Source organism: Streptomyces rapamycinicus NRRL 5491 (genome assembly GCF_024298965.1).
Taxonomy (GTDB): Bacteria; Actinomycetota; Actinomycetes; order Streptomycetales; family Streptomycetaceae; genus Streptomyces; species Streptomyces rapamycinicus.
On record NZ_CP085193.1, the window covers coordinates 4,349,331 to 4,403,925 of the forward strand.

The following is a 54,595-nucleotide window of genomic DNA, read 5'->3' on the forward strand; positions in this document are numbered from 1 at the left end:
GTGATCTCCCGCCGCCGGGTGGGGTCGAAGTGGTACGTCTCCCGGGTGACCTCGCTCGGGACGAGCCGGGCGGTGACCCCGGTGAGCTCCTCCAGATGGCGCACGCAGTCGGTCATCCCGACCGCCTCGTCCCCGCCCCAGTTGACCAGCGTGGCCGGGGTCGACGCCGCCTGCCACAGATGGGGGACATGGGCGATGAGGTCGTCGGTGTGGAGGAGGGAGCACCAGTTCTGGCCCTCCATGGGCACCGGTATCGGCTCGCCCGCGAGCATCCGCTTGAAGTAGAGCATCGGCACCCCGCCGTAGCCGCCGGGCCCGTAGGCGATGTTGAGCCGGGCGATGGTCGTCGGCAGGTTCAGCACCTGGGCGAACGCCCGTACCGCGCCCTCCGCCGCGATCTTGCCCACCGGGTAGGCGGGCAGCCAGTCGGCCACTCCGTCCACGGGGTCGTCCTCGGTGTACGCGTGGTCGAGGGTCTGCCGCTTGTAGAGCGCCCCGGTGGAGACGAAGAGGAACGCCTCCGCCGTCCGGCAGTGGGACATCAGCCGGCCGGTGGCCACCGAGTTGACCTCGATGGCCGCGTTGACGTCGCCGTCCTCACCGCGGCGCACCGCCGAGTGGAAGACATGGGTGAAGTCGTCCGGCAGCCCCTCGTACGCCACCTCGCGCGGGTCGTTCATGTCCCAGTGGAACGTGGTGATCCCCTGGTCGTTCAGCTCCTTCTCGACACCGGGGGTGCCGAACCGGCCCAGGCACCACACCTCGTTGCGCTCGGCCAGCGCCTCGGCCACCGGCCGGGCGACCTGCCCGGTGCCGCCGGTGACCAGGATCTTCTTGCCTTCCACCCTGCTCTTCTCCTTGTGCCTGGCCCTGCCGGGGCCCTGTGCCTGGCCCTGCCGGGGGCTTGTGTCCGGCCCTTACGGGCCTATGACCGGCCCGTGGTCCGGGCCCGGTCGGCGTCGTCCAGCGCGCGGTCGAGCTCCCTGCGCAGAACCGCCTGGAAGGCCGCGACATGCCGCGGGCCCATCAGGGTGTAGTGCTCACCGGGTACGTCCAGATACCGGTTGGGCTCGGTCGTGTAGTCGTCCCACCGGCGCAGTTCGTTCGCCAGCCACTCCTCCTTGGTGCCGCGCAGCGGGATCGCGTAGAAGACCGTCATGGACCGGGTGGTGCCGCTGGGGTGGTAGTCGCGGCCCAGGGTGGTGAGGCCATGGGCCAGCTCCGCCCAGGCGGTGAACTTGTCCAGGTCCAGGTCGAGTTCGTCCAGCCGGGCCGGTGGGGCGATCCGCAACAGACGCGCGAGCTGCTCCTCCTGGGACAGCGGGCGCAGTTCGGCGGGGAGTTCGAGCGACTGCTTCTTGTTGACCAGGTCGAGGAAGAAGGCGAGGTTGGTCGCGGTCTCGATGAAGTCGAGCTCGTCCATGCGGTACTTGATGTGCGGCGGAAGGTTGAAGCTGCCGACGAAGTCGACCCGCTCGCCCTGGGCCTCGAGCGCCTTGGCGATCTCGAATGCCACCGCCCCGCCGTAGGAGTACCCGGCGACGGCGTAGGGGCCGTGCGGCTGGCGGGCGCGGATGGCCTCCACATAGCACTCCACCATCTCCTCGAAGCTGGTGAAGGGCTTCTCGCCCTCGTTGAAGCCCCGGGCCCGCAGCGCGTAGAACGGCCGCTCGCCGGTGAAGTACTTGGCGAGGTTGACGAAGACCAGCACCTCGCCGACGCCGGGGTGGACGCAGAACAGCGGGGTCTTCTCGCCGCCGGTCTGGAGCGGTACGACCGGGTCGTACGCCACGGCGCCGGGCGCGCCACCGCCGTCGAGCCGGGCGGCGAGCTGCCGTACCGACGGCGCCGTGAGCACCGTGATGACCGGCAGATCGGCGACCCCCAGGCGGCGGTGGACCTGGCGCCGCAGCCGCAGGATGTCCAGCGAGGTGCCGCCCAGGTCGAAGAAGCTCGCGGTGGCGCTGATGCGGTCCGGGGTGGTGTCGAACATCTCGGCGTAGATCCCGGCGAGGATCCGCTCGGTCTCGCCCTCGGGCGGTGTGTGACCTCCGAGCCGGCGGGTGGTCAGCTCCGCGACCCGCTCGATGACGTCGTCGTATCCGCCGGACTCCAGGCGCTGGCGCATCCGGCGGCGCAGCGTCTTGCCGAGGCTGGTCTTGGGAAAGGCGTCCTTGGGCAGCGGCAGGATGAGGAAGGGCCGGAAGCCCCAGTGGATCACGACGGTGGAGCGCACCGCCGTGATCATGCGGTGCAGCCCGGCCTCGTCGTCGTCCGCCGGCTCGGGGCTGACGGCGATGACCAGCTGCTCGGTGTCGCTGCCGGGGCGGCGGGTCGGGAACGCCGCGACATAGCCGCCGGCGACATCGTCGAGCTGCTCCAGGGCGGCCTCTATCTCATGGCTGAAGTAGTTGACGCCATTGACGATGACGCTGTCCTTGCTGCGGCCGACGAGGGTCAGCCGGCCCTCGTCGATCCGGCCCAGATCGCCGCTGCGGAACCAGCCGTCGGGGGTGAAGGCTTCCTCGGTGGCGTCGTGGTTGTTGTAGTAGCCGGGGGTGATCATCGGGCCGCTGAGCTGCAGCTCGCCGATCTCGCCCGTGGGCAGCGCCCGGTGGTCGTCGTCGGCGACCCGGATCCGCAGCCCCTCGACGGGGGTGCCGAGGTTGGCGAACTCCTGGCCCGCGTCGGTGGCCGGGAACGCGCGGTTGTAGATGCTGCCCGCGCAGGTCTCCGTCATGCCGAAGGCTGGCCAGAGCGCGGCCTCCCGCAGACCGTACGGGGCGTAATGCGCAAGGAATGCCTCGCCGGTCGCGACGACATTCGCCTCACCGCCGCTGACGATATGGCGCAGCGCGCTGAGATCGAGCCCTTCGCCGCCCGCCGATATCTCCTCCGCCATCTCATGGGCGGAGGAATTGAGCGGACCGAGGAGGAAGTTCGGCGTAAAGGTCATCGTGACCTTGTGACGGGATATGATCCGGAGGAACCGCAGCGGTTCCTCAAGAATGACCGCGGCCTCCGCATGCAATTGCTCGGCACCCACGTACAGCGGCAGCATATGCGCTTCCAGAAGGGCGGCCACATGGTCGTAGGAAATCCAGTTGAAGGTGGTATCGGTGGCCGTGAGCCGCTGCTTTCCCGCCTTTCCGGCCATCGACGCCAGGATATTCCCATGGGTCAGCATGACCGCTTTGGAATTCCCGGTGGAGCCGGAGGTCAGCACCAGCAGGGCGAGGTCGTCCGGGGCCGCGGAGTGTATGGCGGGCGGCTGCCCGCGCTCGGCCCCGGAGGCGTCCTCGGCCGCCCGCAACTCCTCCACGACGGCCACCGCGAGCCCGGGCACCTCGGGCAGCTCGGCCCGCGTCGCCTCGGTGGTCACCAGTAGCGGTCCGCCCAACAGCCCGTTGACGTGGGTGAGTTGGGCCGCCCAGCGGGCCGGGTCGCCGGAGACCGGCACCATCGGGCAGGGCACGAAGCCGCCCAGCAGACAGGCCCAGAGGACCGTCAGGAATTCCGGCTGGCGGTCCAGCAGCAGGGCCACCTTGTCCTGCGGCCGCAATCCCCGGTCGCGGAGTGCGGAGAGGAGTCCGAGCGCCGATTCCAGAAGTTCCGGATAAGGCTGCCACACGGATTCGCCCGCTGTGGGCCCGACCAGATAGCGCACCCCCGAATGGGCGTGGTCGCGCGCCGCCCGCAACAACAGCCGGGCAACCGATTTCGGCTCCGCGCCTTCCTGTGGTACCGAGGTATTCAAGGGTTGTGACGTCATTCCCCCACGGCCCCTCTTCCTTCCCGATTCTGAGGCCACGAAGGTAACAGTCCCGAACATATGTCTCCATGACGCTCTACCGGGACTCTAGCGAAGCTCTAGCGGAAATTCCCAGGCCGGAGGAATTTCTTCAAAAAGTGCGATTCAGCCCACAGAGAAACGATGGCTGCGGCATGCATCTTCCGCCGCCTCGTGCGATTGTGCATGGCCGCGGGCCCGGATCAGGGACGGATCGGGCGAGGATCGGGTGAGGAGCAGGCGCGTCTGAGGGAGGAGCCGGGGCCGGATCGGAGCCGGGCCAGGCGCGGACCGGGCTTGACTCCGCGCGTCCGCGATATATCGTGTTGTACAGGAGACACGATATGTTGCGTCCAGATGGCGCGTCGCGCGTCCAGCCAGGGGAGGCCAGGGATGTCAGCCCGATCACAGTGGTCGATCAACGCGCCACAGAAGCTCACCCTCGACGACCCGGTGTCCACGCTCGACATCCAGATCGCGGGCGGCACGGTCAATGTGGTCGGCGCCGCCCCCGGCCCCGCCCGCCTCGAGGTCTCGGAGATCGACGGCCCGCCGCTGAAGGTCACCCACCTCGACGGCACTCTGAGCGTCGGCTATGACGACCTCCCCCGGAAGGGCTTCCGCAAGTGGCTCGGGCACTACACCCGTACCGCCCATGTCACCCTCACCGTGCCCGTCGGCACCAGCGCCACCGTCGGCGTGATCGGGGGCTCCGCCGTGGTCTCCGGGCTGTCCGGCCGTGCCGAGCTGCGCGGTGTCTCCGGTGACTTCACCCTGCTCGGGCTGACCGGACCGGTCCAGGCCGACACCGTATCCGGCCGGGTCGAGGCCCAGGCCGTCACCGGCGATATGCGGTTCCACTCCGTCTCCGGCGACCTCACCGTCATCGAGGGCTCCGGGCCCTCGGTGCGGGCCGAATCGGTCAGTGGCGACATGGTGCTCGATCTGGCGCCCGCCCCCAAGTGCTCCGACATCTGCCTCACCACCGTCTCCGGTGAGATCGCCATCCGGCTGCCGCACCCCACTGACGCGGAGGTCGAGGCCAACACGGCCAGCGGCTCGGTCTCCAACGGCTTCGACGATCTGCGGGTCACCGGCCAGTGGGGCGCCAAGAGGATCACCGGACGGCTCGGCAAGGGCAATGGCAGCCTCAAGGCCACCACCCTCTCGGGCGCCATCGCGCTGCTGCGCCGTCCGCCGTCCGAGGAGGACACGGACACCACCGACGGCACCCAGGGAAAGGTCCTCTGATGCCCCCCGTATTCGCCCACGGCCGACTGCGCCTGTATCTGCTCAAGCTGCTCGACGAGGCGCCGCGCCACGGCTATGAGGTCATCCGTCTGCTGGAGGAGCGGTTCCAGGGGCTGTACGCGCCCTCGGCCGGCACCGTCTATCCGCGGCTGGCCAAGCTGGAGGCCGAGGGGCTGGTCACCCACACCACCGAGGGCGGCCGCAAGGTCTACTCCATCACCGACGCCGGACGCGCCGAACTGGCCGGCCGCAGCGGTGAGCTGGCCGATCTGGAGCTGGAGATCCGCGAGTCGGTCGCCGAACTCGCCGCCGAGATACGGGAGGACGTCCGCGGCTCCGCGAGCGATCTGCGGCGGGAGATGCGCGAGGCGGCCCAGCAGGCCCGCGCCTCCGGCGGCGGCGCCCAGGACAAGCAGGCCCCGTGGGAGGGGTCGTGGGGCGACAAGGAGACCTGGCGGCAGGCGAAGGAGGAGATGCGGCGCGCGAAGGAGGAGTGGAAGGAGCAGGCACGCCGGGCCAAGGAGGAGAGCCGGCGGGCCCGGCAGGACGCCCAGCGCGCCCGTAAGCAGGCCAGGGACGCGCAGGACTTCGCGCGCGAGGAGGTCCAGCGGATCGCCCGGCGGGTCCAGGAGCAGACGCAGGAGCACATCCGGGCGGGCGACTGGCAGCGGGCGGTGCGCGAGGGGCTGGCCGAGGTGTCACGCGGGATGGGCCGGATCTCCCGGCCGGGCACCTCGCGCTCGGACAGGAGCCCGGACTGGGGCTCGGACTGGGGCTCGGACTGGGGCTGGGGCGACGACGCGTCCGGCCCGGACGTCACGGTCGAGCGGGTGGACATGACCAAGCCGGAGGGCGGCGGCGCGGAGGAGAAGCCGACCGCCAAGGACGGTGGCGGCGGCCCGGCCGGGGTGCGGGAGCCCGAGTGGGCCAGGGACTTCACCCCCTCCGGCGCCCCCGCCCGCGATCTGGAGCGACTGCTCGACCGGTTCCGGGACGACGTCCGCGACGCGGCCCGCGACCACGGGGTGACGGACGCCCAGCTGACCGAGGCCCGCCACCACCTGGGGGCGGCCGCGGCGCGGATCACGGCGCTGCTGCGGGGGGACCACCGGGCCTAGGGCTGTCCGGGCAGTCCGGGTGGGCTGACGCCTGCGGCGGGCTCTTCCCCTCCCCGCCCCTTCCCACAACTGGGGCTCCGCCCCAGACCCCGGCGTCCAGGGGCGGAGCCCCAGCCACGCGGCGGAGCCGCATACCGATGCCGCGGGAAGAGGCGAAGCCCCGACCCGGGGGCTGGGGCAGAGCCCCAGTTTCGGGAAGGGGCGGGGAGGGGAAAGGCCCGCCGGACACCCCCGTAAGCGCTCCACCGGCAGTGCCCGGACCTGCCATCGATCGTCCGCGGCGGAGCCGCGCATCGACACAGCCCCACGCCCCTGGCCGCTTGACTTGCACCGCGGTTGAAGTTTCAGGATCGACGTCGGAGGGGCGCACCACGGGGGAGCGCGCCCCTCCGGCCCCATCGCCTCTCCCCCGGCTTGTTCGGCGTTCCGACGTCCCCAACCGCGAGGAGACCACCATGTCCGCCCCGACCAGCCCCGGGCCGCTGCCCGAGCTCACCCGGCCCGATGTGGGCGCCGCGCTGTTCAGCACCTGGAGCGTGGGCACACCGGAACGGCAGCGGGCCACGGTCGACGCCATCGCCGCCACCTGGGACCGCCGCCCCTGGCCCGCGCCCGAGCTGCTCTCGTACAACCTCTACGCGGGCACGGACGGCGATACGCTGATGCACCACTCCCAGTGGGCCGACGAGGCCGCGTACCACGCGTTCTTCCGGACCCAGCGCCGGCAGCGCAACGACGCGGTCGACAGCGCGGTCCCGGACATCAAGCGGCTCGGTCTCGCGTACTACCGCCACTACCGCGGCTTCCGGGCACCGGCCGCCGAGCAGGCCGCCACGACGGACCCCGGGCTGTTCGTCGTGGTCGAGATCGACTTCAACGACCCCGATCCCCGGGCCCGCCGGTCCTGGGTGGACCTGGTCATCGACGCCCTGGAGAGCGAGCCCGACCCGGGCCTGCTCTCCGCCGACTTCCATCTGATCGCCGATGGTGAGCGCCATCTGTCCACCGACCGTGCCCGGGTGCTCAACTACGCCCGCTGGACCGACGTGGAGGCGTACGAGGCGGCCCTGGCGGCCGACGGGCCGCGCGGCGGCGGCTCGTCCGCCTGGGACCGGGTGCGCGACTTCCCCGCTCTGGTGGGTGCCTCTTCCCGCTCCTATCGCTTCCGGCGGAGCTTCGTACGGCCGTCCGCGCCGTAACGGAATTCGGGGAATTCGCCGGAGCGCGAGAGTCAGCGGGCAGCCGCGTATTACTCCGCGAATCCCCGGCCCGCACAACGGCCGGGGCCCGCACAACGGCCGGGGATATGCCGCCGCGATATTCAGACCGTCAGTACGACCTTGCCGAAGAGATCGCCGCCCGCCATCTTCTCGAACCCCTCGCGGGCCCGGTCCAGCGGCAGCACCGAATCGATCACCGGCCGCACCCCGCGCGCGGCGCAGAAGCTCAGCAGGTCCTCCAGCTCGTCCTTCCCGCCCATCGTGGAGCCGACGACCTTCAGCTCCAGGAAGAAGATCCGGTTGAGTTCGGCGGCCTTCGGGTTGGGGCCGCTGGTGGCGCCCGAAATCACCAGCGTGCCGCCGGGCTTGAGGGACTTCACCGAATGCGACCAGGTCGCGGCGCCCACCGTCTCGATCACGGCGTCCACCCGGCGCGGCAGCCGCTCCCCCGGCTCGTACGCGCCCTCGGCGCCCAGTTCGACGGCGCGGGCCCGCTTGGCCTCGTCCCGGCTGGTGGCCAGCACCCGCAGCCCGGCGGCCGCGCCCAGCACGATCGCGGCGGTGGCCACACCGCCCCCGGCGCCCTGGACCAGGACGCTGTCGCCGGGGCGCACCCCCGCGTTGGTGAACAGCATCCGGTACGCGGTCAGCCAGGCCGTGGGCAGGCAGGCGGCCTCCTCGAAGGAGAGCTCCTCGGGCTTGGGCAGCACATTCCAGCTGGGGACGGTCACCTTCTCGGCGAAGGTGCCCTGGTAGCGCTCGGTGAGGATGGAGCGGGGCTCCTTCGGGCCGACGCCGTGTCCGCTCTGGCCGATGACGGAGTGGAGGACGACCTCGTTGCCGTCCTCGTCGATCCCGGCCGCGTCACAGCCGAGGATCATCGGAAGCGACTCCTCGCCGAGGCCCACGCCGCGCAATGACCACAGGTCGTGGTGGTTGAGCGAGGCGGCCTTGACGTTCACGGTGGTCCAGCCGGGCCGGGCCTCCGGCTCGGGGCGCTCCCCCAGTTCGAGGCCGCTCAGCGGCTGGTCACGGTCGATACGTGCGGCATAGGCAGCGAACATGATCCCGACCTTAGGCCGCGGGGCGACCCCACGGAACCGCACCACGGTGTGACCCCGCTCGCCCGCCGGACGGCGCACGGGCCGGGCCGCCCCTCCGGCTGAGGGACGGCCCGGCCCGTAACGGCACCTGGTCGGTAAAGCCACCCGGTGCCCCGGCGGGCCACCCGGGCCCCGGCGGGCCGCCCAGGCCCACGGCGGGGCGTCAGCGGCGGGCGACGCCCTCCGCGCGGGCGGCCGCGGCGACGGCCGCGGTCACGGCGGGGGCGACCCGCTCGTCGAACGGCGAGGGGATGACCTTGTCCGCGCTCAGCTCGTCGGCCACCACGGCGGCCAGCGCCTCGGCGGCCGCGAGCTTCATGCCCTCGGTGATCCGGGAGGCCCGGACCTGGAGGGCGCCCGCGAAGATGCCGGGGAAGGCGAGGACGTTGTTGATCTGGTTCGGGAAGTCGCTGCGCCCGGTGGCGACCACGGACGCGTACTGGTGGGCGACGTCCGGGTGGATCTCCGGGTTGGGGTTGGCCATCGCGAAGATGAAGGCCTCCGGCGCCATCTTGGCCACCGCGTCCGCCGGCACCGTGCCGCCGCTGACGCCGATGAAGACGTCGGCGCCGTCCAGCGCGGCCTCCAGGGATCCGGTGAGCCCGGCCTTGTTGGTGAAGCCGGCCAGCTCGCGCTTGACCTCGGTGAGGTCCTCGCGGTCCGGCGAGACGACGCCCTTGCGGTCGCACACGGCCACGTCGCCGATGCCCGCCTCGGTGAGGATCCGGGCGATGGCGACACCAGCGGCGCCCGCTCCGGAGATGACGGCGCGCAGCTGGCCCAGCGCACGGTTCGTCAGCTTGGCGGCGTTGCGCAGCGCGGCGAGGGTGACCACCGCCGTGCCGTGCTGGTCGTCGTGGAAGATCGGGATGTCGACCCGCTCCTGGAGCTTGCGCTCGATCTCGAAGCAGCGGGGCGCGGAGATGTCCTCCAGATTGACGCCGCCGAACGAGGGCGCGAACCGGGCGACGGTCTCCACGATCTCGTCCACGTCCCGGCAGTCGAGCGCGATCGGCACCGCGTCCACACCGCCGAACTGCTTGAAGAGGATCGCCTTGCCCTCCATCACGGGGAGGGACGCCTCCGGACCGATGTCGCCGAGCCCCAGCACCGCGCTGCCGTCCGTCACCACGGCGACGACCTGGGACTTCCAGGTGTAGTCGTGGACGAGCTCGGGCTGCTCGGCGATCGCGCTGCACACCTTGGCGACGCCCGGTGTGTACGCGAGGGACAGATCGTCCCGGTCGCGCACGGGCACGGTCGCCTGGACGGCCATCTTGCCGCCGCGGTGCAGGGCGAATGCCGGATCGAAGGGCTCCCCGTCGGTCACGCCTTCGGCTCCTTCGCCGCTGCCGCTTGTGCTGTCGCTGCGAGGATTGACCATCTCCGCTGCCACTGTTTTGACCCCTTTGTCGTTTTTCTGTCGAGGGTATCCGCCCCAGGTTCGGAGCGGGCGGGCACCGCGTCGTCCCATTCAGCGGATGACCACCGCATGGGTGTGGGTACGAACGCCGGGCGCGTCGCACACGCGCCCTGAGCCCCGGGTGAGGGGTGTAGCCGTCTGTTCTACCTGAAGCGCGCACCGAGGGACGAGCGAGTTCTGGTGCCATGACGCCGGAAAACCAGGCATTACGCCTGAAGACGGGCGAAGCTCTAGGGAAAGTCCATGCCGCTGTCACGCGCTGTTTCCCCGCATGATCATGAGGCTGCCCCGCGTCACCGGCCGCCGCTGTCCGGCCGGTACCGCTGTCCGATTGTGCACCACGGGGATCGCCCGTTATCCGATTTTGACATGGCCAGCGGCCCGTACGGGCCCGTCCGATGGCAAGATGCCCCAATCACACGAGATCGCGACACCCACAAACGTGTTCCCGAGATCTCGCCCCCTCACCCTGCCGGAGGAACCAGCATGACCGCCAGCTTCACGCCCCGTGGGGCCACCCTGAAGTCCCGGATGGCCCCCGTCGGCGCGATAGCGGTGGTAGGCGTCCTGCTGCTGACGGGCTGCGGCGATCAGACGGACAAGGCCACGGGCGGGTCCAACAGCAACTCCGCCCCGCTGTTCAACCAGCTGCCCAAGGAGATCCAGAGCGCCAAGGTGATCAAGGTGGGCTCGGACATCAACTACCCGCCGGTCGAGTTCAAGAAGAACGGCCAGGTCATGGGCATCGACCCGGATATCGCCGACGCGCTCGGCAAGCAGCTCGGGGTGAAGTTCGAGTTCAACAACGGCACCTTCGACACCCTGCTCTCGGGTCTGCGCTCCAAGCGCTACGACATCGCCATGTCGGCCATGACCGACAACAAGGGCCGCCAGGAGGGTGTCGACCCGGACACCGGCAAGAAGGCGGGCGAGGGCGTCGACTTCGTCGACTACTTCACCGCGGGCGTCTCGATCTACACCAAGAAGGGCGCCAACTCAGCCATCAAGACCTGGGACGACCTGTGCGGCAAGAAGATCGTCGTGCAGCGCGGCACGGTCTCCCACGACCTGGCCAAGTCCCAGTCGAAGACCTGCCAGAAGAACGGCAAGGGCAAGATCTCGGTCGAGGCGTTCGGCAATGACACCGAGGCCCAGACCCGGCTGCGCGGCGGTGGCGCCGTCGCCGGCTCCAGCGACTTCCCGGTGGCCGCGTACGCGGTGAAGACCTCCGGGGGCGGCAAGGACTTCGAGCTCGTCGGCGATCAGGTGGAGGCGGCCCCGTACGGCATCGCCGTCGCCAAGAAGAACACCCAGCTGCGCGACGCGCTCAAGCAGGCCCTCGCCCTGATCATCGCGAACGGCGAATACGACAAGATCATCGCGAAGTGGGGCGTCAAGGACGGCGCGGTCACCAAGGCCATCATCAACGGCGGCAAGTGATCCGGCCCTCCCCCGTCCGCGCTCGCGCTGAAAGGCACCATCCGTGACTACTAAGATCGAAAAGGCGGGTCCGGTCGACGCCCCGCCGCCGGCGCCGGAGAGCATCAAGGCCATCCCGGTGCGGCACTACGGCCGCTGGGTCGCCGCGATCATCGCCATCGCCCTGATCGTGCTGCTGATCTCCGCCTTCGCCCGCGGTGACGTCAACTGGAACGCCATCCCGGACTACTTCTTCGACGGCGAGGTCCTCAGGGGCGTCCGCAACACCGTCTGGATCACCATCCTCTCGATGGTGGTCGGTGTGGTGCTCGGCATCGTCCTCGCGGTGATGCGGCTGTCGAAGAACCCGGTGACCGCCTCCATCGCCTGGGGCTACATCTGGTTCTTCCGCGGCACCCCGGTCTATGTGCAGCTGCTGGTCTGGTTCAACCTCGGCCTGGTGTTCGACTACATCAACATCATGCCGATCTACAAGGACGAGTGGTCGGACTTCATGACCCCGTTCCTGGCCGCCCTGCTGGGCCTGGGCCTGAACGAGGCCGCGTACATGGCCGAGATCTGCCGGGCGGGCATCCAGTCGGTCGACGAGGGCCAGTCCGAGGCAGCCCAGGCGCTCGGCATGAGCCACGCCAAGACGCTGCGCCGGGTGGTGCTGCCGCAGGCGATGCGGGTGATCGTGCCGCCGACCGGCAACGAGTTCATCAACATGCTCAAGACCACCTCGCTGGTGATCGCGGTGCAGTACTGGGACCTGCTCCAGGCCACCTCCGAGGTCGGGCAGAACTCCGGCGCCACGGCGGAGATGCTCTTCCTCGCGGCGGCCTGGTACCTGATCCTCACCTCCGTGCTCAGCGTCGGCCAGTACTACCTGGAGCGGTACTACGCGCGCGGCTCGAGCCGTAGCCTGCCGGCCACCCCGCTGCAGCGGGTCCGGGCCAATCTGCTCTCCTTCAGCAACCGCTCCGGAGGTGTCGGCGCATGACCGCCATGGTGAAGGCCGAGGGCGTCCACAAGTCCTTCGGCCCGGTTCAGGTCCTCAAGGGCATCGACCTCGAGGTCGCCCCGCGCGAGGTGTTCTGCCTGATCGGCCCGTCCGGCTCCGGCAAGTCCACCTTCCTGCGCTGCATCAACCACCTGGAGAAGGTCAATTCCGGGCGGCTGTACGTGGACGGCGATCTGGTCGGCTACCGCCAGAAGGGCGACAAGCTCTACGAGCTCAAGGACCGCGAGGTCGCCGAGAAGCGGCGCGACATCGGCATGGTCTTCCAGCGCTTCAACCTCTTCCCGCACATGACCGCGCTGGAGAACGTGATCGAGGCCCCGGTCCAGGTCAAGCGGGAGTCCAAGGCGGTGGCGCGGGAGCGCGCGCTGAAGCTGCTGGACCGGGTGGGCCTCGCCGACAAGGCGGCCAACTACCCCTCCCAGCTCTCCGGCGGCCAGCAGCAGCGCGTGGCGATCGCGCGGGCGCTGGCGATGGAGCCGAAGCTGATGCTCTTCGACGAGCCCACCTCGGCGCTCGACCCGGAGCTGGTCGGCGATGTGCTCGATGTGATGCGCGGGCTCGCGGAGGACGGCATGACGATGATCGTCGTGACGCATGAGATGGGCTTCGCGCGCGAGGTCGGGGACTCGGTCGTCTTCATGGACGACGGCGTGGTGGTGGAGTCCGGGCATCCGCGGGAGGTGCTGACCAATCCGCGGCACGAGCGGACGAAGTCGTTCCTCTCCAAGGTCCTGTAGGCGCTCACGCGCGCGAGGGCGGTACGGGCACCGGCCCGTACCGCCCTCGCGGTGTCTGTCCGCCGCTCAGGGGGTCACTTCAGCCCGAGCACCATCGCGTCCGAGGGCGAGCACCAGACGGCCCGCGCCTCCCCGAAGCCCGCCGCGCGCAGCGTCTCCGCATGCCAGGCGACGGGCTGCGCCTCACCGTCCGCGTGGTCGCCGTTCGCCGGATTGCCGAAGATCGAGAACCGCTCGGCGACCGGCCCGGCCAGCGCCTCGTCCCGCGCGGCGGTCTGCCACCAGTCCACCCAGTCCTGGGTGCCCTCGGCCCTGGCCCGCGCCTGCCGCGCCTTCTGATACGCGTGGTCGGCCGCGTTGAGCCGGGGCGTGTCCGGATCGGGCATGTGGTCGGCGTTGAGGAACACCCCGCCCTCCCGCACCACGCCCGCTATCCGCCCGTACAGCGCCCGCAGCTCGTCCGAGCGCAGCCAGTGGAGCGCCGTGGCGGTCAGGACGGCGTCGTACGCGCGGTGCGGCAGCCGCTCGGTCCAGCCGGGGTCGCGCAGATCGACGGTCACGAACTCGGCGCGCGGCTCGGCCGCGAAATGGCCACGGGCGATCGTCAGCAGCGCGGGGTCGAGGTCGACGCCGGTGCTGGTGGCGCCCGGGAACCGGCGCAGTGCCCGGTCCGAGATACTGCCCGTGCCGCACGCCAGGTCGAGGATCCGGGGCTCCGGGCCGACGACGGCCTCGACCGTGTCGAGCATCACCCGGAACCGTTCCTCACGATCGGGGAGGTACCACTCCTGCTGCCGGTCCCAGCTCCGCTGCCACGCCTGCCAGTCCGCCACGGCGACGGTGTCCGTCATCGAGCCCCTCCAAGCCATGCGTCATCGTCTCGGCGCAGCCGCCCGTAATACCCTCGTAGGCACAACGCCTCTTACTCAACCTGATGTGACCATAGACCGCCGTTCGTAAGGACCACAAGTGGAACTGGCTTATTACTCGGATCTCGCCGTGCGCCTGGTCAACAGCGAGGAGCCGAGCCGCGGCACCGACACCCTGACCTCGGTGGAGGCCGCACGGGCGCTCTTCGGCGAGAGTCAGCAGGCGGCCCGGCGGACGACCGACGCCGATGTCACCCGGCTGAGGTCGGTCAGGGCCCGGCTGCGCGCGGTCTTCGAGGCGGCGGCGGGCGGCGACGAGGTGCTGGCGGTGGACCTGCTGAACGCGCTGCTCATCGAGTTCCCGGTGAGCCCGCAGATTTCCGGCCATGAGACCCGCGACGAGGACGGCCGCCCCGACTGGCATATGCATATCGCGGACTACGCCGCCAACGCGGGCGCGGGATACGCCGCGACCGCCTCGATGGGGCTGGCCTTCCACCTCACCGAACTGGGCGCCGACCGGCTGGGCATCTGTGAGGCGTCACCCTGTCGCAACGCTTATCTCGACACATCGACAAATCGTTCCCGGCGCTACTGCTCCGACCGCTGCGCCACCCGCGCCAACGTGGCCGCCTACCGCGCCCGCAAACGCCTGGACGCCGAGCGGACGGCCGGCGCCGAGCGCAACCGCCGCCAGGACCGCGAGCCCACCGGCCGTACGGCGGACACCGCCCAGGAGACCAGCCCGGCCATCGACCGCTGACCACCGCGCCCGGCGCTCCGCAGCGGCCGCAGCCGCACCCAGGCCCGGGCCACCATCAGCTCGTCCGGCACGACGCCGAACTCCCGGCTGTCGTTCTCCACGTACGGATTGTCGCCCTTGACCCACCAGCCGCCCTCGCGCCGCTCCACCGCGCGCTTGACGATCAGCAGATCCTGCCGGAACGGATGGCGCAGAACCACCACGTCCCCCGGCCGTACGGGCGCGCCGTAACGCACCACCAACTGGTCGCCGGGGTACAGCGTCGGCTGCATCGACGGGTTGTACACCTCCGCGAGCCCGATCCGCAGCAGCCCGCGCTGGTCGCGGTCCGGCTCCTGCCCGCGATCGCCCTGCTGCTCCCGCATCACGGCACCTCCGGTCCTCACCCTGCACCCATCACGATCCCAGGCATCCCAGCCTTGCACTGGACTTTTGACCTAAGCCCCCCGGGGCACCCGAGAAAAGGCTTCCCCCACGGAGTAATCTCGCACCTGAGAAGACGATCACGAATGGAAGGACAGCTCTATGCTCTCCCGCCTGTTCGCCCCCAAGGTTCAGGTCAGTGCCCACTGCGACCTGCCCTGCGGTGTGTACGACCCGGCTCAGGCCCGCATCGAAGCCGAGTCCGTCAAGGCCGTCCAGGAGAAGTACCAGGCCAACGAGGACCCGCACTTCCGTGCCCGTGCCACCACCATCAAGGAGGAGCGCGCGGAGCTCGCCAAGCACCATGTCTCGGTGCTGTGGAGCGACTACTTCAAGCCCCCGCACTTCGAGAAGTACCCCGAGCTGCACCAGCTGGTCAACGACACCCTCAAGGCCCTGAGCGCGGCCAAGGGCTCCACCGACCCGGCCACGGGGCAGAAGGCCCTGGACTACATCGCCCAGATCGACAAGATCTTCTGGGAGACCAAGAAGGGCTGACCCCGCCCTTCCACAGCACCACCAGACCGCACCCGAGCCGCCCCGAGTGGCCCGGGTGCGGTCTTCTTCCTTCGGCCACCGGTGTGCAGGTCGTGGGTCATCTTGTGGGTGTTTCTGCCCCGGTTCGTGTCAGGCCGCATCGGCATCGCCCCGAGCAGTGGGTGCAGCAGTCCGCACCGCGAGCACCCCCCGGCCCGCAGTCCGACCCGGCCCGTTACACCAGACCGCCCTGCTTCACCACGCGGGACAGCTCGCCGACCGTCTGGGCGAGGTCGGTGACGTGATGGAGCATGTGCAGGGCCAGCGCCGCATCACAGCTTGCCGTGGCCATCGGCAGGTGAGTGGCATCCGCCATAGCGACCGGGCCGGGTAGCACTCCCGCGCCTGACGGTATCGCCGACTGGATGCTCGACACCCGGAAATGGCCCGGCACCACCACGGAGTACGCCGAGCAACTGCTGTGCCTCGCCGATACCTTGCTCTCGGACCCGCGCCACTTCTTCCGGTCGTACTCAGCCGCCGAGATCGGCCGCCTGATCACCACACCAGCCACCAGGAGCGTCCCCGCCCCATGACCGACACCACCGACCGCGTCCGCGAGCTCAACCTCTACCGCCAGTACTTCGACCTCGTCGCCGCGGGCACCAAGACCATCGAGGTGCGGGTGAAATACCCGCACCTCGCCGACCTCGCCCCCGGCGACACCATCCGCTTCCGCATCAAGGGCACCGACGAGACCTGCGACGTGAAGGTTCTGCGGGTCACCGGGTACGCCGACTTCGAGGGTCTGCTCGACGGCGAGGGTCCGGCCAACGTCAACCCGAACGCCACCCGCGACGAGCAGCTCGCCAGCATCCGGGCCATCTACCCACCCGAGAAGGAAGCCCTCGGTGCCCTCGCCATCGAGATGCAGCTCTCGCACCCTTGAGGCGGGTGCGGGGGTGAGCCGCGCCCGCGGCCTCAACCCCGGGGGCTGATGCCCGACACGGTCAGGTGCAGGAGTCGGGTCGCCTCGGTGGCGGGGGCGGGGTGGTGCTGGGTGGCCAGGGCGATGCCGGCGACCAGGGTGACCAGGTCGACCGGGGTCACGCCGGGGGCCACCGCGCCGGCTTGCTCGGCTCGGCGCAGCAGGGGCTCGCCCGCGTCGGCGAGGGTGTTCACGCAGGGGTTCGCGTGTTCCGGGTCGAGTTCGCCGTCCCGTAGGAGCGCGGTGGCCAGGCCCTGCACCGTGGCGGAGTAGACGGTGAGGGCGCTCAGCCAGTCCAGCAGTGCGGCCCGTACGTCGTCGGCCGCCGCGAGTTCGCGGGCGCGAGTGGCCAGGGTTTCGATGCGCTCGCGGAAGACCGCTTCGAGCAGGGCGCGCCGGGTGGGGAAGTGGCGGCGCACGGTGGCCGAGCCGACTCCGGCGGTGCGGGCGATCTGTTCCAGGGAGGCGTCGGCGCCGTGTGTGGCGACCTCTTCCTCGGCGACGGCGAGGATGCGCGCGTAGTTGCGCCGGGCGTCCGCGCGCTGGGCGGGCATGGCGTCACCTCCGGGTTGCCAAGGTTGCTAAGTGGCGGGGTCCTCCGTATCGTACCGAGTCATAAGTGGCGGGGCCCGCCGTTTAACGTTTCCAGTCGACTTGTCGATGAGTCGATACCCCTCTGCCCGAGGAGCAGCAGCATGACCGTGGAATCCCCGACGTCCGCCCCCGTCCTCGTCACCGGTGCCACCGGACAGCAGGGCGGCGCCACCGCCCGCGCCCTGCTCTCGGCGGGCGTTCCCGTGCGGGCCCTGGTCCGCGACCCCGCGACCGAGCGGGCCAAGGCCGTGGCGGCGCTCGGCGCCGAGCTGGTCAAGGGCGACCTCCTCGACCTCGGCTCGGTGCGGCGGGCCGCCGAGGGGGCGCGTGCCGTCTTCTCGATCCAGATGCCCGATATGAACGACCTCCAGGGCGACTCCGAGTGGGTCCAGGGGCGCAACCTGATCGACGCCGCGCGGGACGCGGGGGTGGCGCAATTCGTGCACACCTCCGTCTCCGGCGCCGGGCAGCACCACGACGCGCCCGGCTGGGCGGAGGGCCGCTGGGCGGCGCTGGAGAACTACTTCGCCACCAAGACCGGCCTCCAGGACCGGGTCCGCGAGGCGGGCTTCCGCCACTGGACGCTCCTCAAGCCCGCCTTCTTCATGGAGAACTTCCTGTCCCTGCTCCCGAACGGCCCCGAGGGCGGCCTGGCCACCATCCTCGAGCCCGGCACCGAACTCTCCCTCATCGCCGTCGCCGACATCGGCACGGCGGCCGCCGCGGCCTTCGCCGACCCGGAGCGGTTCCACCAGGTCGAGTTGGAACTGGCGGGCGACCATATGACGATGACCCGGGTCGCCGAGATCCTCTCCGAGGTCACGGGCGCCGAGCTGACCGTCCCGTCGATGACCGCGGACGAGGCGCTCGCCGCCGGGATGCCGCAGTGGGGCCTCGGGCATGAGTGGACGAACACGGTCAACCAGCCCGCCCGTCCCGAGTTCGCACGCGCCCTCGGCCTCCCGCTCACGAGCTTCGCCGAGTGGGCCGGGCGGCATCTGCGGCCCGCGGTGGTCTGACCCGCGCGCTCCCCAAGGCGTCCGCTCCGGGCTCCGGGCTGTGGTTGATGCCCGGACCGGAGTGGACCAGGCTGGAAGGGAGCCCTGGTGGACGGACCCGGTGCCGTCCCGGAGGGATGGCGAGGATGAAGCGCCACGACAGCGGCTCCGCGCGGGAGCGGGGCGACTTCGACGAAGCGGATACGGCACGAGCGACCGTCAGCGATGACGGGACGCTGACCAGCTGGAACGAGGGCGCCCGTCGGCTGCTCGGGCATCCGTCCCCCGATGTCGTGGGGCGGCCGGCCGCCGAGCTGCTGGCCGATCCGGGCCGCGCGGCGGGCGCCGAGGTCAGCCATGCCCGCACCCGGCTGACCCGGTGGCACGGAATCGTGGCGCTGCGCCACCGGGACGGCCGCGAAGTGCCCGTACCGCTGCTGGCGCACCGCAGACGGCCGGAGGGCGACTGGCTGCTGGTGACCGCGGCACCCCGCGCGGAGCAGCCCCCCGAGTCGTGGAACGACGCGCTGATGCGGTGGGCCTACACCCAGTCGCCCTGCCCGATGGCGATCTACGACGCCGACTTGCGGCTGCGCAAGGTGAACGCCGAGATGGCCCGCGTCACCGGCCTCCCCGAGACGGAGATCCGCGGTCTGCGGCTGTCGGAGATCAAGGGCAGGCTCCAGAGCGAACAGCTCGAAGCGGCCATGCGCCATGTGCTGACCACCGGCGAACCGCGCGAGGTGGAGACGTATCTGCGCGCCGGAAGCGGCGAGATCAACGAGCAGGCCTGGTCGGCCCGGTTCGCCCCGCTGCAGGCGAGGGACGGGCGGGTGTACGCGGTCTGCATGGCGGCGCACGACATCACCGATCAGTATCTGGCCCGCCAGCGGCTGCTGCTGCTGAGCGCGGCCAGCGAACGGATCGGCTCCACCCTCGACATCGACCACACGGCGCAGGAGCTCGCCGACGTCTGCGTACCGCGGCTGGCCGACTACGCCAGCATCGATCTGCTGGACCGGCTGACCCAGGACGAGGAGCTGCCGTCCGGGCCGCTCACCGACCCGGTCGTGCTGCGCCGCGCCGCCCGGCAGTCCATTTACGAGGGATGCCCGGAGTCGGTGGTGCCGGTGGGGAAGGTGGACACCTACCCGAAGGTCTCGCCGATGGCCGAATGCCTGGTGGCGGGGCATCCGATCATCCATGAGTCCACCGACCCCTCGATCGCCGAGTGGGGTGCGCTGAAGCCCGACCGCGCCGAGACGATCCGGCGGTTCGGCGTCCACTCGATCATGTCGGTGCCCATCCGGGCGCGGGGGACGACGCTCGGAGTGGCCGTGTTCGCCCGCCACCGCACCCCCGAGGCGTTCGCCGAGGACGACGTGGTGCTGGCCGAGGAGATCACCACCCGGGCCGCCGTCTGCGTCGACAACGCCCGCCGCTTCACCCGGGAGCGCAACACCGCCCTGGCCCTGCAGCGCAGCTTGCTGCCGCAGACCCTCCCCCAGCCGCCGGCCGTCGAGGTGGCCTCCCGCTATCTGCCCGCGGGCCCGTACGCGGGGGCGGGCGGGGACTGGTTCGACGTCATCCCGCTCTCCGGGGCGCGGGTCGCGCTGGTGGTGGGCGATGTGGTCGGCCACGGCATCCAGGCGTCGGCCACCATGGGCCGGCTGCGGACGGCGGTCCGTACCCTCGCCGACGTCGATCTGCCGCCGGACGAGCTGCTCACCCACCTCGACGACCTGGTGATCCACCTGGCCGCCGAGACCGGGGCCGAGGAGGCCACCGGCGATGTGGGGGCCACCTGTCTGTACGCGGTCTACGACCCGGTCTCGCACCGCTGCTCGCTCGCCGCGGCCGGACATCCCGCCCCCGCGCTGGCCAGGCCGGACGGCTCGGTGGAGTTCCTGCCGGTGCCGCCCGGACCGCCGCTGGGGGTCGGCGGGCTGCCCTTCGAGGCGATGGAGACCGAACTGCCCGAGGACGCCGTGCTCGCCCTCTACACCAACGGGCTGATGGGCGAATGGGACCGCGACGTGGACGAGGGACGGCTGCTGCTGGCCGACGCGCTGGCCCACCCCTCCGGCTCCCTGAGCGGCACCTGCGACGCCGTGCTGCGGACGCTCCTCCCCGGCGAGGGCGTGCTGGACGACGTCGCGCTGCTGCTCGCCCGCACCCGCGCCCTGGACGCGGCGCACGTGGCCACCTGGGACGTGCCCGCCGACCCGGCGTGGGTCGCGCGGTCCCGCCGGAACGTGACGGAGCGGCTGACCGAATGGGGGCTCGACGAGGCCGTCTTCACCACCGAGCTGGTCGTCAGCGAACTGGTCACCAACGCCATCCGGCACGCCGTGCCGCCCATCCAGCTGCGGCTGATCCATGACCACTCGCTGATCTGCGAGGTCACCGACTCCTCCAGCACCGCCCCGCATATGCGCCGCGCCCGCACCTTCGACGAGGGCGGCCGCGGGCTGCTGCTGGTCGCGCGGCTCAGCCAGCGCTGGGGAAGCCGGCAGACCGCCGAGGGCAAGACGATCTGGTCGGAGCAGACGCTGCCGGTGGGGCTGCCCGGCGGGCTGCTCGACCTGGACTGACCGGCCCGAACGGCCCGGGGGCCACTAACGGCCCGGGGGCCACGGTTACGAACGGGTCCGGGGCCACGAACGGCCCGGGGCCTCCGTGGGCGTCAGAAGCGCCAGCGCGTCTGGCCGTACTCGCCCTTGCGGAAGCCGAACGCCGTGGCCGGGGCGACCCGGAAGACCAGCGCCTCGTGGCCCTCGTGGTGGAAGGCGCCGTCGCGCACCTGGAAGGTCCACTCCTCGCCGTACTTCGCCACGTACGCCGCCGCGATCCGCCGCAGCGTGGCGTCGTCCCGCACCGGCTCGGCCGCGCCCTCGACCACCAGGTCGAGACCCTCGCGCAGCACCCCCGCACCCGTGGTGATGGCGCAACGCGGATCGTGCGCGAGGTTGCGGGCCTTCTGCTCGTCGGGGCCGGTGCAGAAGCAGAGCGCGCCGTCGAGCCAGACGGCGATGAGCGGGGTGACGTGGGGGCGGCCGTCCCGGCGGACGGTGGACAGCCAGTAGAGCTCCGCGGCCGCCAGCCCCGCACGCCCCTCCGGCCAGGCGGTGGCGGTGGCGTCCGGGCTGCTGAAGCGGGTGTCCAGCGCGGTCTGCGGTTCGTGCTCGGTGATCATCTGCTCGCTCCTCGCATGGCGTGGCGGTCCGGTGCGGTCCCGTGTGCTTGGACCGCCCGGCGGAGCGAAAGTCATCGCTCGCCACCCCTTCGGGGCCACGGGGCCTCTCGCCACCCCTTCGGGGCTACGAGACCTCGGCGGGCCCGGCGAGCCCCAGGATGTCGAGCTCGTCGCGGGTCGGGGGCTCCTGGAGGCGCAGCAGCGGGCTCTCGTTGCGGACCAGCCACTGGCGGTACGCGACGCTCGCCCAGGCGATCTCGAAGTACGCGTCCGCCAGGTCGCCGAAGAGGGCGTCCACGTCGAGGGGCGCACCGGACACCGGGTCCCGGGCGGGTTCGACGGGGCCGGTACGGGCCGCCGTGTCCAAAGAGGGGTCGATGGGGCCCGTACGGGCCGCGTGGTCCGGGGCGGATTCGGTGCCACCGGTACGGACCGCCGTGCCCGGGGCGGAGCCGTCGGCGCCGGTACGGGCCGACGGGAGCGCCCGCGAGGCCAGGAACAGCCGGACCGTCAGCGGATCCCCGTGCAGCGGGCGGACGGCCACGCCCTGGCGGGACCGCGCGGTGGGCTGGCAGGGGGTGACCACCTCGCCCGAGGCGACCAGGTCGGCGGCGGTCAGATAGTCCCCGTAGACCACCCTCGGATTGAGCCCGGCGGCGGCCAGCACCCGGCGCAGCCCGGGCCCCTCGCCGTCCACGCTGGGGTCCACCATCCACTGGTCGGCGGCGAGCTCGGCGAGCCGCACCACGGGCCGCGCGGCGGCCGGATGGGTCTCGGCCAGCGCCACGAACTGCGGCTCCCGCTCCGCGAGCACCCGGCGCTCCACGCCCTCGGGCACCCGCAGCGGCGCCCCCTCGACCTCGTGGACGAAGGCGACGTCCAGCTGGTTGGCGGCGACCATCTGCAGCAGCGCGTTGGCGGAGACGTCGATGTGGATGGTGGTGTCCGCGTCCGGGTAGCGGGCGCGGAGCCTGCGCAGCCAGCCGACCACGGCCCGGCTGCCCGTGCTGCCGATGCGCAGCCGGGCGTCGGCGGTCTGCCCCGCCTCCAGCCGGACCTCGCTGACAAGGGCGTTCATCTCGGCCACGATCGGCCGGGCGCGGCACAGCACGGACCGCCCCAGCGGGGTCGGCCGACTGCCGGTGACCTCCCGCGAGAACAGCCGGCCGCCGACGGTGTTCTCGATCCGCCGGAGCTGGGTCGTCAAGGACGGCTGGGTCATGCCCAGTTGACGCGCCGCCTTCCGTAGGCTGCCGGTGTCGGCTATGGCGCACAGTGCACGGAGGTGCCTCACCTCGAGCTCCACGGCGGGAGCATAACTGCGCACTTGTCCGTCACACCAGACTCTGAAATCCCGCCAACCCATACCGGAAACGATCAATCGGTGGTCAAACACGGGTCAACGGGGTGTCAAACTCCGGTTATCGACCGGGTCCTGAACGCCCGGCGGAGGATATGCCCTCGTCCTATCACCAGTTGATATCTCCGCGTAGGGCCGGTTCTCCTCAAGACTCTGCGTCAGCCAAGAGTTCATCCCACGGCCCCGGCCGCCACCCCACACGGCGACCGGGGCCCGAGGACGATGAGGAGCCCCCCACATGTCACTCCCCAAGCTGGCGCTGTCCGCGACGATCGGCCTCGGCCTGGCGGTGTCCCTGTCCGCCATGCCCGCGTCCGCGGCCACGCCCGACCACTCCACGGCCCAGCGCGGTGCCGCGGCCGCCGCCTACACGGCGAGCGGCGAGGAGCGGGCCGACACCGACGCCTTCATCAAGGCCGTCATGAAGTCGGCGCTGGAGAAGAAGGCGAAGTCGCACAGCGCGACGGCGGCCGTCACCGTGACCTACAACGCGAGCCAGGCCCCGACCTTCAAGTCGGTGATATCCCGCTCCGCCCAGATCTGGAACTCCGCGGTGAGCAACGTGAAGCTCCAGGAGGGCAGCAGCGCGGACTTCACCTACCGCGAGGGCAATGACCCCCGGGGCTCGTACGCGAGCACCGACGGACACGGCAGCGGCTATGTCTTCCTGGACTACGCCCAGAACCAGGAGTACGACTCGACCCGGGTCACCGCGCACGAGACCGGCCATGTGCTGGGTCTGCCGGACCACTACGAGGGCCCGTGCAGCGAGCTGATGTCCGGTGGCGGCCCCGGCACCTCCTGCACCAACTCGCAGCCGAACGCGGCCGAGATCAGCCGCGTCAACCAGCTCTGGGCCAATGGCCTGGCCAAGCTCGAGAAGCAGCTGGCCAAGAGCCACTGAGCACTGAGCCCGCCGAACCCACTGATCCGCTGGATCAGGGCCTGACCGCCCGCACCCGGTTCCCGACGCCGGGTGCGGGCGCTCGGCGTGTGCGGACGAGGCACCCCGTCGCGGACGCGGTGCCTCGTCGTGGACACGGTGCCGCGCATACGGACGCGGGGCCGCGCATACGGACTCCGGGCCGCCCCACACGGGAAGCGACGCCGCCTCCGGCCGGAGGTACCGTATAGGCACCAGGAGCATTTCGCACAAACCGGCCGGATTCCCTCCTGCTGGGCCCCGGCCCCAGGGAGTGAGCACCATGGAGACCCTGATCACCGTGGTCGTCATCCTCGCGCTGATCGCCGTGGGCGCCCTGCTGATCCACCGGACCAATGTCCAGAACGGCAACCGCATGTCCCCCGAGAGCCACGAGACCCTCCCGGGCGGCGGGCGGCCCCGCCATCGCGCCTGGGGCCGCGGGCGGCAGCACCGGGGCCATCGGGTGACACCTCCCCCGCCCCAGGACCCCCGGCCCTAGCGCGCCCTGCCGGGCGCCCGACTCGGAGGGCCCGCCGCGGGCGTCAAGACCCGCCGCGCTCTAGCCCTCGTCCGCACGCAGCGCCTCGTCCAGCGTGGCCACCGGCTCGAGCACTTCCAGCATCCGCCCCGCCCGCAGCGTGCGGAGGATCAAGGCGTCGTCGCAGACCAGCCGTATCCGCCCGCCCCGCTCCCGCACGCGCCGATGAGCCCGGCACAGCAGTCCCAGGCCCGAACAGTCGAAGAAGGCGGTCGGACGTAAGTCCACGATCACCGCGGGCCGGTCCCCGGCCGTGGCCGCGTCCAGCGCCGGTCCCACGCTTCCCACCCCGGCGATGTCGATCTCACCGTGGAGCTCCACGACGGTGTACCCGCCGACCCGGTGCGTACGGACCCGAGGAACGACGTCATCGGCCGGATCCTCGCTCGCGGGCTCCCGCGCGGCGTTCTGGGCACCGCGATCCATCGGCACCGGCGCATCACGGGGAGCGCCTTGCTGCGTCATCGCGATATCCCCTCGGAACGGCACACTGCCCCCTCTCACCTTCGTCAGGTCCCGGAAGCGGGCAGGGTCGGGCATCGGGTGCGAAATCCGCCGGGTCCTCAGGCGACGTCTCGCGAGCGTAAGGGGGTGACCCCCGGTTACAGAGGGAGGGACGCAGCATTCCGCCGGTAAAGTCCGCTCGTCCGAGTGAATTTCGGTTCTTACTATTGACACTTGGTCAGATACGGCCTACGCGAGGGCGTCACCACCCCCTCCGGCCACCGGTCCCGCCGCGCCCGCGATCGCCGGAGTCAGATCTTCCAGTACCTCGAAGGCGTCGTCCAGCCGGACCATGCGAAGCAGCCGCAGAAAGCGCGGATCGCCGATGACGAGCCGCAGCCGCCCGTCCCGCTCCAGCACGCGATTGCGCAACCGGCACAGTAACGACAATCCGGCACAGTCCAGGAACGTGACCGGTCGTAGGTCCAGGATCAGATCCGGGCACCGCACCTGAACGAGGGAATCGAGCCGAGCCACGATCCGCCCCGCGGCGAAGATGTCCAGCTCTCCCGCGACCTCGGCGACGGTGACGCCGCCGAACGCGTGGACTCGGACGCCGAAGGCGGGCCGATCATCGAACATGCAAGCCTCCTTGACCTGGTGGAGGCGCGCGACACCGGAGCCCGCAGCCACGCCGGTCATCGCCGGGGTCCAGGCCGGCCCTTCAGTAGATGACATACCCATCTACCGGCTGACCAGTCAACGAACGGCCCGGCACGTGTCGTTGGCCTATTAAGGCCCCTCGGCCGCGAACCGTTACTCACCGGTAAAGCAGAGGTCTTCTCATGTCCACTGTCAGCCGTGAACATGCCATCCGGTAATCGCCTCGACGCGAAGGAAGTGACCGATGACAGCAGGACGCGCGCGATCACGGCGGCTCGGCATGACGACGGTGGTCGTCACCCTCGCCCTCGGCGTCGGCGGAACGGCCACCACGGCGACCGCGGCGGCCGCGGGGGCGCCGTCGAGCACCACCGCCGCCGAGGAGGTCGACTACGAGACCTGGCAGCGTGATGTTCGCGCCATCATCGACGAGCAGGCCCGCCCGTACATCGAGGAGCGCACCGCCGACCCCTCCGGCGAGAAGCGGGCCATCGTCCTGGACATCGACAACACCTCGCTGGAGACGGACTTCGGCTTCAGCTACCCGCAGCCCGCCGTCGCGCCGGTACTGAAGCTCGCCCAGTACGCCCACCACCGCGGTGTGGCCATCTTCTTCGTCACCGCGCGCCCCGGCATCATCTACCTGCCGACCGAGTACAACCTGGAGAAGGTCGGCTACTCGGTGGCCGGTCTGTACGTACGTCATCTGCCGGATCTCTTCCAGGACGTGGCGGACTACAAGACCGCCAAGCGGGCGGAGATCGAGAAGAACGGCTACACGATCATCGCCAACATCGGCAACAGCCCCACCGACATCACCGGTGGCCACGCCGAGAAGTCCTTCAAGCTCCCGGACTACGACGGCCAGCTCTCCTGAGCCGACTGCCCTGAGCCGACTGCCGTGATTCGGCTGCCCAGAGTCGGCCCTCCTGAGCCACGGTCAGAGGTCATCCCCTTCCGCCACGACCCCCGGCACCCGCCGGGGAAAGGCCGGGAACTCCAGATCTTGGCGCTCAAGATTGGTGAGTAACCCGAGCGCACGGCACGTCCGCTCCGCTCAAGACTGGACACACCGCAGACTGTCCGTCGAGATCTCCGCAAAATTGCGCGGATACGTCGACACTGGCGCTAAGGGGATGACCGATGACCGGCTCGCACGTACTGGCGCTCGGCCACTACCAGCCCGCGAAGGTGCTCGGCAACGACGACCTCGCGGCCATGGTCGACACCAGCGACGAGTGGATCCGCAGCCGGGTGGGCATCCGCACCCGCCATCTCGCCCGCGCCGACGAGACGGTCGACGAGATGGCCGCGGCGGCCGCAGCCAAGGCGCTGGCCAACAGCGGGCTAGCCACCTCCGACATCGACCTCGTACTCGTCGCCACCTGTACGGCGATCGACCGCAGCCCCAATATGGCGGCCCGGGTCGCCGCCCGGCTCGGGCTGGCCCACCCCGCCACCATGGACCTCAACGTGGTGTGCGCGGGCTTCACCCACGCCCTCGCCACCGCCGACCACACCATCCGGGCCGGGGCGGCCGGCGCGGCCCTGGTGATCGGCGCGGAGAAGTTCAGCGCGGCCACCGACTGGACCGACCGCTCCACCTGCGTACTGACCGGCGACGGCGCGGGCGCGGCCGTGGTGGTGGCCGCCGAGCGGCCGGGCGTCGGCCCCGTGGTGTGGGGCTCGGTCCCGGAGATGGGCGGCGCGGTCCGTATCGAGGGCACACCGCCCCGGTTCGCGCAGGAGGGCCAGACCGTCTACCGCTGGGCCACCACCCATCTGCCGCCGATCGCGCGGCAGGTGTGCGAACGGGCCGGGCTCGCCCCGGAGGACCTGGCCGGTGTCGTACTGCACCAGGCCAATCTGCGGATCATCGAACCGGTCGCGCGCAAGCTGGGCGCGGTCAACGCGGTGATCGCCCGCGATGTGGTGGAGTCCGGCAACACCTCGGCGGCCAGCATTCCGCTCGCCCTCTCCAAGCTGGTCGAACGCGGCGAGGTGCCCTCCGGCGCCCCGGTGCTGCTCTTCGGCTTCGGCGGCAACCTGTCGTACGCGGGCCAGGTCATCCACTGCCCGTGAGGGCGCCCCGCCCCCGGCAGGGACGTCCGATTCGTTCAAGACCGGCCGCCCGGGCGCTCCCTACGCTGCCCGTATGACAGCACGATTCGACGCCATCGGCCTGGTCGTCGCCGACATGGCCGCCTCCCTCGCCTTCTACCGCCGCCTCGGCCTCGACATCCCCGCCGACGCCGGCACCCAGCCCCATGTCGAGGCCGCCCTGCCCGGCGGCGCGCGGCTGATGTGGGACACCGTCGCGACGGTGCGCTCCTTCGAACCGGAGTGGACCCCGCCGAGCGGCTCCCACCAGGTGGGGCTCGCCTTCGCCTGCGACAGCCCGGCCGACGTGGACAAGACCTACCAGGACCTCGTGGAGGCGGGGGTGCGCGGCAAGCTGGAGCCGTGGGACGCGCCCTGGGGCCAGCGCTACGCCACGGTCCTCGACCCCGACGGCAACGGCATCGACCTCTTCGCCCCGCTACCCCCCTCCTGACCCCCGCAGCAGCAGTCCCAGGGGCACCCCCGCCAGCGCCCTGACGTCGCGGGCGAGATGCGCCTGGTCGGCATAGCCCGCCGTGGCCGCGACCTCCGCGAAGGGGAGGCCGGTGCGCGCCAGGTCCAGGGCCCGGTTCAGCCGGAGCACCCGGCCCAGCGTCTTGGGGCCGTAGCCGAACGCGGCGAGGGAGCGGCGGTGCAGCTGCCGCTCCCCCAGGCCCACGGCGGCGGCGATCCCGGCCACCGCCGTCCCGTCCGAGACCCCCGCGACGATCGCGGCGAGCACCGGATCGGGCGATTCCGCCGTTCGCAGCCGTCCGGAGGCCGCCTCCTCCAGCAGGCGGCCCGCGGCCGTCTGCCCGGTGGCGATCCGCTCGGCCAGCCGACGGACCTCCGCGCCCGGCCAGAGCGCGGCCAAGGGCACCCGTAGATCACGGAGTTCATGCGCCGGTACGCCCAGTACGGCGGGGCCCGTGCCGGGCGCGAACCGCAGCCCCACGGCCCGGGTGCCCGGCGCGCCGGGAGCCAGGTGCGCACGGGTGTCCGGCCCGGCGACCAGCAGCTCGCCGTCCGGCCCCGGCCCCGCCTCGCTCCAGATCAGATCCGTGCAGCCGTCGGGGAGCACCCGCTGCGGCCCGGTGCCGGCCGTACGGGTCCACACCACGGCGCCGTGGCCGATCAGCGCCCTCCGCTCCCGGTACTCGCCAGAGGCGCTCAAGGGACCTCGCGCAGATACATCGCGCCGCAGGAGTGGCAGAAGGGCCCCGCGTCACCCGTGGCCCACAGGTCGGCGGCCTGGGTCTCGGCGTCCGGGTCCAGCTCCCGCCCGCACATCGCGGTCGTTCCGTTCCCGCGGACCATGTGCCAGATCTTGACCGGCGCGCCCGCGACCCGCCCGGAGCTGCCCTCCTCGTATTCGGCGCGCATCTCGTGCTGCATGGCGGTACACCTCCTGCTCACACCACCACTACCCTCCATGCTCCCGCCACGCCGAGCCTCGCGCCACCTCCACCGCCGCACCAGGCCTCGCGCCACCTCCACACCGCCACACAAGGCGTCGCGCCACCTCCACCGGCGCGCCGTCCGCGCTCCCGCGCCACGCCGGAGCCATGCGCCCACGCTACGGGCTGACCGGCGGCCACCGACGCTTTCCCCTCCCCGCCCCTTCCCACTACCCGGGGCTCCGCCCCTGGACCCCGGGATCACGAGGCGAAGCCCCACCCCGCCACAGACACCACGCCCCACCGGACACCGCCCGGCCCGCAGCCGGTGACCCCACCCCCCGGACACCGAGGGGTCTGAGGCGAAGCCCCACCACGCGCCGGAACCGCATACCGATACCCATCCCGCCGCAGGCGTCACGACCCACCAGCACCACCCGGCCCACGGCCGGTGACCCCACCCCTGGACACCGGGGCCTGGGGCAGAGCCCCGCACGCGGCGGAGCGGCATATCGTCAGGTGTCGGGAAGGGGCGGGGCGGGGAACAGCCCGCCGCGGGCGTACGCGTACCGCCGGGCGCTCCCTAGAAGACGGACCAGCCGGTCAGCGTGGTGAAGTGGTCCAGGGCCGCCACCCCGGCCACCGAGTTGCCGCGGTCGTCGAGCCCGGGACTCCAGACGCACAGCGTGCAGCGCCCGGGCACCACCGCGACGATCCCACCGCCGACCCCGCTCTTGCCGGGCAGCCCGACCCGGTAGGCGAAGTCGCCCGCCGCGTCGTACGTACCGCAGGTGAGCATGACCGCGTTGACCCGCTTGGCCTCGCTGCGCGACAGCAGCCGGGAGCCGTCCGCGCGCAGCCCGTGGCGGGCGAGGAAGCCGCCCGCCAGGGCGAGGTCGCGGCAGCTCATCTCGATCGAGCACTGCCAGAAGTAGTGCTCCAGGACGGTCGGCACGGGGTTGTCGAGGTTGCCGTATCCGGCCATGAAGTGGGCGAGGGCGGCATTGCGGTCGCCGTGGGCGGTCTCGGAGACGGCGACCTCCTGGTCGAAGGCGAGGTCCGGGTTGCCGCTCTCGGCGCGCAGGAAGTCCAGCATGGTGGTGCTGGCGTCGCCGGTGAGGGTGTGCAGCCGGTCGGTGACGACGAGCGCCCCGGCGTTGATGAACGGATTGCGCGGGATGCCGTGCTCGTACTCCAGCTGCACCAGGGAGTTGAAGGGGTTGCCCGAGGGCTCCCGGCCGACCCGCCGCCACAGCTTCTCGCCGTCGTCGGCGAGGACGAGCGCGAGGCTGAACGCCTTGGAGATGGACTGCATCGAGAAGGGCCGTTCCCAGTCGCCGACCCCGGTGACCCGGCCGTCGACGTCGGCGAGGGCGATCCCGAAGCGGTCCGCGTCCACCGAGGCGAGCGCCGGGATGTACTGGGCCACCCGGCCCCGGCCGATCCGCGGCCGCACATGGGCCGCGACCTCCTCCAGCACTGCCTGGTAGTCCATGGTGCGGTGCGTCTCCTGTTGCGAGGTCGTACGGATGAACCGGTCCGCACGATAACGCGCCCCCCATCATTCATCACCCCATGTGTTTATGGGTGTGCGGCGGGTAAGCAAGCGGGTGAACGAGGCGGACCGCGACCGGGGCCCGCCTCAGGACCAGAACGGAGGCGGGGCATGGCCTCACCCATGTCCACGGGGGACTTCCTGGCGGCGCTGACGAACGAGGGCTTACAGGTGACGCAGGTCGGCGACTGGCGGCACCACAACCGGAACCACAAGGGGCCGTGGGGCCCGGTGCACGGGGTGATGATCCACCACACCGTCACCTCAGGCACCGAGGAGACCGTGGAGATCTGCCGGGACGGCTTCGAGGGGCTGCCCGGCCCGCTGTGCCACGGGGTGATCGCCAAGGACGGAGGCGTCCATCTGGTCGGCTACGGCCGCGCCAACCACGCCGGTCTTGGCGACGACGACGTCCTGCGGGCGGTGATCGCCGAGAAGGCGCTTCCGTCGGACAACGAGGCGAACACCGACGGGAACCGCGCCTTCTACGGCTTCGAATGCGAGAACCTGGGCGACGGCGAGGACCCGTGGCCCGAGGCCCAGCTGGACGCGATCGCGCGGGCCGCGGCGGCCGTGTGCCGCCATCACGGCTGGACCGAGCGCTCGGTGATCGGCCACCTCGAATGGCAGCCGGGCAAGGTGGATCCGCGTGGCTTCACCATGGCCTCGATGCGCGACCGGATCCGCGAACAGCTCAAGTAGGGCGCTCAGGGACGTCACAGAGCGCCCTCGGGGAAGCGCGCGGCGCGTAGGGGCGGCCGCGGAGGGGCACGGGGCTCAGGCTCCGTCCTCCGTGGCCCCCTCCCGGTAGAGCGCCGCCTCCTCCAGGTCCAGCCGCCGCAGCAGCGACCGCAGCATCTCCTCGTCGATCCGCCGGGCGTCCCGCAGATCCACGAACACCGCCCGCTCGGCCTCGATCATCTCCCGGGCCAGCCGCCGATAGGTGTCGTCCGCCGATTCGCCGGTCACCTCGTTGACCGCGCCCAGCCGCTCCCATACGGCGTTGCGGCGCTGTTCCAGCACGGTGCGCAGCCGGTCGGCGAGCGGCGACGGCAGGGCGTTGCGCTCATCGGCGAGCAGTTCCCCCAGTCGGCGCTCGGCGGCCAGCGACGCGGTGTTCTGCGCCTGGGCCTCGGCGAGGGTCTCGGCGTGGGGGTCACGGCCGGGCAGCCCGAGCAGCCGGATCAGGGACGGCAGGGTGAGCCCATGGATCACCAGGGTGCCGATGACGGTGGTGAAGGTGAGGAAGAGGATCAGGTTGCGGGCCGGGAAGGGGGCACCGCCGTGCACGGTCTCCGGGATCGAGAACGCGATGGCCAGCGAGACCACGCCGCGCATCCCGGCCCAGCCGACGATGACCGGCGCGGTCCAGTTGGTGCCGGGCTCGCGCTCGCGGATCCCGGGGAAGAGCATGCGCGGCACGAAGGTCGACGGGAAGACCCAGACGTAGCGGGCGGCCACCACGGCCAGGAAGACGACGGCCGCGTACCAGGCGGCCTCGTCCGCCCCGTACTCCCCCAGGCCGCCCACCACGACCCGCAGTTGCAGCCCGATCAGCGCGAACACCGCCGACTCCAGAACGAAGTCGATCATGCGCCAGACCGCCGCCTCCTGGAGCCGGGTGGCGAAGTCGACCTGCCAGGAGTGGTGTCCGAGGTAGAGCCCGACCACCACGACGGCCAGCACACCCGACGCCTCGAACTGCTCGGCGACGGCGTAGGCGACGAAGGGGATCAGCAGCGAGAGGGTGTTCTGCAGCAGAGGGTCCCGCAGCCGGGTGCGCAGCCAGTGCAGCGGCACCATCAGGATCAGACCGACCACGACGCCGCCGATGGCCGCGAAGGCGAACTCCCGCAGACCCTCGGCCCAGCTGACGCCCTCCCCCACCGCCGCGGCCACCGCCACCCGGTAGGCGGTGATCGCGGTCGCGTCGTTGAACAGGGACTCGCCCTGGAGGAGCGTGGTGAGCCGGGAGGGCAGCCCGATCCGGCGGGCGATGGCGGTGGCGGCCACCGCGTCCGGCGGCGCGACCACCGCGCCCAGCACGAGGGCGGCGGTCAGCGGCAGCTGCGGGATCAGCAGATGGGCGACCACGCCGACCGCGACCGTCGCGAAGAGCACATACCCGACGGAGAGCAGCGCGATGGGCCGCAGATTGGCCCGCAGATCGAGGTACGAGCTGTCCAGCGCGGCGCTGTGCAGCAGCGGCGGCAGCACCAGGGGCAGCACGATATGCGGGTCCAGCGTGTAGTCCGGCACCCCGGGTACGTACGAGACGACAAGCCCGGCCGCGACCAGCAGCAGCGGCGCGGGCACCGGGGTCCGGCGCGCCGCGCCCGCGACCACCGCGCTGCCCGCGACCAGCATCAACAACGGCAATACGTCCATCGTCCGGCCCTGTCTCCGTCGGCCGTCCCGACGGTCGTCCATGTGCTCCGCTCACGCGGCGTTTTAGTCTGGCAATCATGAACGAGTGCCCGCATGTTCCCGCACTGCCGCGTCCCGAACCGGAGCCGCGGTCAGACACCTGTCCCGAATGCCTGGCGGTCGGCAGCCACCCCGTCCAGCTGCGGAAGTGTCTGGTGTGCGGGCATGTGGGCTGCTGCGACTCCTCGCCGTACCAGCACAGCACCCGGCACTTCGAGGAGACCGGCCATCCGGTGATGCGCAGCTTCGAGGAGGGAGAGGACTGGCGCTGGTGCTTTGTGGATCAGCTCATCGTGCTGTGAGATGCCGACGCGTGGTGAGGTCCCGGCTCCGCGGACGCCCTGGTCTTGGCGTTTTCCGCGCAATGCCGGAGATCGACTGCCGCGTTTGTCGGTGCGGCCCGCTAGCCTTCACCACATGATCCGATCAGCGAAGCCGTCCGACATCCCGGCGATTCATGCGATGATCCGCGAGCTGGCGGACTACGAGCGGGCTCCGCAGGAGGCGAAGGCCACCGAGGAGCAGCTGCGCGAGGCGCTCTTCGGGGCGCATCCCGCGGTGTTCGCGCTGATCGCCGAGGAGGCCGGTGGCGCCGGAGAGCCCACCGCTCCGGTGGGGTTCGCCCTGTGGTTCCGTAACTTCTCCACCTGGACAGGCACCCATGGCGTGTATCTGGAGGACCTGTACGTCATCCCGCGGGCCCGCGGGGGCGGTCACGGCAAAGCGCTGCTCGCCGAGCTGGCACGGATCTGCGTGGAGCGGGGATATGCCCGTTTCGAATGGCCGGTGCTCGACTGGAACGAGCCCGCGATCGGCTTCTACGCCGCGATCGGCGCGGAGGCAATGGACGAATGGACGGTGCGCAGGCTCTCCGGAGAGCCGCTGCGAGCGCTGGCCGCTCAGGCCATGGGCACCGCCATGACCAGCGATTTCCTGAGTGAGGCGACATCTCTTTCGAATTGAGACCGCAAACCCTCTAGCCACGCTGCGTACTCATGTGCTTACTATGAGTGATATCGCAGCCTTGTGGGCCGGGGTTCACCCGCGATGGGGGCCGTGCTTCGTCCGGGCGACACCGAACCGCAGATCGCGATAGCGTCGCAGCCAAAGTACATACAGCGCCGACCCGTATCACCCTCCACCATAAGGGTTCGGGGCCGACGCTCCAATCAGCTCAGCTCAATCAGCTTGTGTCACCTTGGAGGTGAGGGTGTCCCAGATCGCAGGCGAGCCCGGGACCCAGGACTTCGTGGAAGTCCGGCTGCCCGCTGCGGGTGCCTATCTGTCGGTGCTGCGGACGGCCACCGCCGGCCTCGCAGCCCGCTTGGACTTCACCCTCGACGAAATCGAGGATCTGCGTATCGCCGTGGATGAGGCATGCGCGATCCTGCTGCAGCAAGCCGTGTCCGGCAGTGTGCTGAGCTGCGTCTTCCGCTTGATCGACGACGCACTCCAGGTGACCGTCTCGGCTCCCACCACCGACGGTCGCGCCCCCGAGCGCGACACCTTCGCCTGGACGGTGCTCTCCGCACTGGCGGGCAAGGTGGACTCGACGGTGGCCGAGGACCGAACGGTCAGCATCAGCCTGTACAAGGAGCGCGGCGCCGGCCCCGGACAGCCGTGACGGAACAAGGGGGCTCCGTGAGCACTGCATCATCGCGGGGAGTAGGTACCCCGGCCATCCCGCACCCGCCGGCCCGGCCGCATCCCGCGGACTCGGAGGCGGCAGGAGACCGACCAGAGCGGGCGGACCACATGGATCAGCACGAGCAGGTGCATCAGCAGCACGATCCGCAGGACCGGAGTGGCGCGCGGGCGATGTTCGCCGAGCTGCGACAACTGCCGGAGGGCTCCACCGAGCGGGCCGAGCTGCGCAACAACCTCGTTCGTATGCATCTGCCGCTGGTGGAGCACCTGGCCCGGCGCTTCCGCAACCGCGGCGAGCCGCTGGACGACCTCACCCAGGTCGCCACCATCGGGCTGATCAAGTCCGTGGACCGGTTCGATCCGGACCGCGGTGTGGAGTTCTCCACCTATGCGACACCAACGGTCGTGGGCGAGATCAAGCGCCACTTCCGTGACAAGGGCTGGGCGGTGCGGGTGCCGCGCCGGCTTCAGGAGCTGCGGCTGTCCCTGACCACGGCCACCGCGGAGCTCTCCCAGCGCCATGGCCGCGCCCCGACCGTCCATGAGCTGGCCCAGCATCTGTCCATCTCCGAGGAGGAGGTGCTGGAGGGGCTGGAGTCCGCCAATGCCTACAGCACCCTGTCCCTGGACGTCCCGGACACGGACGACGAGTCCCCGGCGGTCGCCGACACCCTCGGCGCGGAGGACGAGGCGCTCGAGGGCGTCGAGTACCGCGAGTCCCTCAAACCCCTGTTGGAGGATCTGCCACCGCGCGAGAAGAAGATCCTGCTGCTGCGCTTCTTCGGCAATATGACGCAGTCGCAGATCGCGCAGGAGGTCGGCATCTCCCAGATGCATGTCTCCCGGCTGCTGGCCCGCACGCTCGCGCAGCTGCGCGACAAGCTGCTGGTCGAGGAGTAGCGAGCGCTATGGGGCGCCTCCGGTGGGCTGTCCCCCTCCCCGCCCCTTCCCGATACCAGAAGCTCCGCCCCCGGGGCCCAGTCCCCGGGGCCCAGTCCCCGGGGCAAAACCCCACCACGCGGCGGAGCCGCACACCGACGCTGGGGGGAAGGGGTGAAGCCCCGGCCCGGGGTCTGAGGTCGAACCCGCTCCAGGACCTGGAGCGAAGCCCCGGTTGCGGGGGCTGGGGCGGCGTCCCGAATTCGGGGGCTGGGGTGGGCCCCAGGTTCGGGGAGGGGCGGGGAGGGGGCAGGTCGCCGGAGGCGGGGAGGGGCTATGTGTCGCGGGGGCCGATGCCCAGGGCCTCGGTTGCCGTTGGGTTGATCAGCAGCGCCAGGACGGCGAGGGCCGCGACGGCGGTGGCCACTCCGGCGGCGATCAGCCCGCCGCCGTTCTGCAGCAGCGTCCAGGCCACCGGCAGCGCCATCAGCTGGGTGATCATCGCGGGCCCGCGGCTCCAGCGGCGGCGCAGCCACAGCCCACGGGCCGCCAGCAGCGGCAGCAGGGCCAGGGCCAGCACGGTGACCCCGAGCATCTCCGCCTGCTGCGGGCTCTCCGGATCTCCGGTCAGCCCCATGATCAGTACGTAGAAGCCGAAGCCCAGCAGCACCACGCCTTCCGCGGCGGCCAGTACCGCGGCCGCGGTCAGCCGTGCGGGGCGGGGCCCGGTGGGCGCGGCGTCGGCGGCACCGGCGGCGGTGGTCGGCTTGGTGGCGGCGGTCGCCTTGGCGGCCCCCGCGTCCGGCCTGGCCACGGCCTTCCGCTCGGTCGCCTTCCGCGCCGTGGCCTTTTGCGCCTTCTTAGCGGCAGCGGACTTCGCGGTAGCGGACTTCTTACTGCTCACCCCAGCAGCCTAGCCGTCCTCGAGGCGCCCGGGCCCTACCCCCCTGGGGCCGGTCGTCCCGGATAGGTAGGCTGGCGCGCATGCGCGCACTCCTCGTGGTCAATCCGGCAGCAACCACCACCAGTGCCCGCACCCGGGATGTTCTGTTCCACGCGCTCGCCAGCGATCTGAAGCTGGACGTGGCGACCACGGAGTACCGGGGGCACGCCCGCGACCTGGCTCGGCGGGCGGTCGACGGCGGCACGCATGAACTGGTCGTGGCGTTCGGCGGCGACGGCACCGTCAACGAGGTCGTCAACGGACTGCTGCACCATGGCCCCGCCCCGCAGGAGTTGCCCCGGCTCGCGGTCGTGCCCGGCGGCTCCACCAATGTCTTCGCACGTGCCCTCGGGCTGCCCAATGACGCCGTCGAGGCGACCGGCGCCCTGCTGGACGCGTTGAGAGACAGCACCGAGCGCACCGTGGGCCTCGGGCTCGCGGGCGGCACTCCGGGCACCCGGGACGAATCGGTCCCGGCTCGCTGGTTCACCTTCTGCGCCGGGCTGGGCTTCGACGCGAGCGTCATCGGCCGGGTCGAACAGCAACGCGAGCGCGGTAAGCGGTCCACCCACGCGCTCTACATACGGCAGATGGTGCGGCAGTTCATGGGGGAGCCGCACCGGCGGCAGGGCACCATCACCATCGGCCGGCCGGGCGAGGACTCGATCGAGGAGCTCGCGCTGTCGATAGTCTGCAACACCTCCCCGTGGACCTTCCTGGGCAATCGCCCGGTCTACGCGGCGCCCCAGGCGTCCTTCGACACCGCCCTCGACGTGCTGGGACTCGCCAAGCTGTCGGCGCCGGCGATGACCCGTTACGCGACCCAGTTGCTGACGTCGACACCCGAGCGCGGGCCCCGCGGGAAGCATGTGGTAGCGCTTCACGATCTGACGGACTTCACCTTGCAATCCCAGGCGCCACTGCCGTTCCAGATGGACGGTGACCATCTGGGACTGCGTACGAGCGTGACGTTCACAGGCGTACGCCGTGCACTGCGTGTGATTGTGTGAGTGAGACCGCAAAAAGTCCTTCCAGTCGAACGTTTACCCTGGACTCCACCCACCGGAAGTACGGCTGTGACCGAGCCGACACCAAGGAATCAAAAAAAACTTTCCGGAAGGGGTTGTATCCGTCGCCGAGGTTTGCGAGTCTCTTCTTGGCGATCGGGACGGCCTTCTGAAAGGCCCCCTTGAGAGCCCGAACCCCCTCCTCATTCCACAGGACCGCACCAGCCCCAACTGGTTCGGCGGCCCTACGCTTGCGGGGGGATTCGTGAAAGCGTTCACATTCACAAGCAACGAGCCCGCAATACGAGGAGATGGAGCAGCCATGGACTGGCGTCACAACGCCGTTTGCCGCGAGGAAGACCCCGAGCTGTTCTTCCCCATCGGCAACACCGGTCCTGCGCTGCTGCAGATCGAGGAAGCCAAGGCCGTCTGCCGCCGCTGCCCCGTCATGGAGCAGTGCCTGCAGTGGGCGCTTGAGTCCGGCCAGGACTCCGGCGTCTGGGGTGGAATGAGCGAAGACGAGCGCCGCGCCATGAAGCGCCGTGCCGCTCGCAACCGGGCACGCAACGCCAGCGCCTGAAGCCCGGCACCCCGTGGCCCCCGAGCCGCAGCGCGTAGAACCCCCGATGCGCACAGCAAATTGAGCTTTGAGCCCCGGACCGGATGGGTCCGGGGCTCAGTGCTTTCCGGGCGCATTTCCACCCCGATAACGATGCGGACAACAATGCGCTCAGCACATCAGTGCTTCTCCGCACCCACCGGGAAGTCCAGCATCACCCGGGTGCCGCGCTCCGGGGCGGGCACCATGTCGAACGTCCCGCCCAGCTCGCCCTCCACCAGGGTGCGGACGATCTGAAGCCCCAGGTTTCCGGCCCGCTGGGGGTCGAACCCCTCGGGCAGTCCGCGCCCGTCGTCCTGGACGATCACCGAAAGCCGGCTCTCCTCACCGCCGCCCCCGCGCATCGCCGAGACCTCGACCGTGCCCTGCTCCCCCGGTCCGAAGCCGTGCTCCAGCGCGTTCTGCAGCACTTCGGTGAGGACCATGGACAGCGGGGTGGCCACCTCGGCGTCCAGGATGCCGAACCGCCCGGTGCGGCGGCCGGTCACCTTGCCGGGCGATATCTCGGCCACCATCGCGAGCACCCGGTCGGCTATGTCGTCGAACTCGACCCGCTCGTCGAGGTTCTGCGAGAGGGTCTCGTGGACGATGGCGATCGAGCCGACCCTGCGCACCGCCTCGTTGAGCGCCTCCCGCCCCTGGGCCGAGTCCATGCGGCGGGCCTGGAGCCGCAACAGGGCCGCCACCGTCTGGAGGTTGTTCTTCACCCGGTGGTGGATCTCCCGGATGGTGGCGTCCTTGGTGATCAACTCGCGCTCGCGGCGGCGCAGTTCGGTGACGTCCCGCAGCAGCACCAGCGAGCCGATGTGCAGCCCCTTGGGCTTGAGCGGGATGGCCCGCAGCTGGATGACCCCGTCGCCGCCCTCGACCTCGAACTCCCGGGGCGCCCAGCCGCTGGCCAGTTTGACCAGCGCCTCGTCCACCGGGCCGCGCACCGGGGCGAGTTCGGCGGTGGTCTTGCCCAGGTGGTGGCCGACGAGGTCGGCGGCGAGGCCCAGCCGGTGGTAGGCGGAGAGCGCGTTGGGGCTCGCGTACTGGACCACCCCGTCCGCGTCGAGCCGGATCAGCCCGTCGCCGGCGCGCGGTGAGGCGTCCATGTCGACCTGCTGGTTGGGGAACGGAAACGATCCAGCGGCGATCATCTGGGCGAGGTCGGACGCGCTCTGGAGGTAGGTGAGCTCCAGCCGGCTGGGGGTCCGTACGGTCAGCAGATTGGTGTTCCGCGCGATCACGCCGAGGACCCGGCTCTCCCGCCGGACCGGGATGGACTCCACCCGGACCGGCACCTCCTCGCGCCACTCGGGGTCGCCCTCCCGGACGATCCGGCCCTCGTCCAGGGCGGCGTCCAGCATGGGGCGGCGGCCGCGGGGGACGAGATGCCCGACCATGTCGTCCTGGTAGGAGGTGGGCCCGGTGTTCGGCCGCATCTGGGCCACGGAGACATACCGGGTGCCGTCGCTGGTGGGGACCCACAGCACAAGATCGGCGAAGGAGAGGTCGGAGAGCAGCTGCCACTCCGAGACCAGCAGGTGGAGCCACTCGAGATCGGAATCGTCGAGTGCGGTGTGCTGGCGGACGAGGTCGTTCATGGAGGGCACGTTGTGAGCCTACCCTCACTGGTCGATTAGCCTATTCGCGCATAAGCATGGACAGACAGCAGTGGTCTAGTCCAGAATATCGAGCACTGCGATCTTCCGCTCTCCCCGCACAGGAGGGCGGATCGAGGAACCCGGAGCGCTCTGCCCTGACCGCCCGGGAATCCTCAGGTCGGCCGCTCGGCCGACGCAACTCCGGGCTGCGGTGCCGGGCGGGTTGAGGGTCCTGCCCTGGCGCCGCGGCCCGCGGGTGTCACACATCCGCGGCCGCGGATGTCACACATGGCTCCCGCGCCTCTCGAAGGCCGCGGGAGCCTTTTCCGTCTGCCTCAGGTGTGCCTCAGGTGTGCCTCAGCGGGTCTCCGTCACCTTCGCCAGCGCCCGCGGCGCGTCCGGGTCCTGCCCGCGCGCGATCGTCACCTCGTACGCCAGCATCTGCAGCGGCAGGATCTCCAGGATCGGCTGGACCTCCTCGGCGACGCCGTCCGTCGGCAGGGCGAACCCCGCCGAGGCCCGCTCCACCTCCGACGCGCCGCCGATGACCACGAGGTCCGCACCCCGGCCGCGCAGCCGCTCCAGGACCGGCTGCAGCGCCTGGCCGCCCTTGCCCTCGGTGACGATGGCGATCACCGGCGAGATGTTGTCGACCATGGCCAGCGGGCCGTGCAGCAGATCGGCGCCGGAGTAGGAGAGCGCCGGGATGTAGCTGGTCTCCATCAGCTTCAGGGCGGCTTCCTTGGCGGTCGGGTAGCCGTAGCCCCGGGAGGTGAGGACCATCCGCTCGGCGAAGCGGTAGCGCGCCGCGAGCTGGCGGACCTCGTCCTGGCGGTCGAGGATCTGCTGGGCGAGGTCGGGCAGCACCTTGGCGGCCGCGCCGTCACCGCCGCGCAGCCCCTCCACGAAGAGGTAGAGGGCGAGCAGTTCCGCGGTGTAGGTCTTGGTCGCGGGCAGCGCCTTCTCCGGCCCGGCCAGGACGTCGATGTGGAATTCGGAGACGGCCGCGAGCGGCGAGTCGGCGTTGTTGGTCACCGCGAGGGTGATCGCACCGGCCGCGCGGGCGGCCTCGGTGGAGGCCACCAGGTCCGGGGAGCCGCCGGACTGGCTGACGGTGATCACCAGGACGTCGGTGAGGTCCGGCTGGGCGCCGTACGCGGTGGTGGTGGACATGGAGGTCAGCCCGCACGGCTTGCCGAGCAGTACCTCGAGCAGGTACTTGGCGTACAGCGCCGCGTTGTCCGAGGTGCCCCGGGCGGTGAGGAGGACGAAGCGCGGGTTGCGGGCGGCGATCCGCTCCGCGACCTCACGGATCCTCGGGGCGCCCTGGTCGAGGATGCGGCGCAGCACGGCGGGCTGCTCGGCCATCTCGCCGGACATGATCCGGCCCGGCTGGTCGCTGCGCTGGGCCGTCGTCGTGGCGGACATGCTGGGTGCCTCCAGGTGGCTGGTGTGCCGGGCTGGGCCGAGGGGCTGAGGAGTCAGTCCCCGGGGTGGTCACCGGCGCCGTTGCCGACGATCACTTCCGCGGCCGCCCGGCCACACACCCGGGCGGCGCCGTGGGTCGCGATGTGCAGCGCCCCGGCGGGCGGCGCCTGGGGCACCCCCATCTCCACGACGACCGTCTCCGGCCGGGCGGTGAGCAGGGCGTCCAGCGCGTCGGCCATCCAGGGGTGGCGGTGGACATCGCGGACCACAGCGACGATCCTACGGTCCCCCGCGGTGTCGAGCATATTTTCGATCAGGCCGTGGACGCCCAGGGTGTCGGCGTCCTGCCGCCCGTAGGTGGCGGCCCCGGTGCCGGGGCGCAGCCGGGCCAGTTCGGCGCCGACGCCCCAGGGGGTCTCCTCGCCGACGGCGATGTTGGCCACCGGGGTGAAGGCGGCCACGTAGACGGGTCCGGTCACCGGCTGGTAGGAGGTCCCGGCCGGGGTGACCCTGAGCGCCCGGCGCGCGGCGGCGAGCCCCACCCCCGCGGCGGGCTCGACGCCGTGCGCCGCGCGCGGTCCTCCGGAGCGCCGCGTCCACTCCCCCAGGGCGCGCACCCGCGCCGCCGCCTCGGCCAGTCGCTCCTCCGCCAGCCGCCCCTCGATGACGGCGGTGACCAGCGCGTCGCGCAGCCGCAGCACGGTGTCCTCGTCGGCGAGGCCGCCGCCCACGCAGATGGCGTCGGCGCCTGCGGCGATCGCCAGCACGCTGCCGCGTTCGATGCCGTACGCGTCGGCGATGGCCCGCATCTCCATGCCGTCGGTGACGATCATCCCGTCGAAGCCGAGTCCGCCGTCGGCGACGGGCCGGCGCAGCAGGCCGTGCAGCGCGGCGGGGCTGAGGGTGGCGGGCAGGTCGGGGTCGAGCGCGGGCAGCAGGATGTGCGCGCTCATCACGGCCTTGGTCCCGGCGGCGACGGCGGCGCGGAAGGGCATCAGCTCGCGGGCGGTCAGGGTGTCGAGACCGGCGTCGATGCGCGGCAGCGCGTGGTGGGAGTCGACGGCGGTGTCGCCGTGGCCGGGGAAGTGCTTGGTGCAGGCGGCCACTCCGGCGCTCTGGAGGCCCTCGATGTACGCGGCGGTGTGCCGGGCGACGAGCCCCGGCTCGGCGCCGAAGGAGCGCACGCCGATGACGGGGTTGCCGGGGTTGGAGTTGACGTCGGCGGACGGCGCCCAGTTGAGGTTGACGCCGCATTCGGCGAGGCGGCGGCCCAGCTCGCGGGCGACGGCGCGGGTCAGCTCCGGGTCGTCGACGGCGCCGAGCGCCAGGTTGCCGGGGAAGGAGGAGCCGGTGCGCACCTCCAGCCGGGTGACGTCGCCGCCCTCCTCGTCGATCGCCACCAGGACGTCGTCGCGCTCGGCGCGCAGCTGGGCGGTGAGGGCGCCCAGCTGCTCGGGAGTGGCGATGTTCCGGCCGAACAGGCCGACGGAGGCGAGCCCCTCGCCGAGCCGCCGCAGCACCCAGTCGGGGGCGGAGGTGCCGGTGAAGCCCGGCTGGAGAACGGTGAGAGCGTCACGGGTGAGGGTGGCCGAGTCGTGTGCGAGGGTCGTCATAAACCGGGATCATCCCTTCACAGCGCCGGAAGTGAGCCCACCGACCGCCTTGCGTTGCAGAAACAGGAAGAGAAGCAGGATCGGGATGGCGAACAGCGACGCCGCCGCCATGGTGGCACCCCAGTCGTCGCCGAAGGCGGTCTGGAAGCTGGACAGCCACAGCGGAAGCGTCTGGGCACCCGGGTCCTTGTTCAGGATGAGCACGAGCGGGAATTCGTTCCAGGCCGTGATGAAGCCGAAGAGCGAGGTGGCCATCAGGCCGGGGGCGAGCAGCGGGAAGATCACCCGGATGAACGCCTGCGGACGGGTGCAGCCGTCGACCATCGCCGACTCCTCCAGCTCCTTGGGGATCGCGGCCACATAGGCGCGGAGCGTGAGGATGGTGAAGGGCAGCACCATGACCATGTAGAACAGGGTGAGCGGAAGCAGGCTGTTCAGCATGTCGCCGTCGCGTACCAGCATGTAGATGGCGATGACCAGGACCTCCCAGGGCGCCATCTGGGCGATCATGAAGGTCAGCAGGAAGCCGCGGCGCCCCTGGAACCGCATCCGGGCGAGGGCGAACGACGCGAGCAGCGCGATCAGCAGGGAGAGGCCGACCGCCGAGAGGGTGACGGTGAGGGAGTTGCCCACCAGGGTCCAGAAGTTATCCGCGTCCACGGCCTTCTGGAAGTGTTCGAGGGTGACTCCGGTCGGGAACCACACCGGGTCCTCGGAGATGATGTCCGAGGTCGGCTTGAGGGCCGTGGTGAACATCCAGTAGACGGGGAACACGAAGCCGAGAAAGAGCACGACTGCGGTCGCGTTGGGCCACAGCCGGGCGAGCGGCGAGCGCTTCACAGCTCGTCCTCCTCTTGCCTGAGCACGATCCGGAGGTAGTAGGAGGTCAGCGCCAGCAGGACCGCGATGGTCAGCAGCGAGATCGCGGCGCCCATGCCGTAGTGCTGGTTGCCGACGCCCTCGATGAAGGCGTAGACGGGCAGGGTCTCGGTGAGCCGGTCGGGGCCGCCCTCGTTGATCGCGAAGACCTGGGTGAACGCCTTGAAGACCCAGATGACTTCGAGGAACGTCGTGGCCAGCAGGAACGGCTTGAGGAACGGGAAGGTCACCGAGGTGAAGCTCTTCCAGCCGCCGGCGCCGTCGAGCGCGGCCGCCTCGTAGAGCTCGCCGGGGATGGTGGTGGTCGCGGCGTAGAGGTTGATCGCCACGAAGGGGATCGACCCCCAGACGATCAGCACGGTGATGACGAAGAAGGTGGAGAACTGGCCGCCGGTCCAGTTGTAGTGCGCCATGGAGTGCCAGCCGAGCGCGTCCAGCACCCAGTTGACCACCCCGAAGCGGGTGGCGAAGAGCCACTGGAAGACGGTGGTGGCGGCGACGGTCGGCATGGCCCAGGTCAGCACGAGTCCGATCGAGAGCAGCAGCCGCATCTTGCTGCCGAGCCGGGCCAGCAGCAGTCCGATCAGGGTGCCCAGCAGCATGATCAGCACCACGTTGACCGCGGTGAAGATCACCGACCGCAGGGTGACCCGCCAGAAGTCCTCGCTGGTCAGCGCCTCGCGGTAGTTGTCGACCCCGTTCCACTCGGTGAGATGCTGGATCAGCTGCCGCATATTGAGGTTCTGGAACGACAGCAGGCCGTTCTTGACCAGCGGCCAGCCCAGCAGCAGCGCGGTCGCCGCCAGCGCGGGCAGCAGCAGGAGGTACGGGGCTGCGCCATTCAGCCGTGCGCGCCCGGCGGGACCCGGGGCCGGGCGGCGGGGCCCCGGCGGCGCCCCGCCCCGCCGGACCCCGGCCGCCGCCGGGCCGGGGTCCTTGCGTTCGGTCGCTACGGCCATCGGGCTCAACGCTCCTGGCTGAGACGCTTGTTCATGTCGTCCTCGACCGACTTGGCCGCCTCGGCGGGCGACTTACCGGTGAGCACGGCGGTCATATAGCTCTTGACGGGGTTCGGGGCGTTCTCCACCGCGGCCCATTCGGGGATCAGCGGGGTGGTGCCGCCGGTCGCGGCGGCCGGGGCGGCCGCCTGCCCGGCGGCGTTGCCCTTGAGCTGCGTCTGGAGCGACTCCTTGTTGGGGATGACACCGCCTTCCTTGGCGAGCTGTCCCTCGTAGGTGTCATTGAGCGCGATCTTCAGGAACTCCTTGGCCAGTTCCTGCTTCTCGCTGCCCGCGGCGATCGCGAGGTTGGAGCCGCCGAGGAAGACGCCCTCGGGCTTGCCCGCGGTCTCGCCCGGGATGGTGAAGTAGCCGATGTCCTTCTCGATCTTCGGGTTGGCCTTGATGGCGATCGCGGCTTCCCAGCCCATGCCGATGAAGGCACCGGTCTTGCCCTTGGCGAAGACCTCCCCCTGCTGCGGGGTGGCCTCGTCCTTGTCCTTGGGGGCCTTGCTGAAGGACTGGTACTGCTTGTAGATGTCCATGGCCTTGCCGACCTTGGGGTCGGCGAGGTTGGAGACCCACTTGTCGCCGTCCTTCTTCACCAGGTCGGCGCCGGTGCCGATGGTCAGCCCGTCGAAGAAGTACCAGTTCTGGCCCGGGAGATAGATGGGCTCGGCGTCGGTCTTCTTCTTGATGGTGTCGAGGTCGCGGAAGAACTCGGTACGGGTCTTGGGGGTGTCCTTGATCCCGGCGTCGGCCCAGATCTTCTTGTTGTAGAGGACGACCCGGTTGGCCGCGTACCACGGCGCCGCGTACTGCTTGCCGTCGTAGACCGCGGACTTGTTGATCGACTCCGACCAGTCGGCGCCGATCGACTTCTTCAGGTCACCGAGTTCGGCCAGGCCGCCGGTCTGCGCGTAGGACGGGGTCTGGGTGTTGCCGATCTCCAGCACATCCGGCGGGTCGGACTCCGAGAGCGCGGTGGTCACCTTCTGCTGAATGCCGTTCCACTGCTGGATCTCCAGCTTCAGCTTGGCGCCCGTCTTCTTCTCGAAAGCGGCCTTGACATCCTTCGTCCAGCCGTCCGGCGTGGAGCCGTCCATCGCCCAGACGGTGAGCGTCTGCCCCTTGAATCCGTCCGCTCCGGCCTTGTCGTCATCGCCGTCGGACCCACAGGCCGCGACGGATACCAGCATTGCCGCGACACCCGTCGCCGCTATGAGCCCACGCTTCACAGCACACTCCTCAGAAGGCCGGATCAGGGGTTTAATGGTCCAGACCAGTGCCCGCAGCTTGGCCTAGACCTTTTGGGGTGTCAAGGGTGTATAAGAGTCACCGGAGGCTCCGTTACCGGACCGACACTTCCCGACATCCGGACCGGCGGACCGCCCGGAGCCGGGACCGTGCCACGATGTGAGGCGCTGGATTCTTCAGGAGACCGGTGACGGAGATGGACGCCGGTGACGGCAGCGGACCAGGAGTCGGAAGGGCGCGCGATGGACACCGAGGGGGCAACGGCGGCAGCGGCGGCCACCACGACGGCCGAGAGCGACGGCAACGGCTCCAATGGGGCACGCACCGCGCGCGTCCCGAAGTACTACCGCCTCAAGCGCCACTTGCTGGAGATGACCGAGACCCTGCCACCGGGCACCCCGGTCCCACCGGAGCGCACCCTGGCCGCGGAGTTCGACACCTCGCGCACCACCGTGCGCCAGGCACTCCAGGAACTGGTCGTCGAGGGACGTCTGGAGCGGATCCAGGGCAAGGGCACGTTCGTGGCCAAGCCCAAGGTCTCCCAGGCGCTGCAACTCACCTCGTACACCGAGGACATGAAGGCCCAGGGCCTGGAGCCCACCTCCCAGCTGCTGGACATCGGCTATGTCACCGCCGACGACCGGCTCTCCGGGCTGCTGGACATCGCCGCCGGCGGGCGGGTGCTGCGCATCGAGCGGCTGCGGCTGGCCAGCGGTGAGCCGATGGCGATCGAGACCACCCATCTGTCGGCCAAGCGCTTCCCCGCGCTGCGCCGCAGCCTGGTGAAGTACACCTCGCTCTACACGGCCCTGGCCGAGGTGTACGACGTCCGGCTGGCCGAGGCCGAGGAGACCATCGAGACCTCGCTGGCCACCCCGCGCGAGGCGGGGCTGCTGGGCACGGACGTGGGGCTCCCGATGCTGATGCTCTCGCGCCACTCGCGGGACGCGGCCGGGGAGCCGGTGGAGTGGGTGCGCTCTGTCTACCGCGGGGACCGCTACAAGTTCGTGGCGCGGCTGCAGCGGCCGAACGACTGACCAGCTTTCTTTCTCATACCGATATACGGACGGGTAGTGACGGCCGCCCGGCCCCGGGCTTAGATTTCCTGCGCATTACACAAATGATCAGCTGTGATCCAGGTGATCGACTGTGACGCAGGTGATGAGCCGAGGGGACTGGAGCCCGCCACATGTCAGACACGTCCGCTTCACCCGGCAGGAGACCGGTCGTGACGCCCACGCGCGTCGTGGCCGCTCTGTGCCTGATCGCCCCGTTTGTCGGGATGCTCTGGGTCGGTTCGTACGGCAAGGTCGAGCCGACCCTCATCGGGATCCCGTTCTTCTACTGGTACCAGATGCTCTGGGTGCCGATCTCGGCCGTGCTGACCTCGGTCGCCTACATCCTGGTCCGCCGCGAGCAGCGGGAGCGCAAGGGGGGTGACTCCGCATGAACGGCGGAGTGAACGGCGTCGCGCTCGCCGTCTTCATCTTCTTCTTCGTGGCCGTCACGGTCATGGGCTTCCTGGCCGCGCGCTGGCGCGCCGCCGAGAACGCCAACAACCTCGACGAGTGGGGTCTGGGCGGCCGCAGCTTCGGCACCTGGATCACCTGGTTCCTGCTCGGCGGCGACCTGTACACCGCGTACACCTTCGTCGCCGTCCCGGCCGCGATCTACGCGACCGGCGCGGCCGGGTTCTTCGCGGTCCCGTACACCATCCTGGTCTACCCGCTGATCTTCACCTTCCTGCCCCGGCTCTGGTCGGTGTCCCATAAGCACGGGTACGTCACCACCTCGGACTTCGTCCGCGGCCGCTTCGGCTCCAAGGGTCTTTCGCTGGCCGTCGCGATCACCGGCATCCTCGCCACCATGCCGTACATCGCCCTCCAGCTGGTGGGCATCCAGGCGGTACTGGACGTGATGGGCGTCGGCGGCGGGGAGAACACCAACTGGTTCATCAAGGACCTGCCGCTGCTGATCGCCTTCGGTGTGCTCGCCGCGTACACCTACTCCTCGGGTCTGCGCGCCCCCGCGCTGATCGCGTTCGTCAAGGACACCCTGATCTACATCGTCATCGCGGTGGCGATCATCTACATCCCGATCAAACTGGGTGGCTTCGACGACATCTTCAGCGCGGCGAACGACAAGTTCACCAAGGCCGGTGCGGGCGGACTCGCACCCCCGGCGGAGGGGCAATGGGCGTACGGCACGCTGGCCCTGGGCTCGGCCCTCGCCCTGTTCATGTATCCGCACTCGATCACGGCCACGCTCTCCAGCCGCAGCCGTGAGGTGATCCGCCGCAACACCACGATCCTGCCGCTGTACTCGCTGATGCTGGGGCTGCTGGCACTGCTGGGCTTCATGGCCATCGCCGCCGGGGTGACCGTCGAGAACGGCCAGCTGGCCATCCCCCAGCTCTTCGAGGACATGTTCCCGGACTGGTTCGCGGGGGTCGCCTTCGCCGCGATCGGCATCGGCGCACTCGTCCCGGCGGCCATCATGTCCATCGCCGCCGCCAACCTCTTCACCCGCAACATCTACAAGGACTTCCTGCGGCCGAACGCCACGCCCGAGGAGGAGACCAAGGTCTCCAAGCTGGTCTCGCTGCTGGTGAAGGTCGGCGCGCTGATCTTCGTGCTGGGCATGGACAAGACCGTCGCGATCAACTTCCAGCTGCTGGGCGGCATCTGGATCCTCCAGACCTTCCCGGCCCTGGTGGGCGGCCTGTTCACCCGCTGGTTCCACCGCTGGGCACTGCTGGCGGGCTGGGCCGTCGGCATGGTCTACGGAACGTGGAAGGCGTACGACACCCCGAGCGGCACCCAGAAGCACTTCGGCAACACCGCCGATGTGCCCGGTATCGGCGAGATCGGCTACATCGGCCTCACCGCCATCGTGCTCAACGTGGTGGTCACGGTCGTCCTGACGCTGATCCTGCGGGCGGTCAAGGCCCCGGACGGCGTGGACGAGACGTCCGCCGCCGACTACAAGGCGGACGCGGGCGACCCCGGCGTCCAGACCGACCTCCCGCCCGCCACGGCGGGCGCCCCTGGCGGCCACTGACGCCTTAGCGGCGGGCCGCGCGGATTGACGGCGAACGGGCCGTCGGCTCCTTCGGGGAGCCGGCGGCCCGTTCGCCGTACGTACGGCGCCGGCGTCAGGGGCGCTGGGGTGCTGGGGTGCTGGGGTTGCCTGGCGGACCGTGACGCCTGCGGCGGGCTTGTCCCCTCCCCGCCCCTTCCCACGGCATCGATATGCGGCTCCGCCGCGTGGTGGGGCTCCGCCCCAGACCCCGCTCCTCAAACGCCGGAGGGGCTGAAAATCGGGGCTCCGCCGGGTGGCAGGGGCTCCGCGCCGTAGTCCGGCTCCGCCGAGCGGCGGGGGCTCCACCCCTGGGCCCCGGGGCCTGGGGGCGGAGCCCCACCATCCAGCCCCTCCGGCGCTTGAGGAGCAGGGCCGGGGGCAGAGCCCCCACCTTCCAGCCCCTCCACCCCTGGCCCCCGGGACCCGGGGCAGAGCCCCACCACCCAGCCCCTCCGGCGCTTGAGGAGCGGGGCCCGGGGCGGAGCCCCGCCTTCCAGCCCCTCCGGCGATTGAGGAGCGGGGTCTGGGGCGGAGCTCCAGTTTTCGGGAAGGGGCGGGGTGGGGAACAACCCGCCGCAGGCGTCAGGAGGCCGGTGCGGCGAGGTAGTCGCCGTGCTCCACGTCCTCCAGCAGGGTCGGATGGGCGGGCGTCCAGCCGACCAGCTCCCGGGTGCGAGAGCTGGAGACCGGCCCGTCGAAGCCGTAGAACGTGGCCATCGCCGGGCTGACGAAGTGCCCGGCCGCCTCCTCAGGGGTCAGGGAAACCGCGGGCAGGCCAAGACCCCGCCCGACCGTCTCCGCGATGCTCCTGAAGGGGACGCCGCTCTCGGCCACCCCGTGCAGCACACTCCCCGCCGGAGCCTTCTCCAGCGCCAGGCGGAACAGAACGGCCGCGTCGCGCCGATGGACCGCGGGCCACCGGTTGCCCCCGTCGCCGACGTACGCCGAGACCCCGGTCTTCCGGGCGGTGGCGACGAGCATGCCGATGAACCCGTAGTCCCCGGGCCCGTGGACGGTCGGAGCGAGCCGGACCACGCTGGCGCGCACCCCCCGGTCGGCGAAGCCCAGGCACGCCCGCTCGCCCGGGATCCGGAACCCGGCGATCCCGGCCGTGTCGGGCTCGTCCGTCTCGGTGGTCTCCCGCCCTCCGGGCATGACCAGCGTGCCGGAGGTGGAGACGAACGGCTTGCCCGAGTGCTCCAGCGCCTCGCCGAGCGCCTCGATCGCGGTCCGGTCGCGCCGCTCCAGGTCGTCCGGGTCGGCGAAGTCGCCACCGAAGGCCATGTGCAGAACCCCATCAGCGGCCTCGGCGCCGCCGCGCAGGCTGTCGAGGTCTTCCAGGGAGCCGCGGTACGGGGTCGCGCCCAGCGACTCCAGCCGGGCGGCGGCGGTGTCCGAGCGCGCCAGACCGGTGACGGTATGACCGGCCGCGACGAGCTCGGCGACGACGGTGGGGCCGGTCAACCCGGAACCACCGGTAACGAAGACATGCATGGGACTCCCACTTAGTGCCAGTGACTGGCGCTACTTAGCGCCAGTCACTGACCTTACGATAGCGCCAGTCACTGACGCAACGGAATGTCGGCCGTCGGCGTGTGCGGTAACCTCGGGGCGTGCCACGGAGCGGAGCAGAAGCGCGCCGCCGCCTTCAGCAGGCGGCTCTGGAGCTGTACCGGGAGCGCGGATTCGACCGGACCACCACGGCCGAGATCGCCGCTCGGGCCGGTGTCAACGAGCGCACGTTCTTCCGGCACTTCCCCGACAAGCGCGAGGTGCTCTTCGACGGCGAGGCCGATCTGCGCGCCGCGCTGATGCGGGAGGTGGCCGAGGCGCCCGACGGCCTGCGACCGCTGGAGATACTGCTCCACGCCTTCCGGAAAGCCGGCCGGATCCTCGAGGAGAACCGTCCGTTCTCCGAACCACGACTTGCGATCATCGCCGTGACGCCGGCGCTCCGCGAACGCGACTTGGCCAAGGCGGCGTCCCTCACCGAAGCCGTGGCGCAGGCCCTGCGGCAGCGCGGTGTCGCCGACCGGCTGGCCGACCTGGCCGCCCAGACCGGCTGGGCCACCTTCCACCACGCCGCCGGGGCCTGGATCGACGACCCCACAGAGAGCCTGGACGCGCACCTCCTCCGGGCCTTCGACGATCTGCGCGACCTCTCCGCGACCGTCCTGACCTGAGTACCGGTACCTAGGCCGCCCTGAGCGGCCGCGCGGATCCGGGCCGCCGGGGCCGGGACCTACCGTCCGGTATATGACCGAAAGTGAGGCGCCCGCCAGAAAGGGCGGCAGTGGGTGGCGCGTCGGGTGCACCAGCGTGCTGGCGCTGGCCGTGGCCGGACTCGCGGGGCTCGCGTACGCGAGCGTCGACTCCACCTATCCCGACGTCGACCCCGAGAAGCGGGCGCGCCGGCTCTCCGGGTACTCCCGGGACGCCTACGCCGCGCTCGGCATCGACCGCACGGTTGAAGGCGGTTACGTCGATGTCGACAACCACAACACCTACGACTCCAACTACTGCTACCCGGACGGCCTGTTCAGCTTCGCCGACCCGCCCGTGGAAGGCGCGTACCAGCTGATCCACGGGTGGTCGATCGGAAAGGTGGACCGGGCGGAGGCGCTGCCCGCGCTGCGCAGGGTGCGGGATCACCTCAAGGCGGAGGGGTGGCGCATCACGGAGTTCGGGAAGGACGAGCAGGTCGAGGAGTGGAGCGTCGAGGCCGAGCGCGACGGCTTCAGTACCGGGGTCACCTGGGAGGCGGAGTTCCACCGGCTCGGCGGAGGCAGCGGTGGGCCCTGCGCGATGGACCCGGACTGGAGCCAGGAGAAGGAGGAATCGTACGACTCCTACGGAGAGCCGGAGCTGAACTCCTTCCCGCCTGCTATGACGCCCGGCGGGCGTTAGGCGGCGATCTCGAAGGCGTCGCAGGTGTGTTGCGGCGCGAGTTCGAACCAGAGCAGCTTGCCGCTCCGCCCGAAGAGCTCGTCGGCGAGGGCGTAACCGCCCCAGTTGTCGGCGCAGATCCGGACGATGAGAAGACCACGGCCGTAGGTGGCCTCGGTGTTCGCGGCGGCCTCCGCGAGGGCGGACGAGCGGTCGAAGAGGGCCGGGGGCTTGTCGAAGGGCGGCGGGATGTCGGGATTGGTGTCCCACACGCTGATCCGCAGACGCCCCTCCTCCACGGCGCGGATGCGCATTTCGGCGGGGCCGGTGGTGTGGCGGTAGGCGTTGGTGACCATCTCGCTCGCGACGAGGGTCGCGGGGTCGGTGAGCTCGCCCAGCTCGTGCCGGGCGAGGACCGCACGGAGGGTAGTGCGGGCGATGGCCGCGGCGCGGGGGTCATGGGGCAGGCGTAGTGAGTACGACCAGGGGTTTTCCGGGGCTACGGTGGGCATGAAGTCTCCGGTCTGTGCGGGGAGTTGTGCGACGTCCCGGCACACACCGTAGTCGGCACACCTTAAGGTATTCACCCTTGAGCGGAAAAGGGCTGCATATACCACCCGTGTGAGTGACACGCCTGTTGCGCATGAGCAGAGAGAATCGGCAGATGCCCATGAGAAGCGTTCCGACCGCACGCCAACTCCGCCTCGGCGCCGAGCTCCGTAGGCTCCGCGAGCGCGCTGGGATGTCGTCGACCGAGGCCGGGAGCTTGCTCGGCACCAACCAAACAGCGATCAGCAATATCGAGGCGAGCCGGTTGGGCGTGAGCGCGGACCGGCTACGAGCACTCGCGCGGAACTACTCATGCGCGGACCAAGCGCTGATCGCGGCGCTCATCGACATGTCGGCACAGCGCAAGCGCGGCTGGTGGGAGGAGTACCGGGAAATCCTGCCCACCGGGCTGCTGGACCTGGCCGAGCTCGAACACCACGCCGTGGCACTGCGCACGGCGTACATCGCGCACGTGCCCGGTCTGCTTCAGACGGCCGAGCACGCCCGTGAGATCTTCCGGCAGGTCGTTCCGACACTGCCTCCGCCAGAGGTGGAGCATCGCGTCTCGCATCGCATCAAACGCCAAGGCATTCTGTACCGGGACAAGCCCACGCCGCTTACGGCCATCGTCCATGAGGCCGCTTTGCGTATGCGCTTCGGAGGAGCGGACATGGCACGGGCGCAGTTGCAGCACATCCTGGACATGAGCGAGCACGGCCACATCAAGGTGGTCGTGATCCCCTTCGAGGCCGGATCGTTTCCCGGCTCGGGGCAGTCGATCCTCTATGCCGCTGGGCAGGTCCCACAGCTGGACACCGTGCAGCTCGATACGGAGCATGGCTCCGAACTCCTCGACGCAGCAGCCCAGTTGGAGAAGTACCGCGTCGTGCTGGACCGTATGGAAACGGTCGCGCTCCCGGAGAGCCGATCACGCGATCTCATCCAGAGCATCATCCGCACCCTGAAAGGTGAATGAGTTGTCCGCTCGCGATTGGCAAAAGTCCTCGTTCAGCGGGGAAGGCAACGCCTGCCTCTACGTCTCCGCACTCGACAACGCCACCATCCGGCTCCGCGAGAGCGACGAACCCGAGACCATCCTCACCACCAACCCCACCGCCCTAGGGGCCCTCATACGCAGCGCCAAGGCGGGGCAGCTCGACCACCTCGGCGAGGCGTAAGGATCAGCGGCCGTCCGCGGCCTTCTCGGCCGCGGACTTGCCGACCAGGTCGTCCACGAAGCGCCGCATGAGCCGTTCCAGTTCGAGCAGGTCGCGGTCGCTCCACTGCTCGAACACCGGCTGGCTGAGGCGTCCGCGCGCGGCGTCGAGCGCGTCGATGACGCGGCGGCCCTCTTCGGTGAGGAGGGCTTCCTTGACGCGACGGTCTTCCGCGCTGGGACGGCGTTCCACCAAACCCAGCTCCGCGAGCTTCGCGACCTGGCGGCTGACCGTGGTGTGGTCACGGCCCGCTCGGTCGGCGAGCTCGACCACGCCGATCGGGGCGAACCGGTGGATGCCCACGATCAGCTGGAAGAGCGCCCGGTCGAGCTGGATACCCGCTTCGGCGATGAGGATCTCGTCCCGGTGCGGCTGGTTCATGACCGCGATGAGATCGATGATCGACTCATGCAGCCGTCGCTGCGTGACCTGCCGCTGGCGTCGTGTGGCCATGGCCCAGAGACTACCGCCACCCGGATGAGGCACCCCCGGTGCGCAACCCGACGGCGTCGAGGTGGGCCTCGATGGTGTGGAGGTCGGCGACAGCCGCTATGTATCCGTCGGGGCGGATGAGCACCCACTGCCCGGCCGCCAGGCCGTACGCGTCGCGGAAGTGGCCCCCGGTATCGTCCAGATCGCCGCGCGGGCCGGTGGTGTGGATGTGCAGGCCCTTGCGCACGGCCGGGGCGGCGGCGCGGTCGGTCTCGTAGCCGAGCAGGGTCCAGTGGGGGCCCTGGAAGAGGCTGAAGAGGCGGGTGTCGAGCCCTCCGGCACCGGTGACGGGGGCGTCGGGGGCGCGTTCCCCCGCCAGCGGGCCCTTGTCCCGGTGCGGCGTGGCGATCGTGAGAGGCGAGTCCGCATAGCCGAGGTCGAGCTGGCTGACCTCACGGCCCCGGCTGGTGAAGCGGCTCCGCGCGGCCTCCAGCAGCCGCTCGGAGAGGCCGAGGACGGCCTCGGCGATCGGGCGGCGCTCCCGCTCGTAGCTGTCCAGGAGAGAGCGCGGGGCGCCGTCCAGGACGGCGGCGAGCTTCCAGCCGAGGTTGTACGCGTCCTGCACGCCGGTGTTCAGGCCCTGCCCACCCGTCGGCGGATGGACGTGGGCGGCGTCACCAGTCAGGAACACCCGGCCGATCCGATACGTGTCGGCCAGGCGGGCGTTCATCGAGAAGACGGAAGCCCAGGGCACCTCGCGGACGACGAT

General features: G+C 70.7%; 56 protein-coding genes and 2 pseudogenes (2 of these 58 only partly in view). 31 read left to right on the forward strand and 27 right to left on the reverse strand.

Annotated elements, in window-relative coordinates:
- Positions 1–845, reverse strand: the 5' portion of a protein-coding gene (locus tag LIV37_RS17670) for an NAD-dependent epimerase/dehydratase family protein (protein ID WP_020868483.1). The gene continues 79 nt to the left of window position 1, outside the view; 845 of the gene's 924 nt are visible here — the first part of the coding sequence; its start codon is at positions 843–845; the stop codon falls past the left edge of the window.
- 80 nt (positions 846–925) lie between these two features.
- Positions 926–3,772 carry a non-ribosomal peptide synthetase gene (locus LIV37_RS17675; protein WP_254807106.1) on the reverse strand — a complete coding sequence of 949 codons (2,847 nt, stop codon included), beginning with the start codon at positions 3,770–3,772 and terminating at the stop codon, positions 926–928.
- A gap of 411 nt (positions 3,773–4,183) precedes the next feature.
- Here LIV37_RS17675 and LIV37_RS17680 point away from each other — a divergent pair, with 411 nt between their 5' ends.
- The 3 genes from LIV37_RS17680 to LIV37_RS17690 all read left to right on the forward strand — a co-directional run bounded on the left by LIV37_RS17680 (position 4,184) and on the right by LIV37_RS17690 (position 7,358).
- Positions 4,184–5,041, forward strand: coding sequence for a DUF4097 family beta strand repeat-containing protein (locus LIV37_RS17680; RefSeq protein WP_020868485.1), 858 nt, complete (start codon positions 4,184–4,186; stop codon positions 5,039–5,041).
- Positions 5,041–6,159 carry a PadR family transcriptional regulator gene (locus tag LIV37_RS17685; RefSeq protein WP_020868486.1) on the forward strand — a complete coding sequence of 373 codons (1,119 nt, stop codon included), beginning with the start codon at positions 5,041–5,043 and terminating at the stop codon, positions 6,157–6,159. The genes LIV37_RS17680 and LIV37_RS17685 overlap by 1 nt, the downstream gene beginning before the upstream one ends.
- Before the next feature lie 455 nt (positions 6,160–6,614).
- A complete protein-coding gene (locus tag LIV37_RS17690; protein ID WP_020868487.1) occupies positions 6,615–7,358 on the forward strand; it encodes an antibiotic biosynthesis monooxygenase in 744 nt (247 codons plus the stop codon).
- Positions 7,359–7,480: 122 nt separating this feature from the next.
- On the opposite strand, the gene LIV37_RS17695 is transcribed toward LIV37_RS17690, so the two are convergent.
- Both LIV37_RS17695 and LIV37_RS17700 read right to left on the reverse strand, forming a co-directional pair.
- The gene (locus LIV37_RS17695; protein ID WP_020868488.1) at positions 7,481–8,443 is read right to left on the reverse strand and encodes a zinc-binding dehydrogenase; all 963 of its coding nucleotides are present in this window, start codon (positions 8,441–8,443) and stop codon (positions 7,481–7,483) included.
- A 202-nt stretch (positions 8,444–8,645) separates the two neighbouring features.
- Positions 8,646–9,878 (reverse strand): NAD(P)-dependent malic enzyme, encoded by a 1,233-nt coding sequence (locus LIV37_RS17700; RefSeq protein WP_121824819.1) that lies wholly within the window; start codon positions 9,876–9,878, stop codon positions 8,646–8,648.
- A 513-nt stretch (positions 9,879–10,391) separates the two neighbouring features.
- Between LIV37_RS17700 and LIV37_RS17705 the strand changes: the two genes are divergently transcribed.
- From LIV37_RS17705 to LIV37_RS17715, 3 genes are read left to right on the forward strand one after another with little or no spacing between them, the layout of a single operon-like run.
- Positions 10,392–11,345: an ABC transporter substrate-binding protein gene (locus tag LIV37_RS17705; RefSeq protein ID WP_020868490.1), complete on the forward strand. Its 954-nt coding sequence runs from the start codon at positions 10,392–10,394 to the stop codon at positions 11,343–11,345.
- 43 nt (positions 11,346–11,388) lie between these two features.
- Positions 11,389–12,327, forward strand: coding sequence for an amino acid ABC transporter permease (locus LIV37_RS17710; RefSeq protein ID WP_020868491.1), 939 nt, complete (start codon positions 11,389–11,391; stop codon positions 12,325–12,327).
- 5 nt (positions 12,328–12,332) lie between these two features.
- Positions 12,333–13,085 (forward strand): amino acid ABC transporter ATP-binding protein, encoded by a 753-nt coding sequence (locus LIV37_RS17715; RefSeq protein ID WP_121825398.1) that lies wholly within the window; start codon positions 12,333–12,335, stop codon positions 13,083–13,085.
- 74 nt (positions 13,086–13,159) lie between these two features.
- On the opposite strand, the gene LIV37_RS17720 is transcribed toward LIV37_RS17715, so the two are convergent.
- On the reverse strand, positions 13,160–13,936 hold the full coding sequence (locus LIV37_RS17720; RefSeq protein ID WP_020868493.1) for a class I SAM-dependent methyltransferase: 777 nt from the start codon (positions 13,934–13,936) through the stop codon (positions 13,160–13,162).
- 118 nt (positions 13,937–14,054) lie between these two features.
- Between LIV37_RS17720 and LIV37_RS17725 the strand changes: the two genes are divergently transcribed.
- Positions 14,055–14,717, forward strand: a complete 663-nt coding sequence (locus LIV37_RS17725; RefSeq protein WP_020868494.1) for a CGNR zinc finger domain-containing protein — start codon at positions 14,055–14,057, stop codon at positions 14,715–14,717.
- 56 nt (positions 14,718–14,773) lie between these two features.
- On the opposite strand, the pseudogene sodX reads toward LIV37_RS17725, so the two are convergent.
- A pseudogene (gene sodX / locus LIV37_RS17730) lies at positions 14,774–15,082 on the reverse strand (nickel-type superoxide dismutase maturation protease); the annotation flags it as partial.
- Positions 15,083–15,242: 160 nt separating this feature from the next.
- On the opposite strand from sodX, the gene sodN reads away from it, so the two are divergent.
- Positions 15,243–15,638: a superoxide dismutase, Ni gene (gene sodN / locus LIV37_RS17735; RefSeq protein ID WP_020868495.1), complete on the forward strand. Its 396-nt coding sequence runs from the start codon at positions 15,243–15,245 to the stop codon at positions 15,636–15,638.
- A gap of 214 nt (positions 15,639–15,852) precedes the next feature.
- Here sodN and LIV37_RS17740 read toward each other — a convergent pair whose 3' ends face one another.
- Entirely contained in the window at positions 15,853–15,993 is a 141-nt protein-coding gene (locus tag LIV37_RS17740) for a methyltransferase domain-containing protein (RefSeq protein ID WP_020868496.1), read from the reverse strand.
- Between the two features lie 22 nt (positions 15,994–16,015).
- Here LIV37_RS17740 and LIV37_RS17745 point away from each other — a divergent pair.
- Positions 16,016–16,213, forward strand: a pseudogene (locus tag LIV37_RS17745) (hypothetical protein); the annotation flags it as partial.
- Positions 16,210–16,566, forward strand: coding sequence for an ASCH domain-containing protein (locus LIV37_RS17750; RefSeq protein ID WP_020868498.1), 357 nt, complete (start codon positions 16,210–16,212; stop codon positions 16,564–16,566). The pseudogene LIV37_RS17745 and the gene LIV37_RS17750, both read left to right, overlap by 4 nt.
- Positions 16,567–16,598: 32 nt before the next feature.
- Here LIV37_RS17750 and LIV37_RS17755 read toward each other — a convergent pair whose 3' ends face one another.
- Positions 16,599–17,159: a TetR/AcrR family transcriptional regulator gene (locus LIV37_RS17755; protein WP_020868499.1), complete on the reverse strand. Its 561-nt coding sequence runs from the start codon at positions 17,157–17,159 to the stop codon at positions 16,599–16,601.
- A 141-nt stretch (positions 17,160–17,300) separates the two neighbouring features.
- On the opposite strand from LIV37_RS17755, the gene LIV37_RS17760 reads away from it, so the two are divergent.
- Positions 17,301–18,218, forward strand: a complete 918-nt coding sequence (locus LIV37_RS17760) for an NmrA family NAD(P)-binding protein (protein ID WP_020868500.1) — start codon at positions 17,301–17,303, stop codon at positions 18,216–18,218.
- A 125-nt stretch (positions 18,219–18,343) separates the two neighbouring features.
- Positions 18,344–20,791 carry a SpoIIE family protein phosphatase gene (locus tag LIV37_RS17765; RefSeq protein ID WP_020868501.1) on the forward strand — a complete coding sequence of 816 codons (2,448 nt, stop codon included), beginning with the start codon at positions 18,344–18,346 and terminating at the stop codon, positions 20,789–20,791.
- 92 nt (positions 20,792–20,883) lie between these two features.
- On the opposite strand, the gene LIV37_RS17770 is transcribed toward LIV37_RS17765, so the two are convergent.
- Positions 20,884–21,393: a pyridoxamine 5'-phosphate oxidase family protein gene (locus LIV37_RS17770; RefSeq protein WP_020868502.1), complete on the reverse strand. Its 510-nt coding sequence runs from the start codon at positions 21,391–21,393 to the stop codon at positions 20,884–20,886.
- Positions 21,394–21,517: 124 nt separating this feature from the next.
- The gene (locus tag LIV37_RS17775) at positions 21,518–22,699 is read right to left on the reverse strand and encodes a LysR family transcriptional regulator (protein WP_243146216.1); all 1,182 of its coding nucleotides are present in this window, start codon (positions 22,697–22,699) and stop codon (positions 21,518–21,520) included.
- 292 nt (positions 22,700–22,991) lie between these two features.
- Here LIV37_RS17775 and snpA point away from each other — a divergent pair, with 292 nt between their 5' ends.
- Together snpA and LIV37_RS17785 are read left to right on the forward strand one after the other, a co-directional pair.
- Complete coding sequence (snpA, locus tag LIV37_RS17780; RefSeq protein ID WP_020868504.1) at positions 22,992–23,657, forward strand: snapalysin; 666 nt, start codon at positions 22,992–22,994, stop codon at positions 23,655–23,657.
- Positions 23,658–23,958: 301 nt separating this feature from the next.
- A complete protein-coding gene (locus LIV37_RS17785; RefSeq protein ID WP_020868505.1) occupies positions 23,959–24,177 on the forward strand; it encodes a hypothetical protein in 219 nt (72 codons plus the stop codon).
- Between the two features lie 60 nt (positions 24,178–24,237).
- Here the strand turns inward: LIV37_RS17785 and LIV37_RS17790 are convergent, their stop codons facing one another.
- Both LIV37_RS17790 and LIV37_RS17795 read right to left on the reverse strand, forming a co-directional pair.
- The gene (locus LIV37_RS17790; protein WP_121824817.1) at positions 24,238–24,681 is read right to left on the reverse strand and encodes an STAS domain-containing protein; all 444 of its coding nucleotides are present in this window, start codon (positions 24,679–24,681) and stop codon (positions 24,238–24,240) included.
- A gap of 228 nt (positions 24,682–24,909) precedes the next feature.
- Positions 24,910–25,302: an STAS domain-containing protein gene (locus LIV37_RS17795; protein WP_020868507.1), complete on the reverse strand. Its 393-nt coding sequence runs from the start codon at positions 25,300–25,302 to the stop codon at positions 24,910–24,912.
- A 265-nt stretch (positions 25,303–25,567) separates the two neighbouring features.
- On the opposite strand from LIV37_RS17795, the gene LIV37_RS17800 reads away from it, so the two are divergent.
- From LIV37_RS17800 to LIV37_RS17810, 3 genes are all read left to right on the forward strand, one after another.
- Positions 25,568–26,200 (forward strand): HAD family acid phosphatase, encoded by a 633-nt coding sequence (locus LIV37_RS17800; RefSeq protein WP_121824816.1) that lies wholly within the window; start codon positions 25,568–25,570, stop codon positions 26,198–26,200.
- Between the two features lie 266 nt (positions 26,201–26,466).
- Positions 26,467–27,405, forward strand: coding sequence for a beta-ketoacyl-ACP synthase III (locus LIV37_RS17805; RefSeq protein WP_020868509.1), 939 nt, complete (start codon positions 26,467–26,469; stop codon positions 27,403–27,405).
- A gap of 73 nt (positions 27,406–27,478) precedes the next feature.
- A complete protein-coding gene (locus LIV37_RS17810; RefSeq protein ID WP_020868510.1) occupies positions 27,479–27,877 on the forward strand; it encodes a VOC family protein in 399 nt (132 codons plus the stop codon).
- On the opposite strand, the gene LIV37_RS17815 is transcribed toward LIV37_RS17810, so the two are convergent.
- The 3 genes from LIV37_RS17815 to LIV37_RS17825 all read right to left on the reverse strand — a co-directional run bounded on the left by LIV37_RS17815 (position 27,863) and on the right by LIV37_RS17825 (position 30,315).
- Positions 27,863–28,597 carry a helix-turn-helix domain-containing protein gene (locus LIV37_RS17815; protein WP_020868511.1) on the reverse strand — a complete coding sequence of 245 codons (735 nt, stop codon included), beginning with the start codon at positions 28,595–28,597 and terminating at the stop codon, positions 27,863–27,865. The genes LIV37_RS17810 and LIV37_RS17815 overlap by 15 nt on opposite strands.
- Positions 28,594–28,818: a hypothetical protein gene (locus tag LIV37_RS17820; protein ID WP_020868512.1), complete on the reverse strand. Its 225-nt coding sequence runs from the start codon at positions 28,816–28,818 to the stop codon at positions 28,594–28,596. Before LIV37_RS17820 ends, LIV37_RS17815 begins: the two co-directional genes overlap by 4 nt.
- Before the next feature lie 585 nt (positions 28,819–29,403).
- A complete protein-coding gene (locus tag LIV37_RS17825) occupies positions 29,404–30,315 on the reverse strand; it encodes a glutaminase (RefSeq protein ID WP_020868513.1) in 912 nt (303 codons plus the stop codon).
- Positions 30,316–30,486: 171 nt separating this feature from the next.
- On the opposite strand from LIV37_RS17825, the gene LIV37_RS17830 reads away from it, so the two are divergent.
- A complete protein-coding gene (locus tag LIV37_RS17830; RefSeq protein WP_020868514.1) occupies positions 30,487–31,077 on the forward strand; it encodes an N-acetylmuramoyl-L-alanine amidase in 591 nt (196 codons plus the stop codon).
- Between the two features lie 75 nt (positions 31,078–31,152).
- Here LIV37_RS17830 and LIV37_RS17835 read toward each other — a convergent pair whose 3' ends face one another.
- On the reverse strand, positions 31,153–32,763 hold the full coding sequence (locus LIV37_RS17835) for a Na+/H+ antiporter (RefSeq protein ID WP_121824815.1): 1,611 nt from the start codon (positions 32,761–32,763) through the stop codon (positions 31,153–31,155).
- A 77-nt stretch (positions 32,764–32,840) separates the two neighbouring features.
- Here LIV37_RS17835 and LIV37_RS17840 point away from each other — a divergent pair, with 77 nt between their 5' ends.
- The 4 genes from LIV37_RS17840 to LIV37_RS17855 all read left to right on the forward strand — a co-directional run bounded on the left by LIV37_RS17840 (position 32,841) and on the right by LIV37_RS17855 (position 35,349).
- The gene (locus LIV37_RS17840) at positions 32,841–33,104 is read left to right on the forward strand and encodes a UBP-type zinc finger domain-containing protein (RefSeq protein ID WP_044570117.1); all 264 of its coding nucleotides are present in this window, start codon (positions 32,841–32,843) and stop codon (positions 33,102–33,104) included.
- A 115-nt stretch (positions 33,105–33,219) separates the two neighbouring features.
- Positions 33,220–33,765 (forward strand): GNAT family N-acetyltransferase, encoded by a 546-nt coding sequence (locus tag LIV37_RS17845; protein ID WP_121824814.1) that lies wholly within the window; start codon positions 33,220–33,222, stop codon positions 33,763–33,765.
- Between the two features lie 247 nt (positions 33,766–34,012).
- A complete protein-coding gene (locus tag LIV37_RS17850) occupies positions 34,013–34,426 on the forward strand; it encodes an ATP-binding protein (protein ID WP_014054819.1) in 414 nt (137 codons plus the stop codon).
- A 17-nt stretch (positions 34,427–34,443) separates the two neighbouring features.
- Complete coding sequence (locus LIV37_RS17855; RefSeq protein ID WP_121824813.1) at positions 34,444–35,349, forward strand: RNA polymerase sigma factor SigF; 906 nt, start codon at positions 34,444–34,446, stop codon at positions 35,347–35,349.
- A gap of 313 nt (positions 35,350–35,662) precedes the next feature.
- Here the strand turns inward: LIV37_RS17855 and LIV37_RS17860 are convergent, their stop codons facing one another.
- Entirely contained in the window at positions 35,663–36,232 is a 570-nt protein-coding gene (locus LIV37_RS17860) for a hypothetical protein (RefSeq protein WP_373920626.1), read from the reverse strand.
- Between the two features lie 80 nt (positions 36,233–36,312).
- On the opposite strand from LIV37_RS17860, the gene LIV37_RS17865 reads away from it, so the two are divergent.
- Both LIV37_RS17865 and LIV37_RS17870 read left to right on the forward strand, forming a co-directional pair.
- Positions 36,313–37,281: a diacylglycerol/lipid kinase family protein gene (locus tag LIV37_RS17865; RefSeq protein ID WP_020868520.1), complete on the forward strand. Its 969-nt coding sequence runs from the start codon at positions 36,313–36,315 to the stop codon at positions 37,279–37,281.
- Between the two features lie 319 nt (positions 37,282–37,600).
- Complete coding sequence (locus tag LIV37_RS17870) at positions 37,601–37,858, forward strand: WhiB family transcriptional regulator (RefSeq protein WP_014054815.1); 258 nt, start codon at positions 37,601–37,603, stop codon at positions 37,856–37,858.
- Positions 37,859–38,016: 158 nt separating this feature from the next.
- Here LIV37_RS17870 and LIV37_RS17875 read toward each other — a convergent pair whose 3' ends face one another.
- From LIV37_RS17875 to LIV37_RS17900, 6 genes are all read right to left on the reverse strand, one after another.
- Entirely contained in the window at positions 38,017–39,486 is a 1,470-nt protein-coding gene (locus LIV37_RS17875) for a sensor histidine kinase (RefSeq protein WP_020868521.1), read from the reverse strand.
- Positions 39,487–39,843: 357 nt separating this feature from the next.
- On the reverse strand, positions 39,844–40,914 hold the full coding sequence (locus LIV37_RS17880; protein ID WP_020868522.1) for an SIS domain-containing protein: 1,071 nt from the start codon (positions 40,912–40,914) through the stop codon (positions 39,844–39,846).
- Positions 40,915–40,967: 53 nt separating this feature from the next.
- Positions 40,968–42,527: a glycoside hydrolase family 3 protein gene (locus LIV37_RS17885; protein WP_020868523.1), complete on the reverse strand. Its 1,560-nt coding sequence runs from the start codon at positions 42,525–42,527 to the stop codon at positions 40,968–40,970.
- 9 nt (positions 42,528–42,536) lie between these two features.
- Positions 42,537–43,367: a carbohydrate ABC transporter permease gene (locus tag LIV37_RS17890; RefSeq protein ID WP_020868524.1), complete on the reverse strand. Its 831-nt coding sequence runs from the start codon at positions 43,365–43,367 to the stop codon at positions 42,537–42,539.
- A complete protein-coding gene (locus LIV37_RS17895; RefSeq protein ID WP_121824812.1) occupies positions 43,364–44,365 on the reverse strand; it encodes a carbohydrate ABC transporter permease in 1,002 nt (333 codons plus the stop codon). Before LIV37_RS17895 ends, LIV37_RS17890 begins: the two co-directional genes overlap by 4 nt.
- Before the next feature lie 5 nt (positions 44,366–44,370).
- Entirely contained in the window at positions 44,371–45,642 is a 1,272-nt protein-coding gene (locus tag LIV37_RS17900) for an extracellular solute-binding protein (RefSeq protein ID WP_121824811.1), read from the reverse strand.
- Between the two features lie 261 nt (positions 45,643–45,903).
- Here LIV37_RS17900 and LIV37_RS17905 point away from each other — a divergent pair, with 261 nt between their 5' ends.
- The 3 genes from LIV37_RS17905 to mctP all read left to right on the forward strand — a co-directional run bounded on the left by LIV37_RS17905 (position 45,904) and on the right by mctP (position 48,721).
- Positions 45,904–46,698, forward strand: a complete 795-nt coding sequence (locus tag LIV37_RS17905) for a GntR family transcriptional regulator (RefSeq protein WP_020868527.1) — start codon at positions 45,904–45,906, stop codon at positions 46,696–46,698.
- Between the two features lie 152 nt (positions 46,699–46,850).
- Positions 46,851–47,111, forward strand: coding sequence for a DUF3311 domain-containing protein (locus LIV37_RS17910; RefSeq protein WP_044570137.1), 261 nt, complete (start codon positions 46,851–46,853; stop codon positions 47,109–47,111).
- Positions 47,108–48,721: a monocarboxylate uptake permease MctP gene (gene mctP / locus LIV37_RS17915; protein WP_121824810.1), complete on the forward strand. Its 1,614-nt coding sequence runs from the start codon at positions 47,108–47,110 to the stop codon at positions 48,719–48,721. Before LIV37_RS17910 ends, mctP begins: the two co-directional genes overlap by 4 nt.
- 603 nt (positions 48,722–49,324) lie before the next feature.
- Here mctP and LIV37_RS17920 read toward each other — a convergent pair.
- Complete coding sequence (locus tag LIV37_RS17920; protein WP_020868530.1) at positions 49,325–50,236, reverse strand: SDR family oxidoreductase; 912 nt, start codon at positions 50,234–50,236, stop codon at positions 49,325–49,327.
- A 119-nt stretch (positions 50,237–50,355) separates the two neighbouring features.
- On the opposite strand from LIV37_RS17920, the gene LIV37_RS17925 reads away from it, so the two are divergent.
- Together LIV37_RS17925 and LIV37_RS17930 are read left to right on the forward strand one after the other, a co-directional pair.
- Positions 50,356–50,925 carry a TetR family transcriptional regulator gene (locus LIV37_RS17925; protein ID WP_020868531.1) on the forward strand — a complete coding sequence of 190 codons (570 nt, stop codon included), beginning with the start codon at positions 50,356–50,358 and terminating at the stop codon, positions 50,923–50,925.
- Positions 50,926–50,998: 73 nt separating this feature from the next.
- Entirely contained in the window at positions 50,999–51,649 is a 651-nt protein-coding gene (locus LIV37_RS17930; protein WP_148717836.1) for a hypothetical protein, read from the forward strand.
- On the opposite strand, the gene LIV37_RS17935 is transcribed toward LIV37_RS17930, so the two are convergent.
- A complete protein-coding gene (locus tag LIV37_RS17935; RefSeq protein ID WP_020868533.1) occupies positions 51,646–52,140 on the reverse strand; it encodes an ATP-binding protein in 495 nt (164 codons plus the stop codon). The genes LIV37_RS17930 and LIV37_RS17935 overlap by 4 nt on opposite strands.
- 152 nt (positions 52,141–52,292) lie before the next feature.
- On the opposite strand from LIV37_RS17935, the gene LIV37_RS17940 reads away from it, so the two are divergent.
- Entirely contained in the window at positions 52,293–53,153 is an 861-nt protein-coding gene (locus LIV37_RS17940; RefSeq protein WP_020868534.1) for a helix-turn-helix domain-containing protein, read from the forward strand.
- Positions 53,146–53,355, forward strand: a complete 210-nt coding sequence (locus LIV37_RS17945; protein WP_373920629.1) for a DUF397 domain-containing protein — start codon at positions 53,146–53,148, stop codon at positions 53,353–53,355. The genes LIV37_RS17940 and LIV37_RS17945 overlap by 8 nt, the downstream gene beginning before the upstream one ends.
- Before the next feature lie 3 nt (positions 53,356–53,358).
- Here LIV37_RS17945 and LIV37_RS17950 read toward each other — a convergent pair whose 3' ends face one another.
- On the reverse strand, positions 53,359–53,847 hold the full coding sequence (locus LIV37_RS17950; RefSeq protein WP_020868536.1) for a MarR family winged helix-turn-helix transcriptional regulator: 489 nt from the start codon (positions 53,845–53,847) through the stop codon (positions 53,359–53,361).
- 10 nt (positions 53,848–53,857) lie between these two features.
- Positions 53,858–54,595, reverse strand: the end of a protein-coding gene (locus LIV37_RS17955; RefSeq protein WP_121825395.1) for an FAD-dependent oxidoreductase. 765 nt of this gene lie beyond the right edge of the window; the window shows 738 of its 1,503 coding nt (coding positions 766–1,503); its start codon lies beyond the right edge, outside the window; the stop codon is at positions 53,858–53,860.

Bases quoted from the DNA above. Each gene is read 5' to 3' on its own strand.
- LIV37_RS17675 (WP_254807106.1), bottom strand. From the start codon at position 3,772: ATGACGTCACAACCCTTGAATACCTCGGTACCACAGGAAGGCGCGGAG.
- LIV37_RS17680 (WP_020868485.1), top strand. From the start codon at position 4,184: ATGTCAGCCCGATCACAGTGGTCGATCAACGCGCCACAGAAGCTCACC.
- LIV37_RS17685 (WP_020868486.1), top strand. From the start codon at position 5,041: ATGCCCCCCGTATTCGCCCACGGCCGACTGCGCCTGTATCTGCTCAAG.
- LIV37_RS17690 (WP_020868487.1), top strand. From the start codon at position 6,615: ATGTCCGCCCCGACCAGCCCCGGGCCGCTGCCCGAGCTCACCCGGCCC.
- LIV37_RS17695 (WP_020868488.1), bottom strand. From the start codon at position 8,443: ATGTTCGCTGCCTATGCCGCACGTATCGACCGTGACCAGCCGCTGAGC.
- LIV37_RS17705 (WP_020868490.1), top strand. From the start codon at position 10,392: ATGACCGCCAGCTTCACGCCCCGTGGGGCCACCCTGAAGTCCCGGATG.
- LIV37_RS17715 (WP_121825398.1), top strand. From the start codon at position 12,333: ATGGTGAAGGCCGAGGGCGTCCACAAGTCCTTCGGCCCGGTTCAGGTC.
- LIV37_RS17720 (WP_020868493.1), bottom strand. From the start codon at position 13,936: ATGACGGACACCGTCGCCGTGGCGGACTGGCAGGCGTGGCAGCGGAGC.
- sodN (WP_020868495.1), top strand. From the start codon at position 15,243: ATGCTCTCCCGCCTGTTCGCCCCCAAGGTTCAGGTCAGTGCCCACTGC.
- LIV37_RS17740 (WP_020868496.1), bottom strand. From the start codon at position 15,993: ATGGCGGATGCCACTCACCTGCCGATGGCCACGGCAAGCTGTGATGCG.
- LIV37_RS17750 (WP_020868498.1), top strand. From the start codon at position 16,210: ATGACCGACACCACCGACCGCGTCCGCGAGCTCAACCTCTACCGCCAG.
- LIV37_RS17755 (WP_020868499.1), bottom strand. From the start codon at position 17,159: ATGCCCGCCCAGCGCGCGGACGCCCGGCGCAACTACGCGCGCATCCTC.
- LIV37_RS17760 (WP_020868500.1), top strand. From the start codon at position 17,301: ATGACCGTGGAATCCCCGACGTCCGCCCCCGTCCTCGTCACCGGTGCC.
- LIV37_RS17765 (WP_020868501.1), top strand. From the start codon at position 18,344: ATGAAGCGCCACGACAGCGGCTCCGCGCGGGAGCGGGGCGACTTCGAC.
- LIV37_RS17770 (WP_020868502.1), bottom strand. From the start codon at position 21,393: ATGATCACCGAGCACGAACCGCAGACCGCGCTGGACACCCGCTTCAGC.
- snpA (WP_020868504.1), top strand. From the start codon at position 22,992: ATGTCACTCCCCAAGCTGGCGCTGTCCGCGACGATCGGCCTCGGCCTG.
- LIV37_RS17785 (WP_020868505.1), top strand. From the start codon at position 23,959: ATGGAGACCCTGATCACCGTGGTCGTCATCCTCGCGCTGATCGCCGTG.
- LIV37_RS17790 (WP_121824817.1), bottom strand. From the start codon at position 24,681: ATGACGCAGCAAGGCGCTCCCCGTGATGCGCCGGTGCCGATGGATCGC.
- LIV37_RS17795 (WP_020868507.1), bottom strand. From the start codon at position 25,302: ATGTTCGATGATCGGCCCGCCTTCGGCGTCCGAGTCCACGCGTTCGGC.
- LIV37_RS17800 (WP_121824816.1), top strand. From the start codon at position 25,568: ATGACAGCAGGACGCGCGCGATCACGGCGGCTCGGCATGACGACGGTG.
- LIV37_RS17805 (WP_020868509.1), top strand. From the start codon at position 26,467: ATGACCGGCTCGCACGTACTGGCGCTCGGCCACTACCAGCCCGCGAAG.
- LIV37_RS17810 (WP_020868510.1), top strand. From the start codon at position 27,479: ATGACAGCACGATTCGACGCCATCGGCCTGGTCGTCGCCGACATGGCC.
- LIV37_RS17820 (WP_020868512.1), bottom strand. From the start codon at position 28,818: ATGCAGCACGAGATGCGCGCCGAATACGAGGAGGGCAGCTCCGGGCGG.
- LIV37_RS17825 (WP_020868513.1), bottom strand. From the start codon at position 30,315: ATGGACTACCAGGCAGTGCTGGAGGAGGTCGCGGCCCATGTGCGGCCG.
- LIV37_RS17830 (WP_020868514.1), top strand. From the start codon at position 30,487: ATGGCCTCACCCATGTCCACGGGGGACTTCCTGGCGGCGCTGACGAAC.
- LIV37_RS17835 (WP_121824815.1), bottom strand. From the start codon at position 32,763: ATGGACGTATTGCCGTTGTTGATGCTGGTCGCGGGCAGCGCGGTGGTC.
- LIV37_RS17840 (WP_044570117.1), top strand. From the start codon at position 32,841: ATGAACGAGTGCCCGCATGTTCCCGCACTGCCGCGTCCCGAACCGGAG.
- LIV37_RS17845 (WP_121824814.1), top strand. From the start codon at position 33,220: ATGATCCGATCAGCGAAGCCGTCCGACATCCCGGCGATTCATGCGATG.
- LIV37_RS17865 (WP_020868520.1), top strand. From the start codon at position 36,313: ATGCGCGCACTCCTCGTGGTCAATCCGGCAGCAACCACCACCAGTGCC.
- LIV37_RS17870 (WP_014054815.1), top strand. From the start codon at position 37,601: ATGGACTGGCGTCACAACGCCGTTTGCCGCGAGGAAGACCCCGAGCTG.
- LIV37_RS17875 (WP_020868521.1), bottom strand. From the start codon at position 39,486: ATGAACGACCTCGTCCGCCAGCACACCGCACTCGACGATTCCGATCTC.
- LIV37_RS17880 (WP_020868522.1), bottom strand. From the start codon at position 40,914: ATGTCCGCCACGACGACGGCCCAGCGCAGCGACCAGCCGGGCCGGATC.
- LIV37_RS17885 (WP_020868523.1), bottom strand. From the start codon at position 42,527: ATGACGACCCTCGCACACGACTCGGCCACCCTCACCCGTGACGCTCTC.
- LIV37_RS17895 (WP_121824812.1), bottom strand. From the start codon at position 44,365: ATGGCCGTAGCGACCGAACGCAAGGACCCCGGCCCGGCGGCGGCCGGG.
- LIV37_RS17905 (WP_020868527.1), top strand. From the start codon at position 45,904: ATGGACACCGAGGGGGCAACGGCGGCAGCGGCGGCCACCACGACGGCC.
- LIV37_RS17910 (WP_044570137.1), top strand. From the start codon at position 46,851: ATGTCAGACACGTCCGCTTCACCCGGCAGGAGACCGGTCGTGACGCCC.
- mctP (WP_121824810.1), top strand. From the start codon at position 47,108: ATGAACGGCGGAGTGAACGGCGTCGCGCTCGCCGTCTTCATCTTCTTC.
- LIV37_RS17920 (WP_020868530.1), bottom strand. From the start codon at position 50,236: ATGCATGTCTTCGTTACCGGTGGTTCCGGGTTGACCGGCCCCACCGTC.
- LIV37_RS17930 (WP_148717836.1), top strand. From the start codon at position 50,999: ATGACCGAAAGTGAGGCGCCCGCCAGAAAGGGCGGCAGTGGGTGGCGC.
- LIV37_RS17935 (WP_020868533.1), bottom strand. From the start codon at position 52,140: ATGCCCACCGTAGCCCCGGAAAACCCCTGGTCGTACTCACTACGCCTG.
- LIV37_RS17940 (WP_020868534.1), top strand. From the start codon at position 52,293: ATGCCCATGAGAAGCGTTCCGACCGCACGCCAACTCCGCCTCGGCGCC.
- LIV37_RS17950 (WP_020868536.1), bottom strand. From the start codon at position 53,847: ATGGCCACACGACGCCAGCGGCAGGTCACGCAGCGACGGCTGCATGAG.